54 protein-coding genes and 4 tRNA genes (2 of these 58 cut by a window edge) are annotated in these 57,671 nt (G+C 46.4%); 12 read left to right on the top strand and 46 right to left on the bottom strand.

Annotated elements, in window-relative coordinates; all coding sequences use genetic code 11:
* Positions 1-351 carry the 3' portion of a hemolysin family protein gene (locus tag H8705_RS00590; protein WP_262393937.1) on the top strand. 1,002 nt of this gene lie to the left of the window's left edge, so 351 of the gene's 1,353 nt are visible here — the last part of the coding sequence; its start codon lies off the left edge, out of view; it ends in the stop codon at positions 349-351.
* Between the two features lie 41 nt (positions 352-392).
* Here H8705_RS00590 and H8705_RS00585 read toward each other — a convergent pair whose 3' ends face one another.
* From H8705_RS00585 to rlmD, 7 genes are all read right to left on the bottom strand, one after another.
* Positions 393-1,742, bottom strand: a complete 1,350-nt coding sequence (locus H8705_RS00585) for an MATE family efflux transporter (protein WP_262393936.1) — start codon at positions 1,740-1,742, stop codon at positions 393-395.
* Positions 1,743-1,777: 35 nt separating this feature from the next.
* On the bottom strand, positions 1,778-3,544 hold the full coding sequence (locus H8705_RS00580) for an ABC transporter ATP-binding protein (protein ID WP_262393935.1): 1,767 nt from the start codon (positions 3,542-3,544) through the stop codon (positions 1,778-1,780).
* Positions 3,545-3,564: 20 nt separating this feature from the next.
* Positions 3,565-4,632: an A/G-specific adenine glycosylase gene (gene mutY, locus H8705_RS00575; protein WP_262393934.1), complete on the bottom strand. Its 1,068-nt coding sequence runs from the start codon at positions 4,630-4,632 to the stop codon at positions 3,565-3,567.
* Positions 4,633-4,696: 64 nt separating this feature from the next.
* Positions 4,697-4,918 carry an EAL domain-containing protein gene (locus H8705_RS00570; RefSeq protein WP_262393933.1) on the bottom strand — a complete coding sequence of 74 codons (222 nt, stop codon included), beginning with the start codon at positions 4,916-4,918 and terminating at the stop codon, positions 4,697-4,699.
* A gap of 24 nt (positions 4,919-4,942) precedes the next feature.
* Positions 4,943-6,076 carry a hypothetical protein gene (locus H8705_RS00565; protein ID WP_262393932.1) on the bottom strand — a complete coding sequence of 378 codons (1,134 nt, stop codon included), beginning with the start codon at positions 6,074-6,076 and terminating at the stop codon, positions 4,943-4,945.
* A 119-nt stretch (positions 6,077-6,195) separates the two neighbouring features.
* Positions 6,196-6,747, bottom strand: coding sequence for a hypothetical protein (locus tag H8705_RS00560; protein WP_262393931.1), 552 nt, complete (start codon positions 6,745-6,747; stop codon positions 6,196-6,198).
* 15 nt (positions 6,748-6,762) lie between these two features.
* Positions 6,763-8,202, bottom strand: coding sequence for a 23S rRNA (uracil(1939)-C(5))-methyltransferase RlmD (gene rlmD, locus H8705_RS00555; protein ID WP_262393930.1), 1,440 nt, complete (start codon positions 8,200-8,202; stop codon positions 6,763-6,765).
* 252 nt (positions 8,203-8,454) lie between these two features.
* On the opposite strand from rlmD, the gene H8705_RS00550 reads away from it, so the two are divergent.
* Genes H8705_RS00550 through H8705_RS00540 form a run of 3 tightly spaced genes read left to right on the top strand, consistent with a single transcriptional unit; the run spans position 8,455 to position 12,343 of the window.
* Positions 8,455-9,435 carry an ABC transporter ATP-binding protein gene (locus tag H8705_RS00550; RefSeq protein ID WP_392392053.1) on the top strand — a complete coding sequence of 327 codons (981 nt, stop codon included), beginning with the start codon at positions 8,455-8,457 and terminating at the stop codon, positions 9,433-9,435.
* Positions 9,436-9,450: 15 nt separating this feature from the next.
* Positions 9,451-10,959, top strand: a complete 1,509-nt coding sequence (locus H8705_RS00545) for a hypothetical protein (protein WP_262393929.1) — start codon at positions 9,451-9,453, stop codon at positions 10,957-10,959.
* A complete protein-coding gene (locus tag H8705_RS00540; protein ID WP_262393928.1) occupies positions 10,946-12,343 on the top strand; it encodes an ABC transporter permease in 1,398 nt (465 codons plus the stop codon). The genes H8705_RS00545 and H8705_RS00540 overlap by 14 nt, the downstream gene beginning before the upstream one ends.
* Positions 12,344-12,554: 211 nt before the next feature.
* On the opposite strand, the gene hslO is transcribed toward H8705_RS00540, so the two are convergent.
* The 25 genes from hslO to H8705_RS00415 form a co-directional block, all read right to left on the bottom strand.
* Entirely contained in the window at positions 12,555-13,424 is an 870-nt protein-coding gene (hslO, locus tag H8705_RS00535) for an Hsp33 family molecular chaperone HslO (protein ID WP_262393927.1), read from the bottom strand.
* Positions 13,425-13,451: 27 nt separating this feature from the next.
* Positions 13,452-14,195, bottom strand: coding sequence for a class I SAM-dependent DNA methyltransferase (locus tag H8705_RS00530; RefSeq protein WP_262393926.1), 744 nt, complete (start codon positions 14,193-14,195; stop codon positions 13,452-13,454).
* Complete coding sequence (locus H8705_RS00525) at positions 14,195-14,482, bottom strand: YerC/YecD family TrpR-related protein (RefSeq protein ID WP_262393925.1); 288 nt, start codon at positions 14,480-14,482, stop codon at positions 14,195-14,197. The genes H8705_RS00530 and H8705_RS00525 overlap by 1 nt, the downstream gene beginning before the upstream one ends.
* Before the next feature lie 135 nt (positions 14,483-14,617).
* Entirely contained in the window at positions 14,618-15,919 is a 1,302-nt protein-coding gene (gene lysA, locus H8705_RS00520; protein ID WP_262393924.1) for a diaminopimelate decarboxylase, read from the bottom strand.
* Positions 15,920-15,963: 44 nt separating this feature from the next.
* Complete coding sequence (gene yihA, locus H8705_RS00515; protein ID WP_262393923.1) at positions 15,964-16,632, bottom strand: ribosome biogenesis GTP-binding protein YihA/YsxC; 669 nt, start codon at positions 16,630-16,632, stop codon at positions 15,964-15,966.
* Positions 16,633-16,680: 48 nt separating this feature from the next.
* A complete protein-coding gene (gene lon, locus H8705_RS00510) occupies positions 16,681-19,131 on the bottom strand; it encodes an endopeptidase La (RefSeq protein ID WP_262393922.1) in 2,451 nt (816 codons plus the stop codon).
* Between the two features lie 161 nt (positions 19,132-19,292).
* Positions 19,293-20,600: an ATP-dependent Clp protease ATP-binding subunit ClpX gene (gene clpX / locus H8705_RS00505; protein ID WP_262393921.1), complete on the bottom strand. Its 1,308-nt coding sequence runs from the start codon at positions 20,598-20,600 to the stop codon at positions 19,293-19,295.
* Between the two features lie 119 nt (positions 20,601-20,719).
* On the bottom strand, positions 20,720-21,301 hold the full coding sequence (gene clpP / locus H8705_RS00500) for an ATP-dependent Clp endopeptidase proteolytic subunit ClpP (protein WP_262393920.1): 582 nt from the start codon (positions 21,299-21,301) through the stop codon (positions 20,720-20,722).
* A 164-nt stretch (positions 21,302-21,465) separates the two neighbouring features.
* Positions 21,466-22,935, bottom strand: a complete 1,470-nt coding sequence (gene tig, locus H8705_RS00495; protein ID WP_262393919.1) for a trigger factor — start codon at positions 22,933-22,935, stop codon at positions 21,466-21,468.
* 160 nt (positions 22,936-23,095) lie between these two features.
* Positions 23,096-23,785, bottom strand: a complete 690-nt coding sequence (locus tag H8705_RS00490) for a metallophosphoesterase (RefSeq protein WP_262393918.1) — start codon at positions 23,783-23,785, stop codon at positions 23,096-23,098.
* Between the two features lie 4 nt (positions 23,786-23,789).
* On the bottom strand, positions 23,790-24,722 hold the full coding sequence (locus H8705_RS00485) for a dipeptidase (protein WP_262393917.1): 933 nt from the start codon (positions 24,720-24,722) through the stop codon (positions 23,790-23,792).
* Positions 24,709-25,110: a YraN family protein gene (locus H8705_RS00480; RefSeq protein WP_262393916.1), complete on the bottom strand. Its 402-nt coding sequence runs from the start codon at positions 25,108-25,110 to the stop codon at positions 24,709-24,711. Before H8705_RS00480 ends, H8705_RS00485 begins: the two co-directional genes overlap by 14 nt.
* A complete protein-coding gene (locus H8705_RS00475; protein ID WP_262393915.1) occupies positions 25,110-25,709 on the bottom strand; it encodes a ribonuclease HII in 600 nt (199 codons plus the stop codon). Before H8705_RS00475 ends, H8705_RS00480 begins: the two co-directional genes overlap by 1 nt.
* Positions 25,710-25,713: 4 nt before the next feature.
* Positions 25,714-26,610: a ribosome biogenesis GTPase YlqF gene (ylqF, locus tag H8705_RS00470; protein ID WP_262393914.1), complete on the bottom strand. Its 897-nt coding sequence runs from the start codon at positions 26,608-26,610 to the stop codon at positions 25,714-25,716.
* Positions 26,598-27,152 carry a signal peptidase I gene (gene lepB, locus H8705_RS00465; RefSeq protein ID WP_262393913.1) on the bottom strand — a complete coding sequence of 185 codons (555 nt, stop codon included), beginning with the start codon at positions 27,150-27,152 and terminating at the stop codon, positions 26,598-26,600. Before lepB (H8705_RS00465) ends, ylqF begins: the two co-directional genes overlap by 13 nt.
* Entirely contained in the window at positions 27,152-27,841 is a 690-nt protein-coding gene (gene lepB, locus H8705_RS00460; protein WP_262393912.1) for a signal peptidase I, read from the bottom strand. Before lepB (H8705_RS00460) ends, lepB (H8705_RS00465) begins: the two co-directional genes overlap by 1 nt.
* Positions 27,842-28,156: 315 nt before the next feature.
* Positions 28,157-28,501 (bottom strand): 50S ribosomal protein L19, encoded by a 345-nt coding sequence (rplS, locus tag H8705_RS00455; RefSeq protein WP_262393911.1) that lies wholly within the window; start codon positions 28,499-28,501, stop codon positions 28,157-28,159.
* Positions 28,502-28,674: 173 nt separating this feature from the next.
* On the bottom strand, positions 28,675-29,352 hold the full coding sequence (locus H8705_RS00450; RefSeq protein WP_262393910.1) for a TIGR03936 family radical SAM-associated protein: 678 nt from the start codon (positions 29,350-29,352) through the stop codon (positions 28,675-28,677).
* The gene (locus H8705_RS00445; protein ID WP_262393909.1) at positions 29,342-31,186 is read right to left on the bottom strand and encodes a TIGR03960 family B12-binding radical SAM protein; all 1,845 of its coding nucleotides are present in this window, start codon (positions 31,184-31,186) and stop codon (positions 29,342-29,344) included. Before H8705_RS00445 ends, H8705_RS00450 begins: the two co-directional genes overlap by 11 nt.
* Positions 31,187-31,262: 76 nt before the next feature.
* Positions 31,263-31,871 (bottom strand): metalloprotease, encoded by a 609-nt coding sequence (locus H8705_RS00440; protein WP_262393908.1) that lies wholly within the window; start codon positions 31,869-31,871, stop codon positions 31,263-31,265.
* A complete protein-coding gene (locus tag H8705_RS00435) occupies positions 31,861-32,724 on the bottom strand; it encodes a M23 family metallopeptidase (protein WP_262393907.1) in 864 nt (287 codons plus the stop codon). Before H8705_RS00435 ends, H8705_RS00440 begins: the two co-directional genes overlap by 11 nt.
* 116 nt (positions 32,725-32,840) lie before the next feature.
* Complete coding sequence (gene gltA / locus H8705_RS00430) at positions 32,841-34,232, bottom strand: NADPH-dependent glutamate synthase (RefSeq protein ID WP_262393906.1); 1,392 nt, start codon at positions 34,230-34,232, stop codon at positions 32,841-32,843.
* Entirely contained in the window at positions 34,225-35,070 is an 846-nt protein-coding gene (locus tag H8705_RS00425; RefSeq protein ID WP_262393905.1) for a sulfide/dihydroorotate dehydrogenase-like FAD/NAD-binding protein, read from the bottom strand. Before H8705_RS00425 ends, gltA begins: the two co-directional genes overlap by 8 nt.
* A 170-nt stretch (positions 35,071-35,240) precedes the next feature.
* A complete protein-coding gene (locus H8705_RS00420; RefSeq protein ID WP_262393904.1) occupies positions 35,241-39,002 on the bottom strand; it encodes an N-acetylmuramoyl-L-alanine amidase in 3,762 nt (1,253 codons plus the stop codon).
* A gap of 31 nt (positions 39,003-39,033) precedes the next feature.
* On the bottom strand, positions 39,034-40,473 hold the full coding sequence (locus H8705_RS00415) for a glycoside hydrolase family 10 protein (protein ID WP_262393903.1): 1,440 nt from the start codon (positions 40,471-40,473) through the stop codon (positions 39,034-39,036).
* A gap of 148 nt (positions 40,474-40,621) precedes the next feature.
* On the opposite strand from H8705_RS00415, the gene H8705_RS13680 reads away from it, so the two are divergent.
* The gene (locus tag H8705_RS13680; RefSeq protein ID WP_392392052.1) at positions 40,622-40,990 is read left to right on the top strand and encodes a zinc ribbon domain-containing protein; all 369 of its coding nucleotides are present in this window, start codon (positions 40,622-40,624) and stop codon (positions 40,988-40,990) included.
* A gap of 49 nt (positions 40,991-41,039) precedes the next feature.
* Here H8705_RS13680 and H8705_RS00410 read toward each other — a convergent pair whose 3' ends face one another.
* Entirely contained in the window at positions 41,040-41,576 is a 537-nt protein-coding gene (locus tag H8705_RS00410; RefSeq protein ID WP_262393902.1) for a DUF1836 domain-containing protein, read from the bottom strand.
* Positions 41,577-41,721: 145 nt separating this feature from the next.
* Between H8705_RS00410 and trhA the strand changes: the two genes are divergently transcribed.
* Together trhA and H8705_RS00400 are read left to right on the top strand one after the other, a co-directional pair.
* Positions 41,722-42,375: a PAQR family membrane homeostasis protein TrhA gene (trhA, locus tag H8705_RS00405; RefSeq protein WP_262393901.1), complete on the top strand. Its 654-nt coding sequence runs from the start codon at positions 41,722-41,724 to the stop codon at positions 42,373-42,375.
* A gap of 42 nt (positions 42,376-42,417) precedes the next feature.
* Positions 42,418-42,771 carry a ComEA family DNA-binding protein gene (locus tag H8705_RS00400; protein WP_262393900.1) on the top strand — a complete coding sequence of 118 codons (354 nt, stop codon included), beginning with the start codon at positions 42,418-42,420 and terminating at the stop codon, positions 42,769-42,771.
* Positions 42,772-42,809: 38 nt separating this feature from the next.
* Here the strand turns inward: H8705_RS00400 and H8705_RS00395 are convergent, their stop codons facing one another.
* On the bottom strand, positions 42,810-42,980 hold the full coding sequence (locus H8705_RS00395) for a hypothetical protein (RefSeq protein ID WP_262393899.1): 171 nt from the start codon (positions 42,978-42,980) through the stop codon (positions 42,810-42,812).
* 191 nt (positions 42,981-43,171) lie between these two features.
* Between H8705_RS00395 and H8705_RS00390 the strand changes: the two genes are divergently transcribed.
* The 4 genes from H8705_RS00390 (at position 43,172) to H8705_RS00375 (ending at position 43,490) form a co-directional block, all read left to right on the top strand.
* Positions 43,172-43,247 (top strand) — tRNA-Val (locus tag H8705_RS00390).
* Positions 43,248-43,252: 5 nt separating this feature from the next.
* Positions 43,253-43,329 (top strand) — tRNA-Asp (locus H8705_RS00385).
* 4 nt (positions 43,330-43,333) lie between these two features.
* Positions 43,334-43,409: transfer RNA gene (locus H8705_RS00380), tRNA-Phe, on the top strand.
* A 5-nt stretch (positions 43,410-43,414) separates the two neighbouring features.
* A tRNA-Gly gene (locus H8705_RS00375) sits at positions 43,415-43,490 on the top strand.
* A gap of 37 nt (positions 43,491-43,527) precedes the next feature.
* Here the strand turns inward: H8705_RS00375 and H8705_RS00370 are convergent.
* From H8705_RS00370 to H8705_RS00345, 6 genes are all read right to left on the bottom strand, one after another.
* Complete coding sequence (locus H8705_RS00370; RefSeq protein WP_262393898.1) at positions 43,528-43,986, bottom strand: hypothetical protein; 459 nt, start codon at positions 43,984-43,986, stop codon at positions 43,528-43,530.
* A gap of 61 nt (positions 43,987-44,047) precedes the next feature.
* On the bottom strand, positions 44,048-44,338 hold the full coding sequence (locus H8705_RS00365; protein WP_262393897.1) for a hypothetical protein: 291 nt from the start codon (positions 44,336-44,338) through the stop codon (positions 44,048-44,050).
* A gap of 5 nt (positions 44,339-44,343) precedes the next feature.
* Positions 44,344-44,580, bottom strand: coding sequence for a helix-turn-helix transcriptional regulator (locus H8705_RS00360; RefSeq protein WP_392392051.1), 237 nt, complete (start codon positions 44,578-44,580; stop codon positions 44,344-44,346).
* Positions 44,581-44,674: 94 nt separating this feature from the next.
* Positions 44,675-46,423 carry a bifunctional metallophosphatase/5'-nucleotidase gene (locus H8705_RS00355; RefSeq protein WP_262393895.1) on the bottom strand — a complete coding sequence of 583 codons (1,749 nt, stop codon included), beginning with the start codon at positions 46,421-46,423 and terminating at the stop codon, positions 44,675-44,677.
* A 16-nt stretch (positions 46,424-46,439) separates the two neighbouring features.
* The gene (locus tag H8705_RS00350) at positions 46,440-48,239 is read right to left on the bottom strand and encodes an ABC-F family ATP-binding cassette domain-containing protein (RefSeq protein WP_262393894.1); all 1,800 of its coding nucleotides are present in this window, start codon (positions 48,237-48,239) and stop codon (positions 46,440-46,442) included.
* A 114-nt stretch (positions 48,240-48,353) separates the two neighbouring features.
* On the bottom strand, positions 48,354-49,277 hold the full coding sequence (locus H8705_RS00345; protein ID WP_262393893.1) for an AEC family transporter: 924 nt from the start codon (positions 49,275-49,277) through the stop codon (positions 48,354-48,356).
* A 145-nt stretch (positions 49,278-49,422) separates the two neighbouring features.
* On the opposite strand from H8705_RS00345, the gene H8705_RS00340 reads away from it, so the two are divergent.
* Complete coding sequence (locus tag H8705_RS00340) at positions 49,423-50,316, top strand: polysaccharide deacetylase family protein (RefSeq protein WP_262393892.1); 894 nt, start codon at positions 49,423-49,425, stop codon at positions 50,314-50,316.
* A gap of 34 nt (positions 50,317-50,350) precedes the next feature.
* Here the strand turns inward: H8705_RS00340 and H8705_RS00335 are convergent, their stop codons facing one another.
* From H8705_RS00335 to H8705_RS00310, 6 genes are all read right to left on the bottom strand, one after another.
* Positions 50,351-51,619 (bottom strand): ABC transporter permease, encoded by a 1,269-nt coding sequence (locus H8705_RS00335; RefSeq protein WP_262393891.1) that lies wholly within the window; start codon positions 51,617-51,619, stop codon positions 50,351-50,353.
* The gene (locus H8705_RS00330) at positions 51,610-52,320 is read right to left on the bottom strand and encodes an ABC transporter ATP-binding protein (protein ID WP_316248635.1); all 711 of its coding nucleotides are present in this window, start codon (positions 52,318-52,320) and stop codon (positions 51,610-51,612) included. The genes H8705_RS00335 and H8705_RS00330 overlap by 10 nt, the downstream gene beginning before the upstream one ends.
* Positions 52,321-52,324: 4 nt before the next feature.
* Positions 52,325-53,893 carry an efflux RND transporter periplasmic adaptor subunit gene (locus tag H8705_RS00325; protein ID WP_262393890.1) on the bottom strand — a complete coding sequence of 523 codons (1,569 nt, stop codon included), beginning with the start codon at positions 53,891-53,893 and terminating at the stop codon, positions 52,325-52,327.
* A gap of 294 nt (positions 53,894-54,187) precedes the next feature.
* The gene (gene fba, locus H8705_RS00320; protein WP_262393889.1) at positions 54,188-55,123 is read right to left on the bottom strand and encodes a class II fructose-1,6-bisphosphate aldolase; all 936 of its coding nucleotides are present in this window, start codon (positions 55,121-55,123) and stop codon (positions 54,188-54,190) included.
* 95 nt (positions 55,124-55,218) lie between these two features.
* The gene (locus H8705_RS00315; RefSeq protein ID WP_262393888.1) at positions 55,219-56,529 is read right to left on the bottom strand and encodes a serpin family protein; all 1,311 of its coding nucleotides are present in this window, start codon (positions 56,527-56,529) and stop codon (positions 55,219-55,221) included.
* Between the two features lie 107 nt (positions 56,530-56,636).
* Positions 56,637-57,671: the 3' portion of a calcium-translocating P-type ATPase, PMCA-type gene (locus H8705_RS00310; RefSeq protein ID WP_262393887.1), read on the bottom strand. Its footprint extends 1,602 nt past the window's final position; only the last 1,035 of its 2,637 coding nucleotides appear in the window; its start codon lies off the right edge, out of view; its stop codon occupies positions 56,637-56,639.

Raw genomic sequence — 57,671 nt, 5'->3', positions numbered from 1 at the left:
GACCTCATTGAATCTATTGTAGGGAACATCCAAGATGAATATGATAACGAAGAAGAGGAAATCAGCCAGCTTGCTCAAGACACATACCTTATCGACGGCGTAGTGCCTTTAGATGAAATCGAACGGCTGTTTCATATTAAATTTGACGACGACCTGGACTGTGATACCATCGGCGGCTATATTGTAGAGCAACTGGGCCATATCCCGCAGGAAGAAGAGCGGCCCACCGTCACTGTAGGGGATGTTGAGTTTACTGTCCTTGGGGTGGTGGAACGCAGGATTTCAAAAATCCATGCGCAAAAGGCCCCGGCTCCTGAACCTGTCCTTGCAGAAACTTTTAAAGCAGAATAAAATTTTAGCTCGCCGGCGAAATAAATCGCCGGCGAGCTTTCTTATTGGCTGTAAGATCTGCGGTCCATACGAATTTTAATTGGATAGAAAATTGCAAAAGTAATAAATTCCGCCGCCAGCAGCGCCAGCCAAACGCCGGTAAGCCCCCACAGACGGGAAAATAGGCTCAAGGCCGCATATACCAGTAAAATTCCCCGTAAAAATGCAATTATTGTCGTGTGGGTAGCGTGCTCAATGGATTGGAAATAATACATAAGGATAGTATTCATTCCAGTAAACGGGAACGAGAGAAAATATAAGATGATCGCTGGGATACCGATCGCCAATACCTGCGCATCCGTAGAGACAAACGCACCAATAATATTCCCCGGAAAGAGCAGAACAAGCAGATATACCCCGCAAGAAAAACATAGAGTAGTAATCATAGCGTACCGATTGACCAGCTTCATCCGGCGGTATTCCCTCGCCCCATAGCTTAAACTGATAATTGGCTGCGCAGCCTGGGCCATCCCATTAAAAATCCCCTTGCCTACATAACCGATATTTGAAATAATCGCAAACACCGCTACTGCGGTTTCCCCACTCACCCGAATCAGCACAATATTAAACATCAGAATCACAAAACCAGAGGAGGTTTCCAACACACCGGAACCTACCCCATTTTTCACCATCCGCCAGAAAAGTCCCGGGGAGAAAAAATGTTTTGTCAGGGAAACCTGATTGACATGTTTGATAAAATGAAGGCTTAACAGAGCCACATTGACAAATGGTCCGATAATCGTGGCAAGACCTGCGCCAAACGTGCCCATACCCATTCCAATTACAAAAATATAATCCAGCACAATATTGGTAATGTTAGCTAACGTCCCTGCAATCATCACCAGCCGGGGGTTGCCGTCGCTTCGCACAATTACCCCTAAAGAACTTGCCATCATATACACCACTGCCAAAGGACTAATTGGAGAAAGATAACCTACCACTCCATCTACAATTAAATCAGTGGCGCCAAACGCATAAGCGATTTCCCGCAGAAACAACGTCCCGAATATCCCCAGCAAACCGCCGAAAAGTATTACCGAGATCATCGCCTGAGTAAAAACCTTATTGATACTTTGTGTTTCTCCCGCTCCGCGGCAGACAGAAATCGTGGTTGCTGCTCCTACGCCGATTAAAATGCTGAAAGTAGTATACACGGTAAAAATCGGAAGCGATACGTTTAACGCTGCAAGCCCGTTGCTCCCCACTGCTATTCCTACAAAAAACACATCCGCCAAGCAGTAACAGCAATGAGCTACCATCCCGATTACGGTGGGAATCAGGTAGCGAAAATACTCTTTTCGTATTTCCCGTTTTTCTTCCAAAGGAAACTCAGCTCTTTGTCCACTCATCATATACCCTAACCCTCTATTGAACGCACTGCCGCTCTTTATTCGGCAATGGTGTCGCTGTACATACTATATAAGCTGTAATAAATTCCTTTTTTCGCCATCAAATCCCGATGGTTGCCCTGCTCCACAATTCCATTGTCGGTAAGCACCAGGATGATATCCGCATTTCGGATGGTCGTAAGCCGGTGGGCAATCGTAAAAGTAGTTCTTCCCTTTGCCAGCAGCTCCAGGGATCGCTGCACCAATCGTTCACTTTCATTGTCCAGTGCGGAAGTGGCTTCATCTAAAATCAGAATGGGAGGATTTTTTAAAAACACCCGTGCAATGCTGATGCGCTGTTTCTGACCTCCGGAAAGTTTTACTCCCCGTTCTCCTACATAGGTGTCATATCCATCCCCCAGCTGCATAATGAACTCATGGGCGCCTGCCTGTTTGGCCGCGGTGATAATTTCTTCCTTGGTGGCATCTGGCCGGCCGTAAGCGATGTTCTCGTACACGCTGCCAGAAAACAAATAGACTTCCTGCTGAACTACGCCGATTTGAGACCGCAGGGAGTGCATAGTTAAAGTTCTTACATCCTTATCATCGATAAGCACCCTGCCGTCAGTAGCGTCATAAAATCGGGGAATCAGATTGCACAGTGTGGTTTTTCCTCCGCCGGAAGGTCCCACCAAGGCCACATTCTGACCTGGACTTACATGGAGATCAATATCCTTTAAAACTTGGGTATTATCATCCATATAGGTGAAGCTCACATGGTCGAATTTTATATCTCCCGCCACATCCTTCAATTCTACAGCGCCAGGAGCGTCAAAAATCTCTATCGGCGCATCCATAACCTCAAAAAACCGTTCAATCCCGGACATTCCCTTTTGGAACTGTTCTGTAAACTCCACCACTCTTCGGATAGAAGTGAGCAAAGTGGTCACATACAAAAGATACGCTATTAAATCCGAAGGGGTAATCTTACCGTCTATCATAAACAGGGCCCCCGCCACTACAACGGCGATATACATCACCCCGTCAAACAAACGAGTCGTGCTTTGGAAGCCGGCCATATACATATACTGTTCTCTTTTTATCTCCAAAAATCCATGATTTCCCTCGTTAAATTTATCCTCTTCAATCTCTTCGTTGGCAAAGGATTTTACCACCCGGATTCCCAGCAAACTGTCTTCTACCTGAGCGTTAATTTTACCAATCTGGTGCCGTGATTTTTTAAACGCTCTGCGCATTTTTTTATTATAATAAATGGAACAAAACAGCAGAATAGGGAGAATGGAAAAGATAATTAACGTCAGCCAAATATCCACGCCCGCTAAAATAAAAAACGACACCACAATCTTCAGCCCCGAAATAAAAAATTCTTCCGGGCAGTGATGGGCAAATTCGGTCACATCAAACAGATCGCTGGTAATACGAGCCATCAACTGACCGACTTGGGTATTGTTATAAAATGAATAGGATAACTTTTGCAGGTGAGAAAACAAATCCTCCCGCATATCCGTCTCAATTTTTGCCCCCATCACATGGCCGATATCTGCCATATAATAGTTGGCGGCGGTGTCAATAATACGCAGCACCAGATAAAAAGCCCCTACCTTTAACACCAACCCTACCGTAAGGCTCTGCATATTGTTCATTCCCATATCGGTAATATACCGCACAATCAGCGGAAATACCATTTCGCATACGGTGGTCAGCGCCGCACAAAACAAATCCAGCGTAAGTATCCAGCGGTATTTTTTAAAATAAGGAGCAAACCGTTTTACAAGGCCCAGGGTGCTATGTTTTTTATTCTGCATGTCTACCTCCACGGATAAATTTATTCACACAACAACTTCTTTATCTGCCCCGTATACGCCTTAAACGCGGTAGGAAGGGCATAACTTTCCCCCAATTCCCGAGCAGACGCCCAAACAGCATCTTCCCACGGGAAATTTTCTTCTTCCAAGTATACGCCATAACCGGTCATATGCCATTCTACATGGCTAAATATGTGTTTTGCCTTTCCCAGGGAGACAATTTTGTTTATCTTCGCTCCCCGGAGGAAGAGGTACTCTCTGCACTGCGTCTCATCCATCGCCCCCTGTGTATTAGGAAGCTCCCATAGACCGGCAAGCAGCCCCTTTTCTCCACGCTTGGCGATCAATACCCTCTGCTGTGATATTATCACAAAAACAGTTCTGTCTTCAATACGTCTTTGCTTTTTAGGCGCCTTCTTCGGTAATTCCATATAAATTCCTTGTTCATAACCCCGGCAAAGATGGCGTAAAGGACAAAGAAGGCACTGCGCTTTTCCAACAGGAAGACAAATAAGCGCTCCCAGTTCCATCAGCGCCTGATTAAAATCTCCTACCCGATCCCTGGGCAGAATCTTTTGCAGCCGGGAGGAGATATCATAAATTACCTGTTCCTTTGTAATATCTTCTTCACTGGCCAACACCCGAGCGGTTACCCGGAGCACATTTCCGTCCACCGCCGGCATGGGGATCCCATAAGCGATTGATGCAATCGCTCCGGCAGAATATTTACCTATGCCCGGCAGGGTGAGAAGTGTTTCAAAATCAGCAGGAAGCTGCCCATGATAGTTTTCCATAACTATCTTTGCCGCTTTATGTAAATTGCGTACCCGGTTATAATATCCCAGTCCCTCCCACAACTTTAAAAGCTGCTCTTCCGGTGCCTCAGCCAAAGCGGCAACGGTGGGAAGGGCGGTGATGAATCTGTCAAAATAAGGTTTAACCGCCTCTACCCGGGTTTGCTGGAGCATGATTTCCGATACCCATACATAATAAGGCTGAGGGTCCTGCCGCCAGGGAAGGACCCTTGCATTTTTATCATACCAGGCCAGAAGGGGCCCGGGAATTTTACAAAGCAAATCCTGTTCCAAATAACATCCTCATTTCTTATAAAGAGAGAGTAAACTGGCGGCATATACGCCGCCAGTTCCATTTTTATTTTCCTGGGCCGCGCCGGCCTGTCCGTGTAATATTCGCCTGAGTTTCTACCCCTTCTGCAATTAGCTTGACACCTTGCTGACGGGTATAGGACATCATATTTTTGAGAATTTTTTGCCGGGTCCCGTCTATGTCCACATCCCGAACAATAGATATGTCGATTTTTACAAAATCAGGGGTGATATAAAGAAGCATAGGCTCTCCATTTGATCCTTTCATATTAGCCCTTTCATTTTGAACGGTTTACGCAACCACCCTATACCGTGTATAAATATATTCGTAGATTTGTTGACGATACATGGAAATGCTGACTTCATCGTAACATTCCGGCAGTTCTGCCCACAAGGTATCACGAATCAGATTATCCACAGCAGCTTTGGTTTCTTGCTTATCTGTCCAGTGGTCAAGTTCAGCAATCTTAGATTTAATCTTAGCGAGAAGGTCAACTGCCACTTTCTTAATAGCCTTGATGTCCTCTTTGGAAAGGTTATCGGAGAAGAGCATATCGTAAAGGGATAGCTCCTCATCACTTGTGAAACCTTCACGGACATAGCGTTGTTGTTCGGAATCCATGCTGTTTGCCAAATCCATCAAATCCATAAATGTCTTTTCGATGGTGGCTCTGTCCTGTTCGCTGTTATAGGCTGTGATGATTTCCTGGTAACGAAGGAGATAATCAATACGGCGGGGATTAGAAATCAGCATACTATCCAGTCGCACTTGAATCAAATCCTGTAGGTCTTTCATAACCAGGTTCTGCTTTTTCGTTTTCGCAAATTCCTTAATCAGAATATCAAAATCAATATTGCTGATATCGAAGCGCTTGGACGGATTAAGCCCCGGCTGCTGTTGTTCAATGACGATATACTCATTCACAATTCCGTTAATCTCAACCATAAGGTCTGTATTGTCGGAATGCTTCCGTTTCTTTTGCAGAGCATCGTAGATAGCAATAATCGCGTCTTTGTAAGTACGGGTCTGTGCATCCACATCATTTCGGTCAACATACTTCATCAGCCTTGCCAGTTCACTGGCATAGGTCTGGTATGTCTTCCTGATTTCCAGTGTTTCGCACATAGCATTTGTGGCATCCTGGAGCAGCGAAAGCTGTTCAAAGGTGCCTATCTTTGTATTGACCAGTGCATCCAGAGAGAAATCATGCTCTCCCAGAAATGCCGATGCTGCGGCAATAATCTCATGAATGCGGGCGATCAGTTTCTCCTTATCTACGGTGGGGTCAGTACCCTCACCGCCGCCTTGGTTCGCAGTATAATCCGCCAGCGCTTTTCTCAAGGCTTTTACGATGCCGATATAATCAACAATCAGACCATTGCTCTTTCCTTCCGCCACGCGATTGGCTCGGGCAATTGTCTGCATATTCTCTCCATTTTCCTATCTATCCTGCTCCAATAAAGAACCCAGCGTGCGGTGTGTGAAAAGAATACCGAAAGAACATGGTTTAACCTTAACGCAAACCTGTGATAAAATATCAAACCTTACACTTTCACATAAATAATCGGCTCATCATACCCAAGCGTTCTTTTTCCGTTTACTTCCATCGTTTCCGATACTTCAAGTTTTTGGGGTGAAAAGCGCTCAAAAAGCGTGAATTTCAAAACAGGAGAGAACATACTGACGCTTCCGCCTTCCCATACGCCGTCCTTTTGTTCATAAAAGGCAGGCGAAAACTTTTCCGATTGCTTTAGTGAAGTATACTCTGTTTCAGGCATACTTTCATAAGAAAATGTATTTTTATCACAGCCATCAGGGATCTCGTAGGAGGTCAATTTAATTCGCTGTTCCTCCTGGGTAAACAAAAACAGATGGGAAGAGGCACGAGTACTATCGCCAACAGTATAGTAGCTCTCCTCCACAAGAAAGATCCCTTTAAAATTCTCTGGCAGATTTTTTATTTTGTGATTACAAACTGTATTACAGTGCCGGGCAAAGGGAAAATCTGCGCTTCCCCCTTGTTTTTTTCTATTAAATTGTTCCGCATTATTAAAATTCCCAGTTAACATATCCATAAATTCTTGTAACTGATCCATAGGGTTGTCTCCTAACTATTGCTCCAGTGAATTTTGTTTACGGCATAATTGAATGCAAACCTCGCAGTGCGCCGTTTTTGGAAACATATCTACTGGCCGGCAGCGAATCGCTTGATAACCTAAATTTTCCAAAACTTCGCAGTCCCTTGCGGCAGTAGCGCTGTTACAGGAGATCATAACAATCCTTTCAGGGGACATTTTTGCCACAGCCTGAAGGGTTTTCTGATCGCAGCCTTTACGGGGCGGGTCCAACACCACTACATCCGGGCGTATTCCCTCTTTTTCCATCCGCTCAGCCGCCAGCGCCGCGTCTGCACATAAAAATTCCGCGTTGTCTATTCCGTTGTTTTTCGCATTTTTCTTTGCGTTTTCCACCGCCTGGGAAACAATCTCCACCCCGATCACCCGTGCACATTTGCCCGCCAGCGAAAGTCCGATAGTTCCCGCCCCGCAGTACAAGTCCATCAGCGTTTCCCCGCCAGTAAGGCCGGCGTATTCCCCTGCAATTTCATACAGTTTTTCCGCACCAGGGGTATTTACCTGGTAAAAGGAGTGAGGGGAAAGTTCAAACTGCAGACCGCACAGCAGATCAGTAATATATTCTTTCCCATAAATCACTTTATTTTCTTTTCCTAAAATTACATTGGTCTTTTCTTTGTTCAGGTTCAGAATTACGCTCACAATCTGCGGGCAACACGCAAGCAGCCCCTGGACCAGGGCCTGTCGTTTTTCTATCCCATCTCCATTGATTACAAGGCATACCATCACTTCTCCGGTATGATATCCTCCCCGAAGATAAATATGGCGCAAAAGTCCTTTTCCTGTGGTTTCATCATAGATGGAAATATTATTTTTTTCTGCAAATGAGAGGATTGTCTGCAAAATATCTGTAAAATAAACAGGCTGCAGGCCGCAGGTGCGGCAATCGATCACTTCATGGGTCCGAGGGGCAAAAAAACCTGCTGCCATCTTCCCTTTTTGCATTCTTACAGGATATTGAGCTTTATTTCTGTAATGCGACTGTAGGGGCGAAGGCTGAATTTTCTCTATCTGTAAGTCCAATTTCCCAATACGTCGAAGATTGCTTTCTATAAACTCCTGTTTATACCGAAGTTCCGCTTCATAGGAAACATGTCGGAACACACAGCCGCCGCACCGCCGGCTCACGGGACAATCAGAAGGGGTTCTGTCCTGAGAAGGAACAAGGATTTTTTCAACTTTGCCATAAGCATAGTTTTTATTTACCTTAAGAATCCGCGCCTGCAGCCGGTCTCCCACCGCGCTTGCGGGAATAAATATTGCCATTCCATCCGGCAAACGGCCAATTCCGCTGCCTTCATGGGTCATACCCACAACATCAACCGTTACCAAATCGTTCTTCTTATTCATCCGCTCTATTTTCCCCTTAAAATTCCTTAAATGGCAAACGATGGTCTTGCTTTTTTCATAATCCATGGTATACTCATACTGTACTAATACAACTAATACACACGGTACAATTTTAATTGCGATAGTTATTATAATAATTATATAATTGTATCATACCTACCAGGGAATATCAAATTCATTTTATCGGGAACGATCAGATTGTTATTATGTTCAAATTGTGTTACCATTGTCATTAAGTTGTGAATTTATCTGCGTATTCTGCATCAATTTATTAGGATACTTCCACTATTTAATTAGTGTGCAAGGGAGGTTGAACGCTTGGAGAAAAAATCAATTATCAGATGCGAAAACTTGCGGAAAATTTACCGCATCGGCGATGAAAAAGTAGTCGCTCTGAATAATATTAACCTCGATATATTGCAGGGGCAAATTTGTTGTATTGTAGGTACGTCCGGTTCCGGTAAATCTACCCTTCTAAATCAGTTGGCCGGCCTGGAAAAGCCTACTAAAGGCTGTGTTTACATAGGAAAAACGAATATTTCTACTTTGAATGAAAATCAGTTGGCTACTTTTCGTCAGCGGTATTTAGGATTTGTATTTCAGTCGTATAATCTGCTTCCTACGATGACCGCCATGGAAAATGTCGCTTTACCGTTGGAGTTTAAGGGCTACCCAAAATCCAAGCGGAATAAAATCGCTATGAAAATGCTGGAAAATGTAGGGCTGAAAAAGCGGGCTCGCCATAAACCTACTGAAATGTCCGGCGGCCAGCAGCAGCGTGTAGGTATTGCAAGAGCTTTCGTTTCCAATCCTAAAGTAATTTTCGCCGACGAGCCTACCGGTAACTTGGATACAAAAACTACGATTGACGTTATGCAGACAATGGTAGGTTTTGCCCGAAAATATAATGAAACTCTTATTATTGTAACCCATGATCCCGAACTGGCGGATTATGCCGACCGGGTAATTACTTTAATCGATGGGAACATCACCAACGATTATACCCATGTGCCGATCTTTGAGCGGGAAGGCTATGTTCCGGTTCCCCGCTTATCAGAAACAAAAAAAGAGGCGCCGTCGGAAAAAACAAATTCACCGTCTCTCCCTCAGGAAAACTCTGCTCCCAGGCAGGAGGAAGGTGCTTTGCCTTTGGAAGAGGAGACCGGAAAAATCCCGGCGGAAATTCCTGTGGAGAGTTTTTCGGAAACGCAGGACGCCGCTGAGAATCCCAAGCCGCAGGAGGACGGATTTTGTTTTGAGATACAAGAGGAGATTCCCTCAGACCATGTGGAAATTTAAAGGAGATTTTATAATATGAACAGTTTTTCTAATCGGGCGATTTCTCTGATGCTTGCGATTGTATTTTTGCTTTCTGCCGGTCTGTGCGGCTTTTTTCTGCTGGCAGGCATGACGGTAAAAGCAGCGGATGACGCCATAGTTCAGTCGATTAAATATTTTGAAGCGGAAAGTTCCGGTGGATTTCAGCTTCCGGAAATCCGTCCGGGTACAACCATCGGCAGACTGCGTATTACTGTCATCGATTATCAGACTACTGTGGACGATTTTAATTCTGTTCCTAAAGAGAAATTCAGCTTTTCCTTTAGTAGCAGCCGCAAGGTCTTTGACGGCGCACGCGCAGGCAGCGCCGTATTCAGCGACGCTGTAGAGGCGACAAATGTGGAGAAACCTGGCATTTCCTATACAGTGGATCTTTTTGATTTAAAATATAATGGCTCTGACGATATCTTTGTGTTTAATATAAACTACCCCAGTAAGGAAAGCGACGCTGACAGTATTCCCGACAGTATTAACGGCCGGACCCTGCGCTTCGCGGAAAAGCTTCCCGATTGTGTAATTGCGGAGTCGTCCTCCCGCCGTCATGACAGTGACGACGATGATGACGATGACGATACCTCTTCCCGGCCGTTTATCGCTCCGGCCACCCCGAATATTATCGTCACTTCATATGACTACGGCGGGTCCAGTGTTACCGCCGCTGGGAACTTCTCTTTAAACTTAAAATTCTACAACACCAGCTCCCGCTTGTACGCGGACAACATCGTAATGAAAGTGACCGTCCCTGAAGCGTTTACCATGAATAATTCCTCCAATACCTTCTACATAGAACGTATGAGACCCAATGAAACATTGGAACGGACTTTAAACCTTTCTGTAAAACCCAGCGCGGAGCCCCAGTCCCATCCAATTAAACTCGCCTTTACTTTTGAAGCGATTATCGACGATGAGCGCAAGCAGTTTACTTCGGAGGAAGAGATCAGCATTCCGGTAAACCAGCTTAACCGTTTTTCCCTCAATCCAATGGAACTTCCTGAAACCCTGTATGTTGGGGAAGAGCAATCGTTCAGCGTTACATTTGTAAACAAAGGCAAGACTCCAATTTATAATATCACTGCCTCAATTGAGGGTACGAATTTAGCTAAACCCGGCCAACAGCAATTCTTCGGAAATTTGGACGAAGGAAAAGAAGATTCCATCGACTTTTATATCTCTCCTACAGAAGCCGGCCCTATCGTCGGCGAAGTTATCCTCACCTATGAGGATGCCAATATGAATGTTACTGAACTGCGTACTGGATTTTCTGCCAACGGGGAATCCTATGATATGCCTGCGGACATGATGGGCGGCATGGACGATATGGGGATGGAAGACATACCTATGGAAGAGCCGAAATGGTATCAAAAAATCCCCGTTTGGGGATGGGGGATCGCTGTTGTCGTAATTATTATCTTTGTCGCCTTCATCATAAAACTGCTCAAAGCGAAAAAAGCCAAAAAGCTGGAGGACGAAGATGAGGATTTCTGATATAATTTCTATGTGTCTTGGAAATCTGTTCCGTCGTAAAATGCGTACCTTGCTTACGGTCATCGGCGTCGTAGTTGGCACCTGCGCTATTGTGGTTATGATCTCTATCGGCGTTGGCATGAACGAAAGCCAGGAGGCTATGCTGGCCCAGATGGGCGATCTTACCGTTATCAATGTATATAACTGGAACTCCGGCGGTTCCGGTGAGCAGCTGGTATTAAACGACGAGGCAGTGGCTAAAATCCAGGCCATCGACCAGGTAGATGTGGCTACCCCTATCTATTATCCCCGGAACTTAAACGCTCGGATTTATGGCGGGAAAAAAGAAAAATATTATATGTATGCCTACAACGTGGTGGGAATTTATAAATCCGCTATGGAAAAGATGGGTTACACCTTACAGGAGGGTTCTTTCCCGGGGGAAAATTCCGAGCCATTTACGGTGCTTGCCGGCCAGTATGCGGCATATGAGTTTCGAAAGGCTAATAAAAAATATGCTGATGTGATCGATCCGTATCCTGACGCTCAGGGAAATGTCAAAGATCCTTATGTAAATATGCTAAGAGATCCTATGATTCTAAAAACGGAAAAAATGGAAGAGGATTCCCCTGATTCTACAGTAGTAACCCAAGAGCTGAAAGTATCCGGTATCTTAGCCGAAGATTGGAACAAAGGTTATGAAACTTCCCGGGGAATTATAATGGATATCAATGACTTAAAAAAGTTGGAAAAAGACTATATGAAGGCAAATAAAATCAAAGAGTCTGACTCCGATAATAAGGGCTATAACGACGTTACGGTCAAGGTAAACTCGATCGACGACGTGGAAGCGGTGGAAGAAGCAATTCAAGCCATGGGGTTTGAGACAAATTCCATGGAGTCGATCCGTAAACCTATGCAGGAGGCCGCCCGCCGCCAGCAGATGGTGTTAGGAGGTCTGGGCGCTATATCCTTGTTGGTTGCGGCAATCGGTATCACTAACACCATGATCATGTCTATTTATGAGCGTACCCGAGAAATCGGCGTAATGAAGGTATTAGGCTGTTTTGTCCGCAATATACGCACAGTCTTTCTGATGGAGGCGGGACTGATTGGATTTTTGGGCGGTATACTTGGGATCGGAATCAGTTACCTAATTTCCTTTATTATGAACTATGTGAGTATGAATGGACTGATGGCCAACGAAAACAGCGGCGGTTTCGGCTTTGGTATGATGGGAATGTTTGGCGGAGGCGGCGCCAGTGGAATGCCGATTTCGGTGATCCCTGGCTGGCTGGTGATTTTAGCCTTAATTTTCGCCACTTTGATCGGATTGATTTCTGGTTTTTATCCTGCAAACCGAGCGGTAAAAATTTCCGCGCTGGAAGCGATTAAACATGAGTAATCCCTAAAATAAAAAGGACATAGCGAATACTATGTCCTTTATTTTATCCATTCTAGGATTGATAGGCTTCTCCCCAATCCACATGACGCCTAAAATAAAAATTTCCATGTATTGCGCCGCAGGCGGTCGGTTTAAAGGAAGCTATCGCCGTCCCTATTGAGAATACTTATAAGCAGGAAAGCCGCCGCGTAAAACGCGGCGGCTTTCTTATTTATTTCATTAATCCTTTTAATTCTTCCCGGTCGAAAAGATACTTCTTATTACAGAAATGGCACTCCACTTCCGTAATCTCCTGCTCTTCCATCAGGCGGGAGAGCTCTTCTCTCCCAATGCTCAGCAGCGCTTTTTCCACACGTTTGCGGGAACAGTTGCACTGGTATTTGACTTTTCCTTCATCCAGCACCTCCAGGGAAAACCCTTCCATCGCTTCTCGAGCGATCTCCATAGGCGTCATCCCACTGTCCAGCATAGCCGTAATAGGCCTCAGCTTTTTCACATTGGCTTCCAACCGCTCAACCATTTCTTCCCCTGCCCCTGGGAGCAGCTGTATCAGCAATCCGCCGGCAGCACGCACTGTAAGCTCCGGATTTACCAAAACGCCTAAGGCGCATACCGTGGGCGTCTGCTCACTGACGGCAAAATAGCTGGTAATATCTTCTGCGATTTCCCCGGATTGAATGGGTATCATGCCAATGGACGGTTCCGGCAGACCTACGTCCTTAATCACCGTGAGCGTTCCCTGGGTTCCTACCGCTCCTGCCACATCCAGCTTGCCATATTTATTTAAAGGAATTTCTACAATCGGATTGGCTACATATCCTCTGGGGTTGCCCTGGCTGTCAGAAACGGCAATCAAAGAGCCGGCAGGTCCATCCCCTGCCAGCCGGATGGTAACGCTGTCCTGTTGATTTTTCAGCATCCGCCCCATCATAGACGCTGCTGTGATCAGCCGGCCTAGGGCTGCTGTCACTGTAGCGGAAGTTTTATGGATCTGCTCCGCGGCAGCCGCAATATCGGTAGAATCCACTACCGTACATGCAACTGCTCCATCTGTGGTAATTGTTCTAAGTATTGTTCCCATAAACCAATTGCTTCCTTCTATCTCCGGTTATTTTCTGCGAGCCACATACACTGCCCGCTGAGATGTTTCTTTCAGCGGCGAAAAGGTGTCCCCTTCGTATACCGCCAACAGCTCAAATCCTGCTTCTTCCAAGGCGCAGCAAAGCTCCTCATGGGTATATACCCGCTCTGAAAAGCTTTCCTGCTGCCGGGAGTAAAGTTTCCCCTGAGGAATAAAAAAGTCCAAATCGATCTGCGTAATCAGGGACTTTTCGTCCCATCTGTTCTGCCACACACAATAGACATCTTCCAAATCATAGACATACGCGTTTTCTCCCAGTACAACCCGCTGTTTGTATTCTGTATTTACATCAAACACAAATACACCCCCTGGCAGAGTGAACAGGGAAACCAGTGAAAATGTCTTTTTCACCTGGGCAAGATCCGTCATATGATTTATGCTGTCCAAAGCGCATACAGCGGCGTCTATCGTACCGTACAAATCCAAATGGGTAAAATCCTGACAAAGATAGAGTATTTTTTTCGTCATACAGCTTTTAGACATAGCTTCAGACAGCATATCCTCGCTTGCATCCACACCGATCATATCATAACCCAGCTTTGCCAGTTCTACCGTCAGTGAACCGGTACCGCAGGCTAGATCCAATAAAATCGTCTGTGGGGTAACCGTGATATACTGTCTGATTATTTGATTAAAATATTCTGCCCTCGCCTTATAATCGATATTCTCTGTCAGCCTGTCATAATAAAAGGCGAAAATGCCGTAGGACATTAGTCTTTGATCCTTTCAAAGATCACTTTATAACCGTCGGCGCCATAATTAAGGGAACGGTTGACCCTGCTGATAGTAGCGGTGCTAGCGCCGGTTTTAGCTACAATATCGCTGTAAACCCGGCCTTCACTCAGCATTTTTGCCACTTCTAGCCGCTGAGACAGCGCTTTGAGTTCCGGTACCGTACATAGATCATCAAAAAAATTATAACATTCCTCCATGGTTTCCAGCGACAAAATTGCTTTAAAAAGATATTCTACATTCATCCCTTTTAGTTTTGTATTCATAACCAAACTCCCTCTACAAATAAAATGTCTTATTGGGTATATTTTAACATTTTAGTTCGTGAAAGTAAAGAGGGTTAAAAGGGTATTAATACAATTTTAACAATCTAAAGTCCTAAAATTTAGTGAAACTATCTATCACAAAAGATCGTTGCGGACAATATCCTCCAGCGTTTCCCGCTTGACGACTGTACGCGCCTGCTGATCTTTAATCATCACAACCGCAGGTTTGGAAATTCGGTTGTAATTGGAGGACATAGAGTAGTTATAAGCGCCCGTAGCTAAAACTGCTAAAATGTCCCCTGGCGCCACCTCTTGAATCGGCATATTCTCTCCCAACAGATCGCCGCTTTCACAGCATTTACCCGCAATGGTTACCGTCCTTGTCTTTGGCTGGCCGGCTTTGTTGGCAATCAGCGCCTCATATTCGGACTGATAAAGGATATATCTAGGATTATCCCCCATTCCCCCATCTACGGAAACATAGGTGCGGATCCCTGGGATTTCCTTTACGCTGCCTACCGTATACAAGGTAATGCCCGCTGGACCAACGATGGAACGTCCCGGCTCAATAATAATAAACGGAGTTTTTAATCCTTTTTCCTGGCAGGTGGTTTTCACCGTCTGGGAAACCAACATCATATATCGGTCATATTCTACCGGATCGTGTTCCGGCAGATATTTAATACCAAATCCGCCGCCCAGATTAAGCTCTGAAAGCTCCAGGCCGGTTTGTGCCTTGATCTCCGCCATAAAACCCAGCATCACTTGGGCCGCATGCTGGAAAGGCTCGATATCAAAAATCTGGGAGCCGATATGACAGTGCAGACCCTTAAGATTGATATGAGACATACCGACGGCAGCTTTTACCGCCTGCATTGCCTCCCCAGTTTCCAGCGCCAGTCCAAACTTACTATCGATCTGCCCGGTACGGACAAAATCATGGGTATGGGCGTCGATTCCGGGTTTTATGCGAAACATAATGTTTGCTTTCTTGTTCTGACTAATGGCCAGCTGGTTTAAAATTTCTAATTCCGTCAGGTTATCTACGACAATATGGCCCACCTCATATTCCAAGGCCGCCAGCAGTTCCTGAACCGTTTTATTATTTCCATGGAAAAAAATCTTTTCCGGCGGAAAATTGACGCTCTGAGCGGTATAGAGCTCCCCAATAGAAACTACGTCCAGCCCCAGGCCCTCTTCGTCTATCATTTTACAGATAGCCTTACAGCAGAACGCCTTACTGGCATAGGCCACCAAGCCTTGCCCGCCATAATATTTGTTGATGGATTCACGGTAGCTTTCGCAGCTCTTTCTGATCTGTTGTTCATCCATGACATACACAGGGGTCCCAAAGGTCTGGGCCAATTCTACCGTATCCCGTCCGCCGATGGTCAAATGTCCCAGTTCATTTACATTGAGGCAATCTGATACAAACATCCTTATCTACTCCATTCATGTCTAAGTTATCCCATATACTGGTCTTATTCAAAGGTATCGTCTAATTCATCTGCATAGCCAGAGCTAATCTCTTGTTCCTCGCTGATATCCTGCTGCATATACTCTATGGCATCTCGCTCGATCTCATTGACAATTTCCTTAATTTGCTCTACCCCTTCTCCTGTCTGGGCGGAAAATGGGATCATAGTAATCTGATCCGCATAAGGGATTTCTTCCTGAAATGCCTTCATTCTTTCCTCAAACTGCCGCTTGGACAGTTTATCCCTCTTGGTAAGTATAATAACAAAGGGCAGCTCTTCATCAATAAGAAAATTGAGCATTGTCAAATCGTCTGCGGTAGGCTTATGCCGAATATCGATCAACTGAAACACCATATACAGATTTCGGTCCTGATGAAAATAGCCCTCAATCAATTCAGCCCAGCGGCGCTTTTCACTTTTGGAGACCTTGGCATAACCATATCCAGGCAGATCGGCAAAGCGTATATCGTCCACCCGGAAGAAGTTGATCGTCGCTGTTTTTCCCGGCATAGAGCTAACCCTAGCCAGCTGTTTGCGATTAAATACCTTATTGATCATAGAGGATTTTCCTACGTTGGAACGCCCCGAAAAAGCAATTTCAGGGAGAGATGATTTTGGCAGCTGTCTGGAAGTACCAAAGGCCGCCTCAAATTGTACGTTATGATAGTTCATACTTGATCCTTTTCTGTCAAAGGGGCGGCAATGCCGCCCCGGTGATTATTACTGAGGAATCGGCGAATTTGCCTTAGGCATCTCTTGACCTTCTTCTATAGGAAGAGACTCTAATAACGCCGGAGAGGGTTTCTTTTTTGAAAATTTCACTAAGGCCGTTTCCAGCACAGTATCTATTTTTTCTGCGGGAACAAATTTGATATTGTCCCGCACAATCGGATCAATTTCCGCCAAATCCGGCTCGTTTTCCTTAGGAATAGCTACCGTTTTGATTCCTGCGCGGTAAGCCGCCATCGTTTTTTCCTTCAACCCGCCGATAGGAAGCACCCGTCCCCGAAGAGTAATTTCTCCGGTCATAGCAACCTCCTGCTTTACCGGAACACCTGAAAGCGCCGATACCAATGCGGTACAAATGGTCACGCCCGCGGAAGGCCCATCCTTAGGGACCGCCCCCTCGGGAACATGAATATGAAGGTCTTTGGTTTTATAGAAGTCATGCTCCACACCATAGATCTCCCATTTGCTGCGGATATAACTGATCGCCGCCATCGCGGATTCTTTCATAACATCCCCCAGGGATCCGGTCAGCTCCACCTTGCCGCTTCCATCCAGGACAGCTACCTCCACCTGCAGCATTTCGCCGCCTACAGAGGTCCAAGCAAGACCGTTTACCAGACCAATTTCGTCCACACCCTGAATTTCTTCCGGTTTGAACTTACGGGGACCTAAATATTCAGTAATATTCTCATTGCTGATAATCACTTTCTTACTGTCCCCGGAAACAATCCGTTTGGCTGCTTTACGCAGAAGAGAAGCCAGTTGCCTTTCTAAGCTTCTTACGCCCGCCTCCCGAGTATAATTATCAATCAACGCATAAATAGCATCGTCGTCAAATTTCACCTTAGAAGCGGTAAGTCCATGGCGTTTACGCTGTTTAGGAAGCAGATGCTCCTTAGCGATATGAAATTTCTCTTCCCGAGTATAACTGGTGATCTCAATCACTTCCATCCTATCCAAAAGCGGAGCCGGGATGGTATCTAATGAGTTCGCTGTTGCAATAAAGAGCACGTGGGACAGATCAAAGGGGACCTCTAAGTAGTGATCCCTAAACGCATGGTTCTGTTCTGAATCCAATACCTCCAGCAGCGCCGCCGAGGGATCGCCTCTAAAGTCATTTCCCAGTTTGTCCACTTCATCCAGCAGCATCAGCGGATTGGTGCTGCCCGACTGTTTCATCGCAGCCATAATCCGTCCAGGCATAGAGCCGATATACGTTTTCCGATGTCCGCGGATATCGGATTCATCCCGTACGCCGCCTAAAGAAATCCGCACGTATTTTCGCCCCATACTCTTGGCGATGGAACGGGCGATGGAAGTTTTCCCCACCCCCGGAGGCCCAACGAGACAGATAATCTGCCCTTTGATGTCCGGAGCCAGCTTACGCACCGCTAATAATTCCAAAATACGTTCTTTGACTTTCTGCAGACCATAATGTTCCCGGTCAAGCAGGGCTTTGGCCTTTTTAATATCGATTTTATCGATGGTGAATTTATTCCATGGAAGCTCCAATACACTGTCCAGATAGCCCCGAATTACCCCTGCCTCATGGGAGTTGGAGGGGAGCTTGGACATGCGCTCTACTTCTTTATTTAATTTTTCAGCAACTTCTTGCTCCAGTTTCAGTTTACTAATCTTCTGATAATAGTCGTCTACTTCCTGCTGAAGATCGTCCTCTCCCAACTCGCCGGAAATCGCCCGCATTTGTTCCCGCAGATAATACTCCCGCTGATTTTTATCAATCTGGCCTTTGACCTTCTCCTGAATTTCCTGTTCCAGGGAAAGAATATCATTTTCCGATTCCAGCAATTTTGCCAGCATCTCCAACCGTTTCAGCGGATCGCTTTGGGTGAGGATCGCCTGCTTGTCTTCCACCTCAATCTGCATGTTCCCGGCTATGTATTCCACCAGATGAATCGGATCCTCCGATACCAATGCGTTGATTACAAGCTCTTTGGGCATACGCGGAGTTAAAAAGCAATATTCCTCAAATAAATCTTTTACCGTACGCATAAGCGCGTCGCACAAGGCGGATTTCAAATTGCGGGTAGTTTTTAAGGGGAACCCCCGGACCAGCGCTTCGAAATAAGGGGTTTCGCTTACCACCTCTATCATTTTCGCCCGGTACATTCCCTCTACTAACACTCTCCAGGTGCCCCCCGGAGATTTGATGATTTGTTTTACCTGGGCCACCACGCCCACTTTATACAGGTCCTCTACCTTCGGATCGTCTTCACGGATATTTTTCTGCGCCACCAGAAAAATCTGACGGTTAGAAGTCATGACCTGATTTAGCGCCAGGATAGATTTATCCCTTCCCACATCAAAATGCAGCACCATCTGCGGAAAAAGCACCAATCCGCGAAGGACCAGCACCGGTATTACCAGATGGTTTTCTTCTGTGGTAAGTATTTCTTCTTTTTTATTTAAAACTTCGCTCATCTTGCGACCTCCTATTTGCCATCCAATCAATTTTTGCTAATTTCAGAAAACTTCTAAAATATCTTAGTAGTGATTACTAATTATACCATATCACTCGCAAATTGAAAAGTGGCCTAATTTATGCAAAAACGCCGCCGAAATTACGGCGGCGTTGGATAATTTTACGAAGCGCTTTCCCGTCTGGCACGGGAGGCTCTGCGGGATGTTGTAAGCTGCAGCCGGGTAGGTTTTCTGGTTTCGTCGTACTCCATCTCCGGAGCTTTTCCCTCCTGGACGGATTCTTTTGTGACGGTTACCTTTTTCACCGTATATTCCGACGGCGTATTGTACATTACATCTGATAATGTCTCAATCATAATCGCGGAAAGTCCTCTGGCCCCAGTTTTACGCTCAATTGCCAACTGAGCAATTGCTTCCAAAGCCCCCGGCGCAAACTCCAGCTCGATATCATCCAAAGAAAACAGGTACGTATACTGTTTTACCATAGAGTTTTTCGGCTCGGTAAGTATCTTCACCAAAGCGTCCACATCCAAAGATTCCAGAACCGTCGTCTGGGGCAGTCGCCCTACAATTTCCGGGATTAATCCAAATTTTACAAAATCTTGAGGGGTGATTTTCTCCAAAAGCCTATCCCTGTCCACATCCCCTTTTAAGGTAGAGCCAAAGCCCAGGGAAGAGGTGTCCGTCCTGCGCTCAATGATTTTTTCAATCCCTTCAAACGCGCCGCCGCAGATGAACAGTATATCCTTGGTGTCCATCTGAATAAATTCCTGCTGCGGATGTTTTCTTCCGCCTTGGGGCGGCACATTGGCAATCGTCCCTTCCAGGATTTTCAGAAGCGCCTGCTGTACGCCTTCACCGCTGACATCCCGGGTAATGGAAGGATTTTCGCTTTTTCTTGTAATCTTATCGATCTCATCAATGTAGATAATCCCCTTTTGCGCCCGCTCCACATCATAATCCGCCGCCTGGATCAGCCGCAGCAGGATATTCTCTACATCTTCCCCCACATAGCCGGCTTCTGTAAGCGTGGTTGCATCGGCGATAGCAAAGGGGACATTTAAAAGTTTTGCCAAAGTCTGGGCTAGAAGGGTTTTTCCCACTCCGGTAGGCCCGACCATCAGGACATTGTTTTTTCTCAGCTCCACGTCGCCGCTTTCCCCAAAATAAATACGTTTATAATGGTTATAAACCGCGACGGATAATGCGATTTTGGCTTTTTCTTGTCCGATAACGTATTCGTCCAGCCGCTCTTTAATTTCCCGTGGCTTTAAAATGGTAATTGCGCTCTGTTCTGTACGAGCGGCTTTTCTCACGGGGGCTACATCGTCATCTAATACGCTTTGACAAAGCTCCACACATTCGTTGCAGATACAGACTCCCGGGCCAGCGATCAACCGCTGCACCTGGGCCTGCTGCTTTCCGCAAAAAGAGCATCGAAGTTCTCTTTGATCATCATTTTTTGCCATAGAGGCTTCCTCCTAAAGGTAAGTTTCTGCGCTGTTTGTTCTTTGCTGTCGTTTGGTAGTGAAAGATCATAAGTAACACAATATGCAACGCTTCTTTGAGAAGCGTTGCATATTTTACATCATCTATGAGCGATAATCTTATCCACCAAACCATAATTACAGGCGTCCTGAGCAGACATAAAATTATCCCGCTCAGTATCCCGTTCGATCACTTCCAATGGCTGGCCTGTCTGTTCCGACATAAGCCGGTTGAGCTTTTCGCGGGTACGCAAAATCCAATCCGTATGAATTTTCAGGTCTGTAGCCTGGCCCCTTGTCCCGCCAAGAGGCTGATGAATCATAATTTCCGAATTGGGCAGCGCCAGACGTTTTCCCTTAGCGCCGGAGGAAAGCAAAAATGCTCCCATCGATGCCGCCATACCAATACAAATGGTAGAAACATCACAGTTGATATAATTCATAGTGTCATAAATCGCCATCCCAGCAGTAACCGATCCTCCTGGACTATTGATATAAAGGCTGATATCCTTATCTCTATCCTGGCCTTCCAAATACAACAGCTGAGCCACGACCAACGCCGCCGAGGTATCGTTGACTTCTTCACATAACATAATAATCCTGTCATTGAGCAGACGAGAAAAAATATCATAGGACCTTTCTCCTCGGTTGGTCTGTTCAACGACCATTGGTACCAAACTCATTAATACATTACCTCCTATTGGTTATGTACCGGGAGGGCGCACCTTCGATCCTCCCCCTGCATTGAACAGGGCCTGGGTTCAAAGGAATAGCGCCGTTTTGCTTGACAAAACGGCCTCCGTACCCTAAAAAGGCCGGAAACAGGGAACCTTCCCCGCAGCTATGCTTATTCGGCGTCCGCCGGTTTTTCTTCTTTCACCTTTTTCGCTTTTGGCGCTTTTTTCGGTTTCTCTTCCCCATCCGCCGCTTTTGCTGCCTTGGTGGTTTTTTTCGGTTTCTCTTCCTCGCCTTCAGCGGACTTTGACGCCTTCTTAGCAGTCTTCTTCGGCTTTTCCGCCTTCTCTTTCTTTTCCGCTACCTCTTTTACCACTGCAGTGTCGCGTATAAGATCCAACGCTTTTCCGGAAGCAATATCCTTTTTGATCTCCTTTTCCGGAAGAAGCTCTTTTACCTTATCCGCTTCCATGCCGTAGCTCTCGGCAATCTTTTTGTATTCCGCATCCAGCTCTTCCTGGGTCGCGTCTAATTTTTCAACCTGCGCGATTTTTTCCAGCGCCAGTCTTGTTTTTACCTGGACATTTGCCTGCTCTTCGAAATTCTTGCGGAAAGCGTCCATATCTCCGCCGGTAAATTTCAGATAGGTTTGCAGGTTTAATCCCTGGGACTGAAGGCGGTATTCAAATTCCCGGATCAATTCGTCTACACGACGGTCGATCATGCACTGAGGAATATCGCCTTTCATATTTTCAATAACCTTTTCAACCAATGTGTTTTCCAGCTGAGTTTTGCTCTGTTCATCTTTCGCCTGCTGAAGTTTCGCTTTAATATCCTCTTTGAGCTGATCCAAAGTATCGAACTCGCTGATATCTTTCGCGAACTCGTCATCCAGTTCCGGCAGTTCTTTATTTTTAATCTCAAGAACCTTTACATTAAACACTACCGCTTTGCCTTTGAGATCTTCCGCATGATAATCTTCCGGGAAACTTACGTTTACTTCAAATTCATCTCCCGCGTTGTGCCCTACCACTTGCTCTTCAAAGCCAGGGATAAAGCTTCCGGAGCCAAGAACCAGAGGATAATCCTCCCCTTTCCCGCCGGCAAACGGCTTGCCTTCCAGAAATCCCTCAAAATTAATATGAGCGGTATCGCCGTTTTCGGCAGCTCTACCCTCTACAGTAATGATGCGGGCGTTCTGCTCTCTGCGGCGGTCAATTTCGCTGTTTACTTCTTCTTCCGTAGCAAGCAGAATGGTTTTTTCCGCTTTGATGCCTTTGTAATCAGAAACCTCTACTTCCGGTTTTACAGTTACAGTCGCCTTAAAGGTAAAGCCGTCCGCATCTACCTTTTCCACTTCGATATCCGCTCTGTCCACCGGTTCAATATCCGCTTCGTCTACGGCCGCTTCGTAGGCTTTTGGATACAGTTCATTTACAGCATCTTCATAGAAGACCCCTTCGCCATACATTTTTTCTATCATTTTGCGGGGAGCTTTTCCTTTTCTGAAACCAGGAATTTGAATTTTGGGAGCGTTCTTTTTAAATGCCGCGTCTACCGCTGCTTTAAACTCTTCTGCGCCGACCGTAATTTCCAATTCCACCTGATTATTTTCTTTTTTGTTTACCGCTGTCAATGACATCTTCTACTTCCTCCTGATAAGTTACTAAACTTAAACGCTGCCCTTCATTACAGACGGAGCAACTGCCCTCAAAAAGAGCGATATAAGCCCACTATCTTGTTATTATAGCAAATACGTATACACTTGCCAATAGATAAATTGTGAATTTCTTGTTTTTTTATTATTTTTCAATTTTCATGGGATCAAATTTTAAAAAATCACTGCTGATCAGTTGAAAATCGATACCCAGATAACTTCCATTTAACGCCCAGGCACAGGCCTGAGCGTGGAGATGTCCGTAAAAGCACCGAGTCACTCCGTACTGGAGCATCACATCAATAATCGGTCCTGAAATACACTCCCCATATACCGGCGGATAATGAAGAAAACATAACACCGGCAGGCCTGTTTCCTTTCCTTTTTCCAGCGACATTCCCAGCCGCAGCGCTTCCCGGGCAATAATCTTATCATCCTGAGGGTCCCCCGTTTCAAACAGCCAGCCCCGAGAACCGCAGATAGCCATTCCCTGCGCCACAACAGCATTATTATTGAGAATTTCCAGACTGTTTAATCCGTGGGCGTCAAAAAAGCTGCGCATCTTTCTCGCTGTGGTCCACCAATAGTCATGGTTTCCCTTCAGTAAAATTTTTTGCCCCGGCAGGCTTTGCAAAAACTCAAAATCCGCCAACGCCTCTTCCAGCGACATTCCCCACGAGGTGTCCCCCGACAAAACAACCGTGTCCTGAGGCGTAATTTTCCTCCGCCAGTTTTCTTCTATTCTTTTCATGTAATCCTTCCAGCCGCCGAAAATATCCATAGGCTTTGGCACCCCATAGGATAAATGCAGGTCGCCGATCGCATAAATGGCCAAACTCTCACCCTACCGCTTCTTCATATTTTTCAAAAAAATGATATGCGTTATCATAAAATATCTTATCTGTTGTTGCTCTCCCGAACTCAAACGCCATCAAACGGTAGAGCTGTTGTACCTTTTCCACGCTGTCCAGCCAGGCCGGCATATCCGCACCGTCATAATCGGAGCCCAGCGCCAGAGTATTTTCTCCTCCCAGCTCCAAAAAATGCTCCACATGCTTAAGAAGATCCTGCGGTTTTGGATTCTGCTGTCCGTTGATAAAGCCTATGTAGAAATTAAGTCCCACAATCCCGCCGGTTTGAATTATATACCGTATTTGGTCATCCCTTAAATTCCTTGGGTGGTCCCATACTGCCCGGCAGTTGGAATGAGAAGCCGCCATTGGGTATTTCGCGATCTTTGCCGCCTGCCAGAAACCGGCTTCATTTAAATGGGAGACATCTATTACAATGCGATTTCTCTCCATTTCCGAAATTACCTCTTCTCCAAAGGGCGTAAGGCCATGATCTGTACTATTTCCGCTGCCAATCTCATTCTCTCCGTTCCAGGTAAGCGTCATCATCTTGACTCCCAGCTTGGAAAGAAGCTCTATCCGGGATAAATCTCCCGCCAGCACGGAGCCGCCCTCTACTGTCAGCATGGCGGCAAACTTACCGCAGGCATAAGCCTTATCCAGCTCCTTTACTGAAACAACCTGACAAATTTGTTCTTGGTACTTCTCCATCTGCCTTAAAAAATAGCCGTGGTGACGCTGAAAATAATCAATTGCAGCCTGTCCCCGATATTCATCCGGCATAAAAATAGCATAACACTGGCACCAACAGGTATCCTGAGCAAGCCGATCGATGGACAGTTGAGTTGTGTTGTTGGCAAGCCCCAGCTTCTCCCGGCAAATTTCTACCACAGTATCACAATGCAGGTCAAATAAATACATCCAACCCCTCCGTATCATACGCCCCTGGAAGATGCTCCCAGCGCAGCACTTTATCGGGCGTTTCTTCCTGGGTAACAATCTCAAAAATATCAAACCTCGGCTGAAACCGCCCTGTATTATATATGCCCCGCTCCTGCAAATATGCCACCGCCGCCAGGACAATCCGTCTGCGCTGGGCCCGGCTTACAAAAGCGGCCGGCTGGGCAAAAGCCGTTTCTCCCCGCAGTTTTACTTCAATAAACGCAATCGTATTCTCCTTTTGAGCGATAATATCAATTTCACTGTGGCCGCTCCGCCAATTGCGCTGTAAAATTTCATAGCCCGTTTCCAACAGCTGCTGAACTGCAAATTCTTCCCCGCGGCTGCCGCGGCATTTGGCGCTTTCCATCACTTGTGCTCCAATATTTTTTTTAAAAAGGTGCGCCTATGTACCGGGGATATCCCATATTGCGCCAGCATCTCATAGTGAAGCTTGGTCCCATATCCTTTGTGCCGGCTAAACTGGTACTGAGGGTAGGCGTTATCCAATTCTTTCATATACCGATCCCGGGCGACCTTCGCTAAAATGGAAGCCGCCCCAATCGAGGCGCTTTTCCCATCGCCGCCGATGATGGTCTGAGTAACAATGGAAAATCCCGGATCCTGGTTTCCGTCCACCAAAGCCAAATCCGGCTGGGGGGAAAGTCCTGCGACCGCCCTGCGCATGGCCAGTAAAGTAGCCTGCAGGATGTTCCTTTCATCAATCTCCTGAACACTGGCGGTTGCGATACAATAGGAAACGCACTTCTCAATAATGATATCGAAAAGCGCTTCCCGTTTTTTCTCACTCAATTTTTTAGAGTCGTTAATGCCTTCGATCTCCATTGCTCTGGGCAGGATCACTGCCGCGGCGTATACGTCGCCCGCCAGCGGCCCCCTCCCCGCTTCATCAACACCGCACACCGCGGTATACCCCTGATCATAGGCAATCATTTCATATTCATACATACCTTTATCCTTCTGTAGGCGGTGATTCCAAGCTTATACGGCCTAATTTCCCGCTGCGAAACTCATCCATTACCATAATCGCCGCCCGTTCCGTATTTACTTCCCCGCCGGAAATGAGCATCCCCCGCTTCTTTCCTACCAAACAAAGCAGCCCATAGGGATCCAATCCCTCGGTTTCTTCGTCTTGAAGGCGGAAGCGTTCTCCAAGATATTGGGGGTATTCTTCATTGAGCAGCCATAACAGCCGCATCGCCAGCAGTTCAATATCCAACACATCATCCTTTACCGCACCGGTAAAGGCAAGTCTTTCTCCTACCGCCGGGTCCTCAAATTTGGGCCACAATACCCCCGGCATATCTAAAAGATCCATCCCGCCTTCTAACGCAACCCATTGACGGCCGCGGGTAACTCCAGGCCGGTCCTCCACTTTAGCCCGTCGGGAACCGGCAAGCCGGTTGATAAAGGAAGATTTCCCCACATTTGGTATCCCCACCACCATCATTCGGATCGGCTTGCCTGACATGCCCTTTTCTTCCCGTCTGCGCAGTTCCTGGGACAAAGCGCTCCGCACCACCGGCATCAGAGATTTTAGCCCCTTGCCGCTGCGACAGTCGGCAGCAATGGCCGGAATACCTTTAGAGGCGTAATAATCGCACCAGGCTTTTGTAACTTGTTCGTCCGCAAAGTCGCATTTATTCAAAATAATCACACGGGGTTTCTCCCCGACTAATTTATCGATCTCCGGGTTCCTGCTGCTCATAGGGATACGGGCGTCGATTAACTCCACCACAATATCCACCAGCCGCAAACTTTCTTTCATCAGACGGCGGGTTTTCGCCATATGCCCTGGAAACCATTGTATCGACGGCACGGGTGCCGCGGGAAAATTCATCTGTTCCATGAAAGACCTCCTATTTTATCCAGAGGGAAAAATCGAAAGACAGATTTCCCCATTACTCTTCGCATATCCACCATACCAATGTCGCTGTGACGGCTGTCCTTCGAGTCGTTGCGGTTATCCCCTAAAACAAAAATGCAATTTTCCGGTACAGTAAGCGGAAACTCCACATCAAATTGAAGATAGGTAGGTTCCTTGACATACGGCTCTTCCAAAGCCTGTCCATTTCGATAGACGATTCCTTTTTCAAAGTCGATATCCATCTCGTCCCCCGCCAGGCCGATCACCCGCTTAATCGCCGGTTCCTCTTTGGTGTGGGTGCGGTCCACATTAACAATGTCCCCATAAGTGACATTCGTTCTTTGAATTTTTTGCAGCACCAACCATTCTCCCCCATACAGGGTGGGTTCCATAGACGGACCGGATACCATGGTCGCACGAAAGAAAAAGGTAAAAATAATCATCATTGCCGCAACAACAAACACCATAGTTTCCACATATTCATACAGTTCTGTCAACCGGCCTCTTTTGTCTTTCCCAGCCATTAAAATCCTCCTGCCCTGCTAAATGGGAAAAAGCGAAAAATTACTTTTCCCATAACCCGGCGCAGATCCACCATCCCCACCTCGTCGCTTCGGCTGTCCAGGGAGTGGTTTCGGTTGTCCCCCATAACAAAAATAGCGTTTTCCGGGATAGTAACCGGAAACTCTACCGTCTCTTCCTTAAAGGTAGGCTCGTTAACATACGGTTCCTCCAGCGCCGTTCCATTGCGATAGACGATTCCCGCATTAAAATCGATATCGATGGTGTCCCCTTCTTTGCCGATGACGCGTTTAATAATCGGCGGGTTGTTGGTATTTGTTCTATCCACCACCACAATATCCCCGTATTCCGGATCGGTATACCCGATTTTCTGAAGAAGCAGCCGCTCGTTTTCATAAAGCGTGGGATTCATGGAAATCCCTGATACGGTAGCCGTGCGGAACAAAAAAATAAATACTACCAAAATCAGTACTACGGCAAATATACAGGATTCGATCCACTCATATATTTCCTTAACAGCGTCCGGAACGGCCTGCTCTTTATCGTTAAGGGAATTTTCTATGTCGTAATGATAAATATCCTTCTCTTTCCCGCTGTGGTCAGAGGCCGGCTTATCAAAGCTATAATAGCTTTCGTCCGCAGGTTCCCGGCTGTTTTTATTTTCAAAATCATCTTTGTTATATTGATACATTTTTATTCACCACTTTAAAAAATCAGATAGTATATTATATCATTTTTCAAAACGGCTTTCAACCGAGTCAAAAAATGTCCCTTTTGCTTGTAAGTGTTAGTACGGCTTTGTTCTCCGTATTTATTTCGTCAACAACGCCTGGGATTAAAGACATTAAATCTGATAAATTTTCATCCGCCACAGAGTTCTCGTTTCCATGCTGCCTGTCCTGATAGGGCTATTCCGCCGAAGATTATAAAACCTTCCAGCAGAAAAACCCAAAAAACAGAAAAAACAAAACGGGACGTCAACGACGTCCCGTTTTTAGTTATACCATTAGCGAATGATTTCTTTAACTTTCGCAGCTTTACCAACTCTGTTACGCAGATAGTAGAGTTTGCCTCTGCGGACACGACCGCTTCTGATCAGTTCTACCTTTTCAACGTTAGGCGAATGAATCGGGAAAACTCTCTCTACACCGCAGCCATGGGCAACGCGGCGAACGGTAAAGGTTTCGGAAACGCCGCCATGTTTTTTGGCGATAACGGTTCCTTCAAAAGCCTGAATTCTTTCTTTTTCGCCCTCTTTGATCCATACGGAAACACGCACGGTATCACCGATGTTAACTACGGGCATTTCAGTCTTCATGCAATCGCTGGCAATGTGCTTTAAAGCATCCATTGATACTTCCTCCTTTGTATTTCAGACATTCATTCCCATGAGTTATGGCAGAGGACTGTCCGCTTTGATGTTCAGCCATCTTTTGGCTGGGCATAAAGTCCCGTTGCAAGGATACAACGTTCATTACATGCTTATATACTATACCATACCCAAAATGAGAAATCAAGTAGTTTTTATACAAAATCTTCTAATTCCTCAGTTAAAATCCGGGTCCGCACAATTTTCATCCAGTCCGGAACCCTGCCGCTTTGGGCGGCAAAGGCGTTCAGGACCAGGGTAGGGTTAATATTCAGAGACGTACCCGCCGCCGCACGCATAACCATGGTTACCGCATTTCTCTCCCCGATCAATTTCTGGATGGAAAACAGCGGTTTTAAATCGATTGTTTTTTCCCCTTTTTTTGTACGCTTGCTGGTTTCAATGCAGCTCTGTCCGCAGAAAGCCTCAAACTCTTTTGCCACTTCCTCTCCGGACAGGCAGTCGTATTCCAGCTGGATATCATACTGTGCCCAGCGAATTGCTTCCGGCTTAGTTACTGCCAGTACCGCCTTATATACCCGCAGCCCCTCAGGAAACACCCGATTAAGGCTTTCGATAATCTCTTGAGGATCTTTATGCTCCGTAAGGCGAAAATCCATACTCTCACATTCGCTTTCAAATCCTAAGGATAAAGGCAGTGCAAAAGTGAGGTAGATATGGGGATTAAATCCCAAGGTATACCATACAGGAAGACCGGAACGTTTTATCGCCCGGGATATGCACCGCACAATATCCAAATGAGAAATATATTTAATCCTGCCTTTTTTCTCAAAAAACACCCGGACGGTATCTGCAAACAGCTCATTCCCCAAAGCACGCACCTCCCAACAGCCGATTGGCTCCGCAGCCAGAACATTTCATCCGGCAGTGCGGAGTGGGCCTGTCCTCATAGGCAAGCTTGTTTTCCCGGATCAAAAACGCTTTTGTAACTCCATAATCCAAATGATCCCAGGGCATGACTTCTTCATAGCCTCTGCGGCGCAAAGCATAGAAATCCAAATCCACCCCGCATTCTTTCGCGGCGTTTGTCCAGCGTTGAACCTCAAAATGTTCATTCCAGCCTTCCAGGTTTCCTCCGTTGCGCCAGGCCGTCTCAATTACCGGGCAAAGTCTCCGGTCTCCCCTAGCCAGTACCGCCTCTAAAAAGCTGGTAATACTGTCGTGATATTTTATGGAAATTTTTTTACTCTTTACCGTATCCAGTAAACGTCTCTGCTTCTCCTGAAGCTGGGCCCGGGTATCCTGCGGCTCAAATTCAAAAGGTGTAAAAGGCTTGGGCACAAAGCAAGCGCAGCTGACGGTCACATTGACCCCTTTCCCTTTCGGTTTCGTAGGCAGACTGTAATACAGGTCCACCACCTTCTGCGCCAGATGCACAATCCCTTCAATATCTTCCATCGTTTCCGTAGGAAGGCCCATCATAAAATACAGTTTCACCGAGGTATAACCGCCCTCAAAGGCGGTTTTGCAGGTATTGAGCACCTCCTGCTCGCTGACGTTCTTATTAATCACGTCCCGCAGACGCTGTGTACCCGCTTCCGGAGCGAAAGTCAGTCCGCTTTTACGCACCTTGGCAATCTGTTCCATCAGCCGGGGGGAGAAATTATCCACCCGCAAAGACGGCAAAGCGATATTAACGCTTTCCTCCGTAGTCCACGGGAGCATTTTATCCAGCAGCGGTTCCAGTTTGGAATAATCGCTGGTACTCAGAGAGGTTAAAGATACTTCGTCATAACCGGTATTTTTACACAGGTCCATTGCGTTTTGATTGATCGTCTCAAATTCCTTTTCTCGAAACGGCCGGTAAATAAATCCCGCCTGGCAAAAACGGCAACCGCGGATACATCCGCGAAGCACTTCCGTCATAGCTCTGTCATGAACAGTATCGATAAAAGGAACCACAAAGTTTTTCGGGTAATAGACCTTGTCCAAATCCTTAATGATCCGTTTGTGAACAATTTCAGGCGCGCCTTCCCTCGCGGTCACCTTATTTATAGTGCCGTCCTCATTATAGGAAAAATCATAAAAAGAAGGGACATAGATCCCTTGTATCTGGGCAGCCTCCTTTAAATAACGCGGCTTGTCCCAGCCCTCTTTTTTTCCTTTCTGATACAGATCAATCAGTTCCAGATTGACCTCTTCCCCCTCGCCTAAAATAAACAGATCGATAAAATCAGCGATAGGTTCCGGGTTGCAGGCGCATGGCCCTCCCGCTACTACCAACGGCGAAAGAGCCTTTCTATCACAGGATTTTACCGGCAGACCGGCCAAATCCAACATATTTAATATGGCGGTATAGCTCATCTCATATTGAAGGGTGAAACCAATAAAATCAAAATCCTTAATGGGTTCCAAGCTTTCCAGGCCCCATAATGGGATTTTCTTTTCCCGCATAATTTTTTCCATATCCGTATCCGGAGCGAATACCCGCTGACACCATACATCCTGCCGTTCATTCATCAGTGAATACAGAATTTTCATTCCCAAATGGGACATTCCTACTTCATAAAGATCAGGAAAGCAAAAAGCAAACCGAACGTCCACTTGGTCTTTGCTTTTCACTATGCTTCCCAGTTCGCCCCCAATATAACGCGCAGGCTTCTGCACCTGTAAAAGCACCCGTTCCAGCGCTTTTTTCACATCCATCCATGAAACATCCTCTCTGCGGCCCATCCCGGACGCTGGTTATAATCATACTATAACCGCACATTGTTTGCAAGGGTCAGCCCTTCCATACGCAGTAGGCCAGATACACGCTGGTAAATAGGAGAGTCATATTTCTCTCAGGGGCTCCCAGCAGATAAAAAGAAAGAGCGAACATGGGTGTTAGCACCATAAACCCTAAAATTCTTTGGAGTATCCGCACCCAATAAATCTTATCCTCCGGCAGCATATGGAAAAGAAATGATTTTACAATCTGTCCCCCATCCAGCCGGCCCACCGGGAGCAGGTTAAATACCGCCAGAAGAATATTGACTGTCAAAAAGGCCGCCAAGGTTTCTGAAAAGACCGCAAGCATCTGGAGTATTATCCCGCAGATGGCCGCCGTCAGCAGATTGCTCCCCGGTCCTGCGGTAAAAATAAATATTTCCTGAGCATAGGAAAGGCGGTTTTGTCCCTGATTTAACTTGATCCCGAAAGGGTAAAATCCCAGTGACACAATAGGGGCCTTCACCGCTCTCATGGCTAATATATGCCCTCCCTCATGAATTACTATCGCCGCCAGTGCCAGCAGCCCGATCCCCATCCGGTCCAAAAGCATATATAATGCGATCACTGCAAAAAACTCGAAGGAAAAGCCTACTTTTATTCCCCGCAGATTAAATTCCATAACCACTCATCCCGCTAAGCACCCATGCCGGGTTATAATAAACTCCATCTTTGGAAATTTCAAAATGCACATGCGGCCCAGTAGAAATTCCCGTGCTCCCTACCGTGGCGATTTTTTCTCCTCTGCGCAAATTTGTCCCTGTCTGCACCAGGATAGTCTCACAGTGGCAGTAAGTAGTCTGCAGGCCGCCGCCATGGTCAATCGTCACATAATTTCCATAAACAGAGGACACGTCCACCTCCGATACCTGCCCAGGCAAAGGAAGATAAATCCCGCTGCCCTTTACCGTCGCAATATCTACACCCCGATGAAAGTCCGGGCTTTCTGTAATGGGGTGCTTACGATAACCATAAAAAGAAGTTACTTTCCCACTAGTCGGCGGCTGTATACCAGCGGAGAGGCGAATGGGGGACAGTTCGCAGGAGGAAGGGGGCGATTTCATCTCCTCTTTTCCCAACCCCATCCAGCCGCCGGCGCCTGTCAGCTCGGCATGTCCCAGGATTTTTTCCTCTTCTGCCGAATTTTCCGCCTTTTTCAGCCCCAATAATTCCGGCCAGCGAGAGATCTTTTCCAGATAACCTGCTGCCGTTTGTACCACTGTATCATAATCCGGCAGTTTTAAGGATACTGGAAACTCCACTGTTTCTTCCATAATAAGGAATTTAAATTTTTGTGAAATTTCCTCCATAAAGGGAAGATTTATTTTTCCTGATGCCCATGATACGGTTATTAGTATAATACATACGACAATCTGCGCGGTTAAAATTATCAAATAAGGATCTTTTGCCGCCGGTTCCCGGCGGGTTCTTCTGGCGGCAGGGCGGAAGGTAGTTCTTGTACGCTGATGTATCATATTTTTTCTCTCCGATCTTTTTATCGTCACAGTTTTGTCCTATTTCCAGTTTATGCGGCCGGAAAGAAAAAAATGAAAACAGCCCGTCATAAAATATGACGGGCTGTTTGAGCAGCTTACTTCTTTTTATTTTTAATATATTCATCGATGGAAGCCGCTGCTTTTTTGCCTGCCCCCATCGCCAGGATTACTGTGGCCGCGCCGGTAACCGCATCGCCGCCGGCATACACGCCCTCTTTGGTGGTCGCCATATTTTCATCGGCGATCAAGCAGCCTTTTTTGTTGGCCTCCAGACCTTCGGTGGTAGTGCGGATCAGCGGGTTGGGAGAGGTCCCGATAGACATAATGACTGTATCCACATCCAGCACAAAGTTGGAACCTTTCTTTTCGATCGGACGGCGGCGGCCGGAAGCGTCCGGTTCGCCCAGCTCCATCTCTACACATTCCATGCCGGCAACGCTGCCATTGCCGTCGTTTAAAATCCTTACCGGATTGTTTAAAAGCTTAAAGATAATGCCCTCTTCTTTGGCGTGGTGAATTTCTTCTTTTCGTGCGGGCATTTCCTCTTCTGAACGCCGGTAAACAATATATACGTTTTGAGCACCCAGACGTTTAGCGCACCGGGCAGCGTCCATGGCCACGTTGCCGCCGCCAACCACCGCTACTGATTTGCTCTTTTTGATCGGAGTGTCATAGCCCTCCATATACGCTTTCATCAGATTGATACGGGTAAGATACTCGTTAGCGGAATATACCCCCATCAAATCTTCCCCTTCAATATTCATAAAGCTGGGCAGTCCTGCGCCGGAACCGATAAATACCGCCTCATAGCCCTGTTCAAACAGCTCGTCTACGGAATTTACCTTTCCAACCACCATATTGGTCTGGATGTCTACCCCCATCTTTTCCAACTTGTCAATTTCTTTGGCGACAATCTTTTTGGGAAGACGAAACTCAGGGATCCCGTACACCAGCACTCCTCCGGCTACATGAAACGCTTCCAATACAGTTACTTGATATCCCATTTTCGCCAGATCGCCTGCGCAGGTAAGGCTGGAAGGGCCGGCGCCTACAACAGCCACTTTATGTCCGTTAGGCTCCGCAGCTTTTATCTCATCCGTCCCATTGGCCATATGCCAGTCGGCTACAAACCGTTCCAAACGCCCGATTCCTACCGGTTCGTTTTTAATACCGCGGACGCACTTGCCTTCACACTGGCTCTCCTGGGGGCATACGCGCCCGCACACTGCCGGCAGGGAGTTGGTCTGGGCAATCACCTGATAAGCGCCTTCAAAATCCCCCTGTGCTACCTTGGCGATAAATTCCGGAATCTGCACGTTTACCGGACAGCCGCTCACGCAGGGACGATGTTTGCATTGAAGACAGCGTTTTGCTTCCTCCAGGGCCATTTCCGGCGTATATCCCAAAGCCACTTCTTTAAAGTTTTTATTTCGTACGTCCGGGGCCTGTTCAGGCATAGGACATTTATTCGGAGTCATATTAGCCATGGCGTTTTCCCCCTGTTAAGCGGCAGACATGCTCGCTGTCATGCTGCTCTCTTTGCTTATAAATAGTATTTCTCTGCATCAGCTCATCGAAATCTACTTTGTGCCCGTCAAAATCCGGACCGTCTACACAGGCAAATTTGGTTTCCCCGCCAACCTTCACGCGGCATCCGCCGCACATACCGGTGCCATCCACCATAATCGGATTGAGACTGACCAATGTTTTAATGCCGTAAGGCTCCGTGGTCTTTGAAACAAACTTCATCATCACCACCGGCCCGATTGCGATCACTAAATCATAACCGGCGCCTGCTTCAATAAGGGATTTGAGTTTGTCGGTTACAAATCCCTTTTCCCCATAGCTGCCATCGTCTGTAGTAATATACAGATGTTTGGAAACCGCCTTCATTTCCTCCTCCAGGATAACAATATCCTTGCTGCGGAAACCGGCGATCAAATCTACTTCAACGCCCATGTTATGAAGCGCCTTGGCCTGAGGATACGCAATCGCGCAGCCCACACCGCCGCCAATAACACAAACTTTTTTTACTTCGCCAAAATGCGTAGGAGTTCCTAACGGCCCTACAAAATCTAAAATATCGTCTCCTTCTTCCAACTGGTTGAGCAGTTTGGTAGAAGCGCCCACAATTTGAAAAATAATAGTGACGGTCCCCTTCTCCCGATCATAGTCGGCAATAGTCAGCGGGACCCTTTCTCCATGCTCGTCGACCCGAAAAATGATAAACTGCCCTGCCTGGGCTTTTTTGGCGATATGGGGCGCTTGGACCTCCATGAGAGTCACCGCGTCGTTTAACCGCCGTTTTTTCACGATTTTATACATATCCTCACTCCTAATATTGAATACAAAACGCCTGCCTTTATCAAACATTTTGATTATAGCATTTTTTCAATTAGTTGCAATATATAAGATTGCCAAACCTTTAACAATCATAAAAGGTTTGGCAAATCTATAAAAAATTCAGATATAAACTGCTGTGATTTTATACGTTATTATTCTATGGTAAACTCGCAGTACGCCACATATTTTCCATCTGAGGAAGATGCTGTAATTCTGGCCCAGCCTCTGTCCACCCCAGTAATTGTAGCGTATCTGCTGTCGGTGGGGTCCACCTTTACGGTAACCACGTCAGTATCCTTACTTTTCCATACCACCTGTCCGCTAAAGTTTCCGCTTACCTCGGCAAAAAGATCATAGGTATCTCCTTTGTCCATGGTAACCTCAGAAGAATCCAGCACAATATCCCCCTCCCCGGAGGAGGAACCAGAAGAAGCCTTTACGGTGATAGTAATCCGATCATACGCGTCCCCGCCGTCGTCTGCCAAAGCAGTAATCTTCACCGTGCCTTCCTTCACTCCTTTGACCTTGCCGGAAGAAGTCACAGTAGCGATACTGGTATCGCCCGATTCCCAGGATACTTTACTGGGGTCCGCATTGGAAGGGCTTAGTTTCGCTGTCAGAGAGATTACCTTCCCCACTTCCACCGTATCGCTGCCGCTGATTGTAATATCCTGAATTTTAGCGTTTCCTCCGCCGGGACCTACCGTTACTGTACAGCTGTCCGTATAGCCGCCGTCTCTAGTTTTTACCGTGATCTTACAGGTTCCTTCCTTTATTCCAGTAACCCTGCCGGAACTGCTTACTGTCGCGATGGCCTTGTTGGAAGAGGACCAGGTAACTTCCTGGTTGCCTGCATTGCTAGGTTCAATTTCATAATCCAGGCGATAGGTTTCATCTACCTGAATTGTGATCTTGCTGTCGTCTAATGTGATATCTGTAACTTCCCCGTCGTTTCCAGATTCTTCGGACTCTTCGTCCTCGTAATCTTCCTCCTCTTCGTCCTCGTCATAGCTTCCTCCGCCGGAACCAACCCCGGCAAGATAGGAATTGATCGCATTGGCAATTCCATTTGCAATCTTGGTCTGTGTTTTGGATCTGATCAGACGAGTATATTCGTCCTCGTTGGTTAAAAAGCCTAGTTCCGCCAAGGTGCAGGCAAACTGGGATTCCCGGGTCATATAATAAAGTCCACTTTTTCCGCCCCGATTATCTGTATTCAAAGCTTTGGCAATTCCGGAGGATACATTGGACGCCAATGCTTTCTGGAAGGAATAGAAATAATAGGATTCGCTTCCCGTCGCGCTGGAATTTACCGAAGAATTACAATGGATGCTTACCAATACCTGAGGGTTAAACGTTCTGGCCGTGGCCATTCTGTCCGCCATCGTCGTACCTGGAGAAAGCATTTTTACCGTCGCGCCTTCGTCCTGCAAAACTGCTACCAGTTTTTTCGCTACCGCCAGGTTGATGTCTTTTTCATCCTGTCCCGGATAAAATCCCAATGCACCCGGATCGTCTCCGCCGTGACCCGGATCTACCACAATTCTCGCCCCGCTCAGGCCACCGGGGGAGTTGTTGAAGCGAAACACCAACTCAGAATCTTCATAGTATGCCTTATATCCTAAGAACCCACCGCTTCGCTTGAGTTTCAGCGTCAGATTGGAACCATCCCAATTGGCGTCGGTAAACAGCAGGTTATTGCTTAAAGACTGGGATTTTGGCACGGTGGAGGTATATTGGAACTTAAAGGTGATCTGGCTTCCATTGTATTCCACCAAATATGGAATTTTCTGTCCTGTGGTAAGACGCACCGTAGTATACGCCCCGGAGGACTTAATACTCATCCCGGTGATTCCGTTGTTGTCCGGCATGGACCCGCCGGTGGTAATATCACTGGAATATACCCTTACTCCTGACTGGAGCTTCCAATAGCTATAGGTTTTTTTGCCGTCCTTATAAATAATCTCGTCCCCGTAAGTCATATCCACCGTCCCTTTGGGCAGCGGATAATAGGCGGCGCTGGAATTGTCGTTCAAACTTTTCACCGGGAAGGTTTCCGCCTGCTCAGCAATAACCTGTACCACCGAACCGTCGCCCAGCTCGGCTTTTTTATTTACGGTGACGGAGGCGCCTTCCAAAGACATTGTGGTGCCTTCGCTGGTTCCAGAAACAACGATATTTCCTAGTTTTACTGCCGACTGACTGGCAGAAGGGGCGGTAAAGGTGCCGGTAAACAGCTTGTACTGGCTGTCCCGGTCGGTATCATCCCCGGATTCTTCCGAAATAGTCAAAGGCACCGTCTGCCCGTTAATCGTAGCGGAAACCGTGGCGTTTTCATACGCCAACGCAGAAATAGACACTGCCATTCCGCCGTCTACATTAATGCTGCCTACCGGGGTGACCTCTTTGAGTATTTGTACGTCGCGGGTAATATTGTAAGTATACTGCCGGCCTTTGTGCGCGATTTTAAAAGTATTTAATCCCGGCTGCAAATCTTCCAGTATGGTAAAATAGCCATTTTCGTTGGTCGGGATTTTTTCTCCATTTAAAGTAACTTCAAAAGTCGGGTCGGAAGCTCCCGAAAAAGTGACGGTAGGTTCCTTGGTTTTAAATTCCAGCAGAGCCGGTTTTGCCAACGCCAGCTGGGTCAGGATATGCTCCGCCTCAATCTTGTCGTTCATATAGCTCAGCATGGTGCTGACGCCGCTTCCTACGTTAGCGGAAAGCGCCTTCAGGGAATCAAACGCGCTTCCGTCGGTAAGACCGATTTTTTCCATAGCGATTACCTGCTGCGTCAGTTCATCCGGAGCGTACCAGCCAGTTTCCCCGCTTCCCGCTTTGCTGACCGCGTGCATCATATATACTGGTATCCCAGCTTCCGACGCGGTATCCGCCCACCACTGGGCAACATTAGTAAAGTTAGCTTCCTTTTCTGTGGTGGATCCGAAATTTTTGACCATAACAAAATCTACCAAGCCCTGCTCTACATAGAGTTTGGTATCCGCATTTCCTATTCCTAAGGCGGTAAACTGCGTTTCTGTTTGCGAGCCCATAGGATTAGCGAGGTTATTTTCCCATACCGCGTCCGCCAAAAGTCCCACTTGAGTTCCGGGGGCCCGGCTGCGCACCGCTTGTTTTGCGGTGGTAATCATCGCCTGCGGTACCTGGCGCAGATAATTGTAATAACCGATACCGCCGCCATTTTGATTATAGTTGGCATAGGTATGCTCGTCCGCCTGATTATAATAATTGTTGAGCAAGACCCCGTCCGGCTCATATGTTTCTACAAATTCTCCTATCGCCTGGGCGATCATATCCAGGGTGTCTCCGTCGGCACTGGCCGCTTTTACATGGTTGCCGGAGCTATCCGAGATATCCGATACGTCATAGGAGGCGTATACGTAAAGATCCATTTCCCGGGCTTTGTCAGTGATGTACCGGGTACAATCCATCGCCGCCGGGGCCATGGGAAGCACCGAGGAAGTAAATAGCACGTCATCATAATACTTGGTGTCGATAATAATGGAGTTCATTCCCAGTTCTTTTGCCTTGGTCAGCGCCGTATCAATTTGGGAAGCGAGGGTTTCTTCACTGTCACTTTCGGAAGTCATAAAGTCCCGTCCGGCAACCAGCATTACCCCCCGCATTTCGTTTGGCACATTAAAAAATACGGGTTCTTCTTCCGGTTCCGGCGGTTCCTCTTCCTGCACAGGAAGTTCCTCTATATCGTCAGCGGGATCATCTCCAGATTCGTTCTCGGATTCTTCCGATAGGTCCGAACTGGAGTTTTCCTGCTTTACTCCCGCCCTGTCGCTGCTGATCACCGCCAAAACGCCGGTGACTAAGGTCATGACTAAAAACATGACCGCTATTATCACAGCAAGGGACTTTTTGCTTGATGGTTGATTCGCCACCTGCGTACCCCCCGACTATTTCTACTTCCTTTTATTTAAAAAGATCCTTGAGATTTTCATTCTCATCGCTTACTTGCTGGGATTCCACGCCAAACAGGGAATCATAACTATACATAGCGACCCCCGTTACTTTGGAAAATCCGCGGGCAGTATCCACCATCCGCGCTAGAATATCCTGCGTCTGCAGCCATTCATTTTTTCCCTGATCTCCGGCCCATTGGTCTGCCGCGCCCAGTTTATATGCAGCAATGCCCACATACATATCAATGCCGTTTACTTTGATCAGGTTGTTCCATTCATTGACGGTCGCAGTAAAAGGATAGGAAGCATTGTTAAATCCATAATAAATCTGCGGGCAGATATAATCCACATATCCCGTATTGGAAAGCCAGGTAGCAACATCCGAATACTGAACATCATAATTGTTGGAGATACTTCCTGCCGGGCTGATTCCAAAAAGTACAGAACTGTCAATGGCTTTAATAGCGCTGTACACCTGCCGCACTAAAATATTTACATTTTCCCGCCGCCAGTTAGCTAAACTTTTTCCAGTTCCGGAATTATTATATGTGGTCCGGTCAAACGCTTCGTCAGTAGTGGGATAAAAATAATCGTCAAAATGAATCGCGTCCACGTCGTAGTTCTGAACGATCTCTTTCACACCGCTGACAATTAATTCCCTTGCCTGTTTACTTCCAGGGTTATAGTAAATGCCTCCGTTATATTCCACCACTGCGTCGCTTCCCTCATCCAGCCAATCCTGGGCCGGATTGTCAGCGCATAAAGGTTTGCTGCTGGTACGGATACGGTAAGGATTGATCCATGCTTCAAACCGCAGCCCTTGCTCTTTGGCAGCGCTGATCATCACCTGAAGCGGGTCGTATCCTGGATCATGTCCTTCGCTCCCGCTTAAAAGATAGGACCACGGAAAATAATCCGATGGATAAAGCGCATCCCCAAATGGACGTACATGTACAATTACAGTATTGTATCCCGCTTCCTTCACCTTTTTAAAAGCAGAGGCGATATTACTGGAGAAAGTAGACTGGGATTTATTTTTGATCATTGGCTCTAACGTAAGATAGGATAGCCATACGGAGCGTACTTCCCCAGGCGCCGCCTGCTTTGAATTTGTGGAAATATCTACCGGCGTATCCGGCTGAGAGGAAGCGCTTTGGGAAGAAGGGGACGTCTGAGACGCCTGTGCCTGGGATGTTTCCTGCGAGGATGAAGCCTCCAGGGAAGAAGAAGGCTCCAAAGAAGAACTTTCTTCCTCTAAAATCACCTCTTCCTGGGGATCCGGCACCTCCACGCCATAAACGCTTTCCTCTTGGGAACGGTCTAAATATATTTCATCCTGTGATGCTGTCATATTTACGGTGCTGTCATTGCGCTCTGAACTTAGACAGCCGGTAAACAAGGTGGATACCACCAATACCGACAGTATAACGGAAATTACTTTTTTCATCATTGGTACCCTTTCTACACGATAACTCATTGTAATTTTACACTTTTCGACACGGTTGGTCAATAGTTTTATCCTGGACACCTTGACAATTTCAACTATTTGTATACAATTTTCTTATACAACTTTGATTTACCAGAATAGGAGTTTTTGTATGTTCTTTATAGGTATATTCGGTACGGATTCAAAAGTAGTACCTCTTGGACAAATATCCCCTCTGGTTTGCCCGGTTTGTGGGGCAACAGCTCCTATGCACCTGTGCCGGCGGTATCAATATTTCCATTTTTTCTTTTTGCCGCTGGTCAAATTCAACAGCCTCTTTCTTGTTACTTGTCCCGGCTGCGCCAGCGTTTTTTCCCTAGAGCCGGAAAAAGGAAAGGAAATCTTAAAAGGTGCGCCGGCCACGGTGGTCCCCGGAGATCTTACGCTTATGAAAAACAATTTAACTCCCCGGTGTCCCCGCTGCGGCCAGCTGCTGCCCAAAGACAGCTCTTTTTGTAATAAGTGCGGCGCACCCCTTTAATTACTGCAATAAAAAAGAACCTGCCCTGTTTTCAGGGCAGGTTCTTTTTTTATTCTGAAAGCGGGCTGTCCACAATACTTTCGCACAGCCGTCTAAGATAATTGGCGGCACAGGAAAGGGTAAGCGCCGCGGCTAATCTCTCTTCCGGGTTGGCAAGGTCTTTTTCCTCAGGTTTTAAGATGTCCCGCACTATTTCCGGCATCCGCCGCCTGATCTCTTCCTTGCTGTCCAGATAATTTGTATATACCCGCTCATAGTTGAGCGGCTGCTTTGTACACGGGGAAACCAGAGTATGTACGTCGCTCATGGCCAGCATCTGCTTTAATCTGTAGATGCACAGCATCTGCATCACATGTTCTCTAGAATATTTTTTCCCTTTTACGGGCATAATAAGATGCTCTTTACTATAGTTATTGATCATAGTCTTAGTAAGAAGCTTATCTTCTGGTTTTCGTTTGTTTCCTTCCAGACCGTCGTTGACCAAGGTTAAAATCTGATCCATATATAGGTCGATCTGCGGGATATCCTGTGGATACAGGTCCATATCATTAAACGCCGCGTCGATCAAAGAATCCATTGTCTGCATAATGTTCCCCCTTCTATGCGCTTTTTTATATTCTACAAGATAAATTATTAAATTTCAACTGTACTGTTGTAATTTCCTCAAAATATGGTATTATTAACTTGTTTAGTAGTAATTAAAACTATATTATAAAGAGTTGGTGACCTTCATGCCTCCTATTTTTAAAAAAGCCCGGGATCCTATCAGCAGTTATACCCATTTTTTGGGCGCCGGACTTTCCCTGGTCGGTATCGCTTTTATGATCGTTAAACTGACGCTGGAGCAAACCCCTGGGACGATTACAGTAATCTCCACTATACTGTTTTGTCTTTCTTTAATCGCCCTATATCTCTCAAGCGGAATTTATCATTATTCCAAAGCGCCGGAAAAAATTATCCGGCTGCTTCGCAAACTGGATCATTCCATGATTTATGTACTCATCGCAGGCAGCTATACTCCGCTTCTTTTAACGTATCTGCCCTCCCCGAATAATATAATCTTTACCGCAGTCATGTGGGGGCTGGCGTTTGCCGGCATTCTTTGCAAGCTGTGCTGGATTGACGCTCCCCGTTGGCTGGGGACCTCTTTGTATATTTTAATGGGCTGGGCCATTCTGGTGGATCTGCCCGCTTTAAACGCGATGGAACCTGGCGGAATTTTTCTATTGGCCCTTGGAGGCGTTCTTTATACCATCGGCGGGGTGATCTACATGATCAAAAAGCCGAATTTCTCTGAGATCTTTGGGTTTCATGAGCTGTTTCACATTTTTGTAGTAGCTGGAAGCTTATGTCATTATTTTATGGTTTACTTTTATATCGCCTGATGGTATTCTTTTCCTGTAATCTATGACAGGATGTGTAGTTGTATGAATTATAAAATTTCTGCGTTCACAGTACTTCTTATCGGTATAGTTTTGGCCGCTGTACTGTTTTGGTATAATTTTTCCAACGCCCCGGCAAATCTCCCTACTCAACTAACATATGACCCGCCTCAAATCTTAAATCCCCATCCGGATCTGGAGGGGGTGCAGGTCAATGTGAATACGGCGGACGCGCAAGAGCTTCAGCTTTTGCCCGGGATTGGCCCGGTGACGGCTGAACGGATTATCTCCTACCGGGAGAAAAACGGAAATTTTACTGCGTCTGGCGATCTGCTGAATGTAGAGGGAATTGGCGAGAAAACATTGGAAGCCATCGAAATTTATATTGTATTCGGGTAAAAACCGCCGCCGGATCGTTTGATCCGGCGGCGATCGCTTTAGTTTTTCTGTTTATCAGAGGCGCTGTCCTGCTGATTGCTTATCAGGTGAGAATCTTCCTCCTGCTGCTGGGAAAGAACCTGGGTGATTAAAGAGCTGGTAATCTGTGCGTTAGGATCTACATGCGCCTGATTTCCATGCAAAACCCGATCCGGTTTCTTCTTTTTCATAGGATCCTCCTGTCTCATTTTTTTGTTTTATTAGCGTTTGCGTTTTTTTGTCCTTTATGCCAAAGTATGTCGGTTGGAAAAATTATGTAAACAATTCAGCGGGTTTTGGTAAGTTCTCTGTTGACATTTACTTATCCATATAGTATAATAACACTCGTCGCTTGAGTTTCAGGCTGACAAAGGCATATCGTGGGAGCTTAGCTCAGCTGGGAGAGCACCTGCCTTACAAGCAGGGGGTCACAGGTTCGAGCCCTGTAGTTCCCACCATTGTTGGCCTGGTAGTTCAGTTGGTTAGAACGCTAGCCTGTCACGCTAGAGGTCGTGGGTTCGAGCCCCATCCAGGTCGCCATTTTGCCTTTGTAGCTCAGTTGGTAGAGCAGAGGACTGAAAATCCTCGTGTCGTTGGTTCGATTCCGACCGAAGGCACCATTTCTGCGGGTTTAGCTCATCTGGTAGAGCGCCACCTTGCCAAGGTGGAGGTAGCGAGTTCGAGCCTCGTAACCCGCTCCATAAAAAATGATCCTGTCTTTTTAGACAGGATCATTTTTTATGCCAATTTTCCAATTACTATTCGTACAACGAACAAAAGCACCGCAAAACACAGCATGACCGCCAGCAAAGTTTGCGCTACTATCACATCCACAAAGCCAATAAACATCGCCGCCACATATAAAAGGCACAAAAATAAATACCCGGTTACCGCCCAAGTGCGCTGGCGAAGATAACGGTTGCGCTCATCGAACATAGCGGTTTGCTTTTCCTTCATCCTCTGCGGGCTTTTCAGGGTGTATACAGAAATAACAATGGTGGATATTCCCGCGCCAATCAGTCCCAATCCCGTTCCCAGATAAAATCCCCTGGCAAAAGGATAGAGATATAACAAATCCGTATTTTCTGCAACGAGCGACAGAGATACCGCCCCCGCTCCCAAGAGAATGAAAAGTGCGCTGCAGATAATCTTTACTTTCAGCCTTTTTGAAAAAGGCATCTCCATTAATTTCCCCATGATTATTCCTCCTTAGCAAAGTCGTTTTGTTTACCAATTTATTTGTTTGATATTTGTGTATTTACCCCCTAAACGGGATAATTGCACCTGAAATATGCCCTACAAAATATATCATGCCAATATGAATAAGAAAGCAGCCGATGAGAAAAACTGCAGCAGCCATTTTATTTTTTGTTAGCTCACATACCTTTTTCCAATAACTCCCCATAATCCATATTTCAGACGCAAAAAACAGGATATACAGCAAATTGTGTTTGAATAAAAATGCCATGTTGGAAAGTGCATAATTGATAATAATATAATTTACAGACTCCACAAAAACTTCAAGCCACTTTACTATTTTTGTTCTCACATCATTCACTCCATATCAAATAAGAAGATCTGTTCTATCGTTTTTCCAAAATATACGGCGATTTTATGTGCCAGCTGCAAAGAAGCGTTATATTTCCCGTTTTCCAGGGAGATAATTGTCTGCCGGGTTACGCCTACCGCCTCCGCCAATTCTTCCTGCGTAATTTTATTTTCCTTACGAAGGGCGCTGATTGTATTGTTCACACTTTCCTTCCCCCTATATTGCAAATGTAAAGTTTTCATTACATTTATAGTATAGTTTACTTTACATATAATGTCAAGTTAGTTTTACATTTTTTTATAAAAGAAGAGGCGGAAAAATTTTCCGCCTCTTCTTTTATTCTGGTTTTTTGGGTTTTATGAACATCTTGTACCCGGGCTGGCCCTTCTTTTTGCCAAAGAAAGTATTCACCGCGCCATTCTCCCGGTTCCAAATACCGTATATCAGGCCCGCGGCGATAATGACACAAGCTAAAACCCGGAAGCCGACATTGTTCTTTTCTTCTTTTGCCCGCGCCTCCACCATAGCTTTGGCATATCCGGCGGCGTCTTCTGTGGTCATACGCACTTCTTCACTGACCCGCTCAATTTTTCCCTGGATACCTGGCTGGCTAAAATATTCGATCAACGCTTCTTCCGCGCTTCCAAACTGAGCGGCCAGCGGCGCTTCGGCCAGCATATCATATCCATCTCCGCCCTGAGCGATATAATCCGACATGGCAACCTGGTATTCCCTTTCCTCCTCCAACGGTTCCCCATTTACATAGGCCTCAATCACCCGATTATGCTTTCCGTTTTCATCCTCATAGGGTTCATACTGAACTACCATGCCGTCAAAATGCAGATAAGAACCTGCCCCATAGTTCCAGCCCTTGTTAAGAGCGGACACAATATCTTTTCCTTTGACACTTTTTACCACAATGGTATTTCCAAACGGGAGAGTATTTACAATATCCCATTGAGTTATCTCCCCTTCCGGAAGAGATGCCCGAATATCTCCACCGTTGACTAAGGAAATTTCTGCGCCGGCATAATTTTTATAGGCGGTAGACACGACCTTTGTAAGGTTTGTTTCCATACTGCGGACATTCGCACGTTCCCCGTCCAGCGGGAAGGGCGATTTGCCTACTACCTTATCCAGGGTAACAATTTGCTTTTCATTGATCTCTTCGATGGTTTTTTCAATTTGTGTGTCCGGCGCGTACTGGGAAAGTTCCGCCGCATCAAAGACCTGGGCGGAGATCGCATATGTATTTCCCTGTTTCTCTATACTCAGCATCCCGGCAGCTTTAAGATATTCTCCGGCGCTTACAATGACAGTATTATTTTCCGTAATATAATCGTTTTCAAATCTGGTATGGCTGTGCCCATCGATGATAGCGTCAATTCCATCTACCTCTTTGGCAAGGTCGATAGAGGTAAACCCGCTGCTTGCATTAGTGCCCAAATGGGTAAGGGCTAAAATAATGTCGCAGCCCTGCCCCCGCAGCTGTTCGACCATTTCTTCTGCAGTTTGGATAATGGAATTTTTGGTACCAAAGTCCAGCCCGCTGATCAACGAGGGATGGACAAGCACTGCGGTATCCGGGGTTGTGAGGCCAAAAATCCCCACTTTCACTCCTCCGATTTCTTTTACAACAGACGCCTGATATCGAAGGTTTCCATCCTTTGTAATATTAGCCGCCAGCAAAGGGGCCCCGCTTTCTATCCCCAAGGTTTCCAATCGATTTTCCCCATAGTTAAAATCGTGGTTTCCGATAGCTATTGCGTCATAGCCAATCGCTTTTAGGATTTGGGCGACGCTGGCCCCCTTCTCTAAGTTGGCAAACGGCTGGCCGTGAAATACATCCCCCGCATCCAATACCAGCTTTCCTGCCGCATCTTTGGCGTTTTCTTTGATAAAAGTAGCATAACGAGCATATCCCAGCTGAGTTAGCTGTCCCTGGTCATCCATCTGTTCGGTTATCCGGGAGTGGACGTCGTTTGTGAAAAATACTTTAATCGTAGTATCCTGCGCTGTTACCTGGATTCCCAATAAGGAAAGGGCAATCATCAACGCGCAGAACATGCTGAATATCTTTTTCATACTTCCTGTCTCCTTTTTATTTTCCGCTTTCCACCTCTTGTGCGGCAATTTTTTCCGCCAGTTCATTTAAATATGTCCAGCGTTCCAATTTCTCTTCCAGCTGCTGGGAAAGCTCTTTCTTTTTATCCAGCAGCTCCTGCAGTTTTTGATAGTCGCTTCCCTGTGCCTCTATCTCTTGATCCAACTGGCAAATTTTCTCTTCCATCGCCGCAATATCCTCATCGATGGTTTCAAATTCTCGTTCTTCCTTATAGCTAAACTTCAGTTTCCGCTGCCTGGGATACTGTTTTTCTTTTTCTTCTTTTGTGATCTTTTCTATTTTTTCCGCACCCTGTCTCTGGGACGAGCGATGAGAATAATCGGTATAGCCTCCTTCATACGGCTGGATTTTTCCATCCTGCTCAAAGGCGAATATCCGATGGGCTGTTTTATCCAAGAAATATCGGTCGTGGGAAACCGCAATGACTGCTCCCTGAAATTGTTCCAGGTAGTCCTCTAAAATCATCAGCGTCTCAATATCCAAATCATTTGTAGGCTCGTCCAGCAGCAGCACATTAGGCGCGTCCATCAACACTCGGCATAGATACAGCCGGCGTCTTTCCCCGCCGGACAGCCTTCCGATTGTATTCCACTGTAAATCTCCGGAAAACAGAAATTTCTCCAGCATCTGGGACGCGGTGAGCGTACCCTCAGGCGTTTCAATATTCTCCGCCACACCCCGGATGTATTCAATCACCCTCTGGGACGGGTCCATCTCCTCCCATTCCTGGGAGAAATAACCGATTTTCACCGTATCTCCGATAACGACTTTCCCATTGTCCGGTTCCAGTTGTCCGCACAGTACCTTAAGCAAAGTAGATTTTCCACATCCATTGGGTCCAATAATGCCTATCCGATCGTCCCGCAGCAAAATATAGCTAAAGTCTGAGAAAAGCGTTTTCTCCTTATAATTTTTGGATACCCCTTCAATTTCAATAATCTTTTTCCCCAGCCGGGACGCCATAGATCCTAACGTCAGCCGGGCGTTTTCCTGCGTACATTGCGCGTCCTTTAACTCGTCGATACGATCCAACCGATACTGGCTTTTGGTCCCTCGGGCACGGGCGCCTCGCTGCGCCCATTCCAACTCCCGGTGGAGCAAAGTTTTTAATTTTCGCTGAGTGGCGGCCTGCATTTTTTCTCTTTCGGATTTCAGTTCTAGAAATTTGGTATAGTTGCTTTGATAACTATACAGTTTTCCGTGGTCGATCTCCACAATCCGATTGGTCACACGATCAAGAAAATAGCGGTCATGGGTGACCATAACGATTGCGCCTGAATACCTGATCAAATAGTTTTCCAACCAGCAGATCATATCATTATCCAAATGATTGGTGGGTTCGTCTAAAATCAGTATTTCACACGGCGTCATCAAAGCGCTGGCAATGGCTACCCGCTTTTTTTGACCGCCGGATAACGTCGCCACATCCTCATCAAACCGGTTGATTCCCAGCTTGGTAAGGATTGTTTTGGCTTCATGCTCCTTCGCGTCGCTGGATACGCCGGCGCCCCGAAGCACTTGCTGCAAAACACAAGCCCCCGGAATAAATTCTGGATTTTGCGGCAGGTAACCGATCCGCACTCTGCCGCCTAAAGTCACCCTCCCGCTGTCCGGTGTTTCCATACCGGCCAAAATCTTAAGAAACGTGGTCTTTCCGGTCCCATTGATCCCGATAACTCCCACCTTTTCTCCTTCTTCCAAAAAAAAGGAACTGTCATCAAGAACAGGCTTTTCTGTAAAACTTTTATTGATGTTTTCCGCTGAAAGTAAAATCAAAATAAACCCTCATTTTTCTGTATTGCAATCACTGGTATTCATTTTAACAGAAATGGTCCCTTTGTACAAGTGAAAAAGAGACCGACAAAAAAGCCGTCTCTTTTTTCATCTCGGTTATGTATACAGCCAGTTGGCAAAAAGTAGGATACAGGGCATGGTTACCATAAGGAGCGCTGTGGAATGAACCACAGCCATAGAAGCCAGCTCCGGCTCTACATGATATTGTCTGGCCACTACAGGCCCAAAACATCCCACCGGACAGGCGGTTACAATAGCAAATACCATATTTTCTATGTATCCCAGCCTCAGCGGTAAAATACAGACCATAAACAGCACTGGCACAATCACCAGCCGGACAAGGGAAATGAACCATACTAGTTTATTTTTTATCACTTGTCTTGCATTGCAGCTACCCAACATAACACCGATAATCATCATCGACAGCGGCGTAGTACAGGCGCCTACCTGCTCGCACAAAGTCTGCACCGGCGCCGGCGGGCGAAGACCGGTGAGCACCATTATCAGCATAATTACCGCGGCTGCGTTAGCCGGGGAAATCAGCCCGCGAAGCTGAGGTTTTCCATTTGTTTGATACATGGTAACCCCATAGGTAAAATAAATCAGATTATATACCATCATGGAAAGCGCCACAAAAACAATTCCCTGGTCTCCCAAAATCCCCGCTACCAGCGGGATACCGATAAATCCGTTATTGGCGAATACGCCGGATATACGAAAAATAATTCCTTTTTCTCCCTTGATTTTCAGCCCTTTGGCGATGGAGGCCATCAGCAGCAGCGCCAGCACATAATAACCAATAAATACCACTGTCATTTTGACCAGTTCCATAGTCCTTACTCCATAGGTATCCACACATCCTGCAGCAATGAGAGTACAGGGCATAGTAACCTTTAGCAGAAGGCTGGACAAGGCTTCGTTAGCGTTTTCATCCACCATATGGAATTTATAAGCCAGCACTCCCAGCGCCAGCATTCCAAATAAAATGAAAATCTGATTGATAATGATCCCCAGCGTCATCCTTACCTTCTCCTTAAAAAAATTCTCCTTGGCCATTATATTCTTCTCTTGCTTTTATTACAAGAAGTTTTGCTATTTTTCTAAAGTCATATTCCCTCTTGCCCAGCGCATAAACTAAGATATCATAGAGAAGGTGTGAGTATCCGTGAAACTTTGTGAGAAACTTATCGTCCTTACCTCCCTGGCGCTGGCTGTATCCATCTACTCCCTGGCAATGCGGGTTTGTATTCCCACGGCAGACGCGGCTATGACCTATCCTGTGCAGGAAATAACCCTCCCCATTGCTATGTACCATCATATACTCAAAGAAGACGACCGCCTGAATAAGTATACTATCTCCCCGGAAGAATTTAAGGGGGATTTACAATATCTAAAAGAGCAAGGGTATCAATTCATCCTGATGCAGGATTTAATTGATTATGTTTATCAAGGCGTCGCCCTTCCTGAAAAACCGGTGATGATTACGTTTGACGACGGATATGAGAGTTTTTATGAATATGCCTATCCCATCCTTCAGGAGATGGACGCGAAAGCGGTATTTTCTATTGTGGGAAAATATGCCGATCTATACTCGCAGACGTCCGATCATCACGTCCGCTATTCCCACGCAACCTGGGAGCAGATGCAGGAAATGGTAATCAGCGGACGGGTAGAAATACAAAACCACAGCTATAATATGCATGTGAACGAAAACGGCCGGCACGGCGCGAAAAAAATTCCCGGTGAGGATAATGCACATTACCGCCAGGCATTAATCGATGATATCGGGGCCCTTCAGCAGGAAATTTTTGATAAACTTGGGTTCTATCCCACCGTCTTTACCTATCCTTTCGGCCAGATCAGTCCAGAGGCCCTCCCTGTTATTAAGGAACTTGGCTTTACAGGGGCACTCGTCTGTCGGGAGCGGCTCAATTATCTTACCGGTGACCCGGAGGAACTTTATCATCTGAACCGGTTTAACCGTCCTCACGGTGTTTCTTTGCAGTCCATTTTAAAAAAAGCCTATAAAGCTGATGAAAACAAAAAGGCGAAAAGCTGAAAATAGCTTTTCGCCTTTTCTGTATATGAAAAAGTTACTCGTAGCGCAGCGCTTCGATAGGGTCCAGTTTTGCCGCTTTGTTCGCGGGATAATACCCAAAGAATACTCCGATCGCCATGGAGAAGCTAACCGCTACCAATACAATGGTAATTGACGGCCACGACGCGAACCCAAGCAAGCTGGAGCCCAGCCGTCCCAAGGAAGTTCCCAATAGGATACCAATTAATCCGCCGATAAGACAGATAATCACAGATTCCACAATAAACTGTATCCGGATCGCACTATTTTTAGCCCCCAGGGCCTTTCGAGTACCGATTTCACGAGTACGTTCCGTTACTGATACCAGCATAATATTCATAACACCGATACCGCCTACCAGCAGAGAAATTCCAGCAATAATCCCAATGGCAATGCTCATGGTTCCCATAACCGAGTTCATCTGTCCGATCATGCTGTCCATATTGTCTGCCCGGATCTGCACATAGTTATTGGAACGGTAGAAATGCCTATTAAAATAGTCCTCCGTCTGTTTGGCAAAGGCTTCCATATCGGTAACCTGGCTGCTCGCCTTAATCTGAGCGGCATAATATCCAGTAGTATCACTCTGAGCAATCTGTTGGGCCACTGTCTGAGGGATAAATACCGACGTACTTGTATCTCCCGTCATGGTAGCCATCATACCAGTAACCTCATAATGATACACTCCTACCACAAGAAAGGTATAAGTTCCTTGGTTGAGCCGCATCTTGACTTCTTTTCCCAAGGCCTCCTGCATCGTGATGCCAGGAAAAAGCTTTTCTACAAAGCGGTCAGAAATAACCGTTACATATTTAGATCCGCTGACCTCCCGCTGATTAAGGAAGTGCCCCGCTAGAATATCCACATTTTGAATATCTATCGCGCCGGCGTTCGTGCCTATCACATAGCCATTGGCTTCATTTCTTCCGTTCATCGCTTGGCCGTTGCCCAGGTTCGTTGTGACTGCATAAGCGTGAATTTTATCCCCGAAGGCTTCTGTATACAGCTCCATCATCTCATCGGTAATCATATCGCTGTCTTCCCAGGCGCGGGTATAGTTGGTATTTCCATGTTCGTCCGGCTTATCGGAAATCATAATCTGGATGCTGTTGGCGCCCATATCATTCAGAACCGAGGTTACCGAGTTTGTCATCGCATCGCCCACTGTTACAATCGTAATTACTGAGCTGATACCGATGATAATCCCCAGCATAGTGAGCAGCGCCCGCATTTTATTCGCTTTTAAGCCCATAATTGCAAGGGAGATATTTTCCTTTAAATACATACCTCTGCCCCCGCTCTATTTCCTATAATTTCACCATCGCTTAAGGTGATAATACGCTCTGTTTCCTGGGCCAGTTCTGGGTTATGGGTAATAAGCACAATGGTTTTTCCCTGATCCCGGTGAAGAGTATGGAAAAGATCCATTACCAGACGCCCAGTGGCGGTATCCAATGCCCCGGTAGGTTCATCCGCCAGAATAATCGATGGATCGTTGGCCATTGCCCGGGCAATGGCAACCCTTTGTTTCTGGCCGCCGGAAAGTTCATTTGGCATATGATCCATACGATCATCCATTTCCACCATAGCAAGAAGCTGTTTGGCCCGACGGGTCCTTTCTCCCATAGGCACGCCTGCATAAAGCATAGGCAGTTCTACATTGCGCAGAGCGGAGGTCCGCGGGATCAGGTTAAAGGTTTGAAATACGAATCCAATTTTGGAATTGCGGATTTCAGAAAGCTCGTCGTCGGCGATAGTCGCAATATCTACTCCATCCAGCACATAGGACCCTTCGCTGGGCCGATCAAGCACGCCGATAATATTCATCAACGTGGACTTTCCTGAACCGGAAGCCCCTACTACAGAAACAAATTCGCCTTCCCGCACCTGTATGTCAAGCCCTTTTAAAATCGTCAGCTCATTCGGCTGACCAATATAAAACTTTTTAACGATATCGTGCATATCGATAATTAATTTATCACTCATACCGTTACTCCACCGCCGCTTCCGATGTTATAGGGGAATTGGCCAAAATAATCTCGCTTCCTGGAATGACAGTAGAAGTGTCGGTAATTACTAAATCTCCGTCCTTAATCTGATCAGAAGAAATCTCCGAATAAAAGTCGCTTTCCATTCCTACAGTAACCGGCACTGCCACAGCGATATATTTTCCTTCTTCCGCAGGCTGAGCTATGTAAATGGAATTGGTCCCGTCCGGATTGGTAACAACCGCGTCATACGGCACTCCGTATACGTTGTCCTTTTGCTGAACAATAATTGTCATACGGGTGTGCATTCCCACTTTTAAACCGGAGTTGGGCGAAGTGATTTTTATCTGCGTATCAAATTCCACTCCCGCATCGGTTTTCGTATTTCCTTGCGCATCCTTTACCGCTACTGGGGAAATCATGCTCACTTCCCCATCAAAGACCTCTTCCCCTGTACCGTCGGTTTTAATGGTAGCAGGCATTCCCTGCTGCACGCTGGCTACGTCATATTCCTTGATGGTAGTTTTAATAATCAAGTCGTCTGTATTTTCTACCACAAACAAAAGTCCGCTTCCCGGCATTCCCTGCTTGGCGTATACCGCGGTTACCGTTCCGGAGATAGGGGATTTAATCGTGGCGTCCTCCAGCCTTTTTTCCATCAGCTGCAAATCCAACTGCTCTGCCGTTAAGTCCGCCCGAATTTTGTTGGCGGTAACATTGTCTTTTGCTTCTTCCAGCGCTTCCTGCACGCTTCTTTGTGCAGCGTCCCGCTGAGCTAACGCGTTTTCATAATCAATGCGGGCGTTACGATATGTTTTCTTTATCCCAGAAACTTCTCCGCCGTATTCGGTGTCCGCATCCATCCATTCTTTATAAGCAGCTTGATATTCCTCTTCCGCTTTTTCATATTTTTCTGCAATTTCGCCGGTTGCCGGTTCTCCTGCTTTCTTCCATTCCCGCTCCGCGTCTTTCATAGCGTCCCGGGCCCGATCCAGTTTGCGTTCTGCCTGCTGCATAATGCTGTCGGCATATTCCTGGTCGTCCTTGTTGTCATTGTAATCCCGCCGGGCATCATTTAGCTCCTGTTGGGCGCGGCGTAAGTTCGCTTCCGCGCTGAGAAGAGCGGAGTTGAGTTCATCCTCCAGATTTTGTTTCGCATTATTATATGCCTTCTCACTCATGGAGAGGGATAGCTGGGCGCTTTGCGCCGCCTGGTTTACGCTGGCCCTTGTCTTGGCCACTGTAAGCTCCAATTCCTGTGTATCCAGCTGAGCCAAAATATCCCCAGCCTCTACACGATCTCCCACCTCCACATTAATCTCTTTTACAAGTTCCGTGCTGGTGGAATACACATTCATGGATTCATCACTTTCAATGGTGCCGGTAAGGTTTACGGTATTAGCAAGAGTCATAGGCTCCAGCGTCATAGTTGGAACCCCGCCTACTCCTTTCCCGCCGGAGCGGATCATCATAAAAATTACCACCGCGGCGGCAGCGATAACTGTACAGGTGATAATCCGTTTTTTCGCCTTTTTACTTAATTTAGGCATTTTTACTTTTTCAGCAATCATACGTGTGGCTCCTTCGGTTTTTTCATTGAGCATTAAGAGTAACGTTTCATTATGAACTAGCAATTAACATTTGTTGTCCTTCGGATAAATTTGTGTTCAAAATATGAATTTGTTTCCTCCTACTGTATTATTGTATTATTCACTTAATACAATAATACATACCTCAATGCTTGTCAATAGAATTAGCAATAAATTTACAATCATGATACGATTTATTGATCCCATTATCTTCAAAAAAACAGAAATACACGGCGCAAAATTTTACGCCGTGTATTTCTTTGTATTTTTTCGATTTTAAGCTTTTTGGCTGCAGCCAAGAACTTGGACAATTTTATGCTTTACCAAGTCTTTTACCGCATCCCGGGCGGGGCTTAAGTACTGTCTAGGATCAAAGTGTCCTGGGTTTTCCACAATATGCTTGCGGATCGCCGCTGTCATAGCAAGACGTACATCGCTGTCGATATTAATCTTGCAAACAGCCATTCTGGCCGCCTGGCGAAGCATTTCCTCCGGAATACCAATTGCGTCCGGCATTTCCCCGCCGTATTTATTAATCATTTCCACATATTCCTGATTTACTGAGGAGGCGCCGTGCAGTACAATTGGGAAGCCCGGCAGACGCTGGCTAACCTCTTCCAGAATATCAAAACGGAGCTGGGGCTTCTGGCCCGGTTTGAATTTAAACGCGCCGTGGCTGGTGCCGATAGCGATCGCCAAAGAATCCACCCCGGTTTTTGTAACAAACTCTTCCACTTCAGAAGGCTTGGTGTAGGAGGCGTCCTCCGCCGAAACATTTACCGCATCCTCAATGCCTGCAAGCCGTCCCAGCTCGCCTTCTACCACTACCCCGTGGGCATGGGCATAGTCTACCACTTTTTTTGTCAAGGCAATATTGTCTTCAAAGCTGTGATGGGACCCATCGATCATAACAGAGCTGAAACCGCCGTCGATACAAGCTTTGCAGATATCAAAATCTGCGCCGTGATCCAAGTGCAGAGCGATGGGAATATCATTTTCCATTAAAGCCGCTTCCACCAGTTTTACCAGATAAGCGTGGCGGGCATATTTTCTCGCGCCTGCGGATACCTGCAAAATCACCGGAGCATGCTCTTCGCTGGCCGCCTCTGTAATCCCTTGGACAATCTCCATATTGTTTACATTAAAAGCGCCTATGGCATAGCCGCCTTCATACGCCTTTTTGAACATCTCAGTAGTTGTTACTAATGGCATAGTTGCATCTCCTTTTTATTTTTGTCATGCGTTCCGCCTCTATTATAGCAACATCCGCCAAATCATTCAACCATTTTTGATATATTATCACAAATTTAAGCCTGCGGATTTACAATAGAACCTCCAAACAAAGTCAACCCAGTTTCATTGTCTACAATAGCGGTAAAGAACGGACGGTCCACAGTCATAATAATCTGTTGCGTCGGCACCGCCGCCTTCATAGCAATCCCAATTCCAGTGGCTCCGGCAGCTTCTGTCCCTTCTTCATCCACCTTCAGCACAGTCTTATGGGTCACTTTATTAACATACAGGTTCTTTTCTCCATTTATTCCGCTTAAATCCGCACTTTTATCAAACAAATCGGTGATACCCAGCGCCTGCATCGCCTCAATCATATCGGCAGAATAATCAATATCCATCTTAGGCAGGCTTAACACCACCTCGCTGAAGGTCATCTTCCCTAACAGCGATGTAATCTGCTCGTTGGTGATTCCTTTCGCGAACTGGGCAAAGTCCCCTTTGGGCAGCAGAACCAGCATAGATGTTTTTCCATCCTTATAGGGAAGCAATATTCCTTGCAGCTGATCATTTTCCACATAGCGGTACTGAGCGCTTTTTACCATCATAGGAACTTGGATTGTTCCTGAGGCAGCGGCAAAGTCTTTCTCTTTTGTCAGGCTGGCGTCAAAGGCGTCCTCCCATACTCCTTTGAAATAGATGGTGTTGATCAAGTACATGACAGTGCTTTTATTAACCGGCCCGTCAATAAGCTTTTCGATCATTCCGTTGGTGCTTTCTTTTACCCAGTTGTTGATTGTATCCGCGGCCGCCGGATCATCAAAATCCAAGGCCGCCTCTTTTGCTCCGTAATACTGGCTCAGCGCATCTATAAAGGATTGCTGAACGGTTTTGGCTTCCTGAGTACGAATCCATAAAGAATTTCCGACAGACAGTTCCGTAGAATCCCGGTTATTGATTAAATACAGCTGTAAATCCCGGCAAAAAGCATTCAGATCCTCCAGCTTGTTGCCCCCTAAAATGGCGCCCAGTTGTTCTTCCGTTTCTCCTCGGGCCCCATTTTGAAGCATTCCAAAGGCAAGATACATGCTTACCGGAGAAACAAAAACATTTTCATCCTCTTTAAACAGCTTGTTATACAGCCCATAGCCAAACTTATTGACGCTGTTTACGCCCGTGGCACTCAAATTCTCAACTACTTCATTGTCTGTCAAATAACCTGTGGTATCCGACAGCACTGCCGTTGTTGCCGGTTCCGGCTGGGAAGAAAGGGAGCTGTTCTCTTGAGAGGAGGCATCCGGTTTTACAGGCGCCGCTTCGGGAGAGGCGCAGGACCCCATTACAAGCGAAACGCAAAGTATGCCTAATATCAGTTTCCTATATTTCATCAGAATTCTCCTTTTCCCATACTTAGTTCCATTCGCTTAAAAGGTGTTTTTTATTAAAAAAACTACTGCGCTCTTTTCATTTTGCTATCAAATTGTAACTATTTTTGTTAATTCCCTTCCCGCCCGGTAAATAATTTAACAACCTCCATAATTATAAACGGGGCCAAACTTAGCCCAAGGATGATCAGCCACTGTCCCATGCTCATGGCGATAACTTCGAATATTCCCTGCATAAACGGTACCAGCAGTACAATCAGCATTAAAGCCAAAGAGGCAAAAAAGGCTCCTACCATATATTTGTTGGTTAAAAATCCTGCCTTGAACATGGAAAATTTAGAGCGGATATTAAAGGCATGTACCAGCTGGGAAATCGCCAGGGTAGCAAATGCCATGCTCTCCCCTAAGGGGATATTCACCGTTCCGCCTTCCATGGGGAACAGACGGGAGCCAATAAAGTATGCTCCCAATGTCAAAAATCCGATCATCAGGCCCTGCAATATCGCCATAAGTCCCACTCCATGCGCAAAGATGCTTTCATCCTTACGGCGGGGAACGCGTTTCATCACATCTTTTTCCACCGGCTCCATCCCCAACGCTAAGGCAGGCAGACTGTCAGTAACCAGGTTCACCCACAACAGCTGGATAGGCATCAAAGGAGATTCCTTCCACAAAAGCATCGATAAAAACACGGTGACAATCTCTCCCAGGTTACAGGACAGTAAAAATTGCACCGCCTTGCGGATATTGTCATAAATCCCCCGCCCTTCCTTTACAGCAGTGACGATCGTTGCAAAATTGTCGTCTGTCAGGGTCATATCCGCCGCGCCTTTGGCCACATCGGTACCGGTAATCCCCATAGCGCAGCCGATATCCGCGGCTTTTAGCGCAGGAGCGTCATTTACCCCGTCTCCCGTCATCGAAACAATCTCGCCCGCTTTCTGCCAGGCCTTGACAATCCGAATTTTATCCGTAGGAGTCACACGGGCGTACACGCAATAATGGCGGATGTTCTCAAACAGCTCCTCATCGCTCATCGCCGCCAGCTGAGCGCCGGTAAGCGCCTGGCTGTCATCCTCCATAATGCCAAGCTGCTTTGCAATCGCAGAGGCGGTGGCCACATGGTCACCAGTAATCATTACGGT

This window comes from Youxingia wuxianensis (assembly GCF_014385085.1).
GTDB classification, from domain to species: domain Bacteria; phylum Bacillota; class Clostridia; order Oscillospirales; family Ruminococcaceae; genus Youxingia; species Youxingia wuxianensis.
The sequence above is the reverse complement of the archived record's forward strand: the minus strand, read 5'-3'. Positions and strand labels throughout refer to the sequence as shown.

What these genes read in the sequence shown, in the direction of transcription:
- H8705_RS00485 (WP_262393917.1), bottom strand. Translation starts at nt 24,722, where the DNA reads ATGTATTTATTTGACCTGCATTGTGATACTGTGGTAGAAATTTGCCGG.
- H8705_RS00415 (WP_262393903.1), bottom strand. Translation starts at nt 40,473, where the DNA reads ATGATGAAAAAAGTAATTTCCGTTATACTGTCGGTATTGGTGGTATCC.
- ylqF (WP_262393914.1), bottom strand. Translation starts at nt 26,610, where the DNA reads ATGGAACAGATGAATTTTCCCGCGGCACCCGTGCCGTCGATACAATGG.
- H8705_RS00565 (WP_262393932.1), bottom strand. Translation starts at nt 6,076, where the DNA reads ATGCAGACAATTGCCCGAGCCAATCGCGTGGCGGAAGGAAAGAGCAAT.
- hslO (WP_262393927.1), bottom strand. Translation starts at nt 13,424, where the DNA reads ATGGGAACAATACTTAGAACAATTACCACAGATGGAGCAGTTGCATGT.
- H8705_RS00580 (WP_262393935.1), bottom strand. Translation starts at nt 3,544, where the DNA reads ATGCAGAATAAAAAACATAGCACCCTGGGCCTTGTAAAACGGTTTGCT.
- H8705_RS00560 (WP_262393931.1), bottom strand. Translation starts at nt 6,747, where the DNA reads ATGGATCAGTTACAAGAATTTATGGATATGTTAACTGGGAATTTTAAT.
- H8705_RS13680 (WP_392392052.1), top strand. Translation starts at nt 40,622, where the DNA reads ATGTTCTTTATAGGTATATTCGGTACGGATTCAAAAGTAGTACCTCTT.
- H8705_RS00570 (WP_262393933.1), bottom strand. Translation starts at nt 4,918, where the DNA reads ATGAAAGGATCAAATGGAGAGCCTATGCTTCTTTATATCACCCCTGAT.
- H8705_RS00480 (WP_262393916.1), bottom strand. Translation starts at nt 25,110, where the DNA reads ATGGAAAGCGCCAAATGCCGCGGCAGCCGCGGGGAAGAATTTGCAGTT.
- H8705_RS00435 (WP_262393907.1), bottom strand. Translation starts at nt 32,724, where the DNA reads ATGATACATCAGCGTACAAGAACTACCTTCCGCCCTGCCGCCAGAAGA.
- fba (WP_262393889.1), bottom strand. Translation starts at nt 55,123, where the DNA reads ATGCCATTAGTAACAACTACTGAGATGTTCAAAAAGGCGTATGAAGGC.
- H8705_RS00325 (WP_262393890.1), bottom strand. Translation starts at nt 53,893, where the DNA reads ATGATTGCTGAAAAAGTAAAAATGCCTAAATTAAGTAAAAAGGCGAAA.
- H8705_RS00475 (WP_262393915.1), bottom strand. Translation starts at nt 25,709, where the DNA reads ATGTATGAATATGAAATGATTGCCTATGATCAGGGGTATACCGCGGTG.
- H8705_RS00545 (WP_262393929.1), top strand. Translation starts at nt 9,451, where the DNA reads ATGAACAGTTTTTCTAATCGGGCGATTTCTCTGATGCTTGCGATTGTA.
- H8705_RS00370 (WP_262393898.1), bottom strand. Translation starts at nt 43,986, where the DNA reads ATGGGGAAATTAATGGAGATGCCTTTTTCAAAAAGGCTGAAAGTAAAG.
- H8705_RS00330 (WP_316248635.1), bottom strand. Translation starts at nt 52,320, where the DNA reads ATGAGTGATAAATTAATTATCGATATGCACGATATCGTTAAAAAGTTT.
- H8705_RS00440 (WP_262393908.1), bottom strand. Translation starts at nt 31,871, where the DNA reads ATGGAATTTAATCTGCGGGGAATAAAAGTAGGCTTTTCCTTCGAGTTT.
- H8705_RS00530 (WP_262393926.1), bottom strand. Translation starts at nt 14,195, where the DNA reads ATGTCCTACGGCATTTTCGCCTTTTATTATGACAGGCTGACAGAGAAT.
- tig (WP_262393919.1), bottom strand. Translation starts at nt 22,935, where the DNA reads ATGTCATTGACAGCGGTAAACAAAAAAGAAAATAATCAGGTGGAATTG.
- H8705_RS00410 (WP_262393902.1), bottom strand. Translation starts at nt 41,576, where the DNA reads ATGCAGACAATGGATTCTTTGATCGACGCGGCGTTTAATGATATGGAC.
- yihA (WP_262393923.1), bottom strand. Translation starts at nt 16,632, where the DNA reads ATGAACTATCATAACGTACAATTTGAGGCGGCCTTTGGTACTTCCAGA.
- trhA (WP_262393901.1), top strand. Translation starts at nt 41,722, where the DNA reads ATGCCTCCTATTTTTAAAAAAGCCCGGGATCCTATCAGCAGTTATACC.
- lepB (WP_262393913.1), bottom strand. Translation starts at nt 27,152, where the DNA reads ATGGCTGGGAAAGACAAAAGAGGCCGGTTGACAGAACTGTATGAATAT.
- H8705_RS00425 (WP_262393905.1), bottom strand. Translation starts at nt 35,070, where the DNA reads ATGTATAAAATCGTGAAAAAACGGCGGTTAAACGACGCGGTGACTCTC.
- clpX (WP_262393921.1), bottom strand. Translation starts at nt 20,600, where the DNA reads ATGGCAAAAAATGATGATCAAAGAGAACTTCGATGCTCTTTTTGCGGA.
- H8705_RS00585 (WP_262393936.1), bottom strand. Translation starts at nt 1,742, where the DNA reads ATGATGAGTGGACAAAGAGCTGAGTTTCCTTTGGAAGAAAAACGGGAA.
- rplS (WP_262393911.1), bottom strand. Translation starts at nt 28,501, where the DNA reads ATGGATGCTTTAAAGCACATTGCCAGCGATTGCATGAAGACTGAAATG.
- lon (WP_262393922.1), bottom strand. Translation starts at nt 19,131, where the DNA reads ATGAGCGAAGTTTTAAATAAAAAAGAAGAAATACTTACCACAGAAGAA.
- rlmD (WP_262393930.1), bottom strand. Translation starts at nt 8,202, where the DNA reads ATGGATTATGAAAAAAGCAAGACCATCGTTTGCCATTTAAGGAATTTT.
- H8705_RS00540 (WP_262393928.1), top strand. Translation starts at nt 10,946, where the DNA reads ATGAGGATTTCTGATATAATTTCTATGTGTCTTGGAAATCTGTTCCGT.
- lysA (WP_262393924.1), bottom strand. Translation starts at nt 15,919, where the DNA reads ATGTTTGTATCAGATTGCCTCAATGTAAATGAACTGGGACATTTGACC.
- H8705_RS00345 (WP_262393893.1), bottom strand. Translation starts at nt 49,277, where the DNA reads ATGACGCTGGGGATCATTATCAATCAGATTTTCATTTTATTTGGAATG.
- gltA (WP_262393906.1), bottom strand. Translation starts at nt 34,232, where the DNA reads ATGGCTAATATGACTCCGAATAAATGTCCTATGCCTGAACAGGCCCCG.
- H8705_RS00360 (WP_392392051.1), bottom strand. Translation starts at nt 44,580, where the DNA reads ATGAAAACTTTACATTTGCAATATAGGGGGAAGGAAAGTGTGAACAAT.
- H8705_RS00445 (WP_262393909.1), bottom strand. Translation starts at nt 31,186, where the DNA reads ATGGATGTGAAAAAAGCGCTGGAACGGGTGCTTTTACAGGTGCAGAAG.
- H8705_RS00315 (WP_262393888.1), bottom strand. Translation starts at nt 56,529, where the DNA reads ATGAAATATAGGAAACTGATATTAGGCATACTTTGCGTTTCGCTTGTA.
- H8705_RS00400 (WP_262393900.1), top strand. Translation starts at nt 42,418, where the DNA reads ATGAATTATAAAATTTCTGCGTTCACAGTACTTCTTATCGGTATAGTT.
- clpP (WP_262393920.1), bottom strand. Translation starts at nt 21,301, where the DNA reads ATGAGTTTGGTACCAATGGTCGTTGAACAGACCAACCGAGGAGAAAGG.
- H8705_RS00525 (WP_262393925.1), bottom strand. Translation starts at nt 14,482, where the DNA reads ATGAATACAAAACTAAAAGGGATGAATGTAGAATATCTTTTTAAAGCA.
- H8705_RS00395 (WP_262393899.1), bottom strand. Translation starts at nt 42,980, where the DNA reads ATGAAAAAGAAGAAACCGGATCGGGTTTTGCATGGAAATCAGGCGCAT.
- lepB (WP_262393912.1), bottom strand. Translation starts at nt 27,841, where the DNA reads ATGTATCAATATAACAAAGATGATTTTGAAAATAAAAACAGCCGGGAA.
- H8705_RS00355 (WP_262393895.1), bottom strand. Translation starts at nt 46,423, where the DNA reads ATGAAAAAGATATTCAGCATGTTCTGCGCGTTGATGATTGCCCTTTCC.
- H8705_RS00335 (WP_262393891.1), bottom strand. Translation starts at nt 51,619, where the DNA reads ATGTATTTAAAGGAAAATATCTCCCTTGCAATTATGGGCTTAAAAGCG.